General features: G+C 46.6%; 48 protein-coding genes and 2 pseudogenes (2 of these 50 cut by a window edge). 25 read left to right on the top strand and 25 right to left on the bottom strand.

Annotation, left to right across the window (positions count from 1 at the left end):
• Together NC994_RS16175 and NC994_RS16170 are read left to right on the top strand one after the other, a co-directional pair.
• Positions 1-865, top strand: the 3' portion of a protein-coding gene (locus tag NC994_RS16175; protein ID WP_190439080.1) for a hypothetical protein. The gene continues 788 nt to the left of window position 1, outside the view; only the last 865 of its 1,653 coding nucleotides appear in the window; the start codon falls outside the window, past its left edge; its stop codon occupies positions 863-865.
• 43 nt (positions 866-908) lie between these two features.
• Positions 909-1,532 (top strand): PspC domain-containing protein, encoded by a 624-nt coding sequence (locus tag NC994_RS16170; protein ID WP_190439077.1) that lies wholly within the window; start codon positions 909-911, stop codon positions 1,530-1,532.
• Positions 1,533-1,569: 37 nt separating this feature from the next.
• On the opposite strand, the gene NC994_RS16165 is transcribed toward NC994_RS16170, so the two are convergent.
• A complete protein-coding gene (locus NC994_RS16165; RefSeq protein WP_190439074.1) occupies positions 1,570-1,947 on the bottom strand; it encodes a nuclear transport factor 2 family protein in 378 nt (125 codons plus the stop codon).
• Between the two features lie 615 nt (positions 1,948-2,562).
• Between NC994_RS16165 and NC994_RS16160 the strand changes: the two genes are divergently transcribed.
• Positions 2,563-6,066: a PAS domain S-box protein gene (locus NC994_RS16160; RefSeq protein WP_190439067.1), complete on the top strand. Its 3,504-nt coding sequence runs from the start codon at positions 2,563-2,565 to the stop codon at positions 6,064-6,066.
• Positions 6,038-6,418 (top strand): response regulator, encoded by a 381-nt coding sequence (locus NC994_RS16155; protein ID WP_190410137.1) that lies wholly within the window; start codon positions 6,038-6,040, stop codon positions 6,416-6,418. The genes NC994_RS16160 and NC994_RS16155 overlap by 29 nt, the downstream gene beginning before the upstream one ends.
• A gap of 177 nt (positions 6,419-6,595) precedes the next feature.
• Here NC994_RS16155 and NC994_RS16150 read toward each other — a convergent pair whose 3' ends face one another.
• Together NC994_RS16150 and NC994_RS16145 are read right to left on the bottom strand one after the other, a co-directional pair.
• Positions 6,596-7,180, bottom strand: coding sequence for a peptidoglycan-binding domain-containing protein (locus NC994_RS16150; RefSeq protein WP_190410065.1), 585 nt, complete (start codon positions 7,178-7,180; stop codon positions 6,596-6,598).
• A gap of 691 nt (positions 7,181-7,871) precedes the next feature.
• Entirely contained in the window at positions 7,872-8,915 is a 1,044-nt protein-coding gene (locus tag NC994_RS16145) for a M23 family metallopeptidase (protein WP_190439065.1), read from the bottom strand.
• Positions 8,916-9,832: 917 nt separating this feature from the next.
• Between NC994_RS16145 and NC994_RS16140 the strand changes: the two genes are divergently transcribed.
• Positions 9,833-10,030, top strand: coding sequence for an NblA/ycf18 family protein (locus NC994_RS16140; protein ID WP_190410067.1), 198 nt, complete (start codon positions 9,833-9,835; stop codon positions 10,028-10,030).
• A gap of 220 nt (positions 10,031-10,250) precedes the next feature.
• On the opposite strand, the gene NC994_RS16135 is transcribed toward NC994_RS16140, so the two are convergent.
• A complete protein-coding gene (locus tag NC994_RS16135) occupies positions 10,251-11,357 on the bottom strand; it encodes a WGxxGxxG-CTERM domain-containing protein (protein WP_190439064.1) in 1,107 nt (368 codons plus the stop codon).
• 1,473 nt (positions 11,358-12,830) lie between these two features.
• On the opposite strand from NC994_RS16135, the pseudogene NC994_RS16130 reads away from it, so the two are divergent.
• The 8 genes and pseudogenes from NC994_RS16130 to NC994_RS16095 form a co-directional block, all read left to right on the top strand.
• Positions 12,831-14,063 (top strand): annotated as a pseudogene (locus NC994_RS16130) (glycosyltransferase family 1 protein); the annotation flags it as partial.
• Positions 14,064-14,346: 283 nt separating this feature from the next.
• Positions 14,347-15,579, top strand: coding sequence for a UDP-galactopyranose mutase (glf, locus tag NC994_RS16125; protein ID WP_190410070.1), 1,233 nt, complete (start codon positions 14,347-14,349; stop codon positions 15,577-15,579).
• Between the two features lie 250 nt (positions 15,580-15,829).
• The gene (locus NC994_RS16120; RefSeq protein WP_242030415.1) at positions 15,830-18,040 is read left to right on the top strand and encodes a family 1 glycosylhydrolase; all 2,211 of its coding nucleotides are present in this window, start codon (positions 15,830-15,832) and stop codon (positions 18,038-18,040) included.
• 72 nt (positions 18,041-18,112) lie between these two features.
• On the top strand, positions 18,113-18,535 hold the full coding sequence (locus NC994_RS16115) for an STAS domain-containing protein (RefSeq protein WP_190439061.1): 423 nt from the start codon (positions 18,113-18,115) through the stop codon (positions 18,533-18,535).
• A 1,271-nt stretch (positions 18,536-19,806) separates the two neighbouring features.
• Positions 19,807-21,780, top strand: coding sequence for a glycoside hydrolase family 2 TIM barrel-domain containing protein (locus NC994_RS16110; RefSeq protein ID WP_190410073.1), 1,974 nt, complete (start codon positions 19,807-19,809; stop codon positions 21,778-21,780).
• On the top strand, positions 21,692-22,792 hold the full coding sequence (gene galT, locus NC994_RS16105; protein WP_190439059.1) for a galactose-1-phosphate uridylyltransferase: 1,101 nt from the start codon (positions 21,692-21,694) through the stop codon (positions 22,790-22,792). The genes NC994_RS16110 and galT overlap by 89 nt, the downstream gene beginning before the upstream one ends.
• Positions 22,793-22,906: 114 nt before the next feature.
• A complete protein-coding gene (locus NC994_RS16100; RefSeq protein ID WP_190439057.1) occupies positions 22,907-24,001 on the top strand; it encodes a M24 family metallopeptidase in 1,095 nt (364 codons plus the stop codon).
• Positions 24,002-24,160: 159 nt separating this feature from the next.
• Positions 24,161-24,496 (top strand): annotated as a pseudogene (locus NC994_RS16095) (DUF6745 domain-containing protein); the annotation flags it as partial.
• Positions 24,497-24,530: 34 nt separating this feature from the next.
• On the opposite strand, the gene NC994_RS16090 reads toward NC994_RS16095, so the two are convergent.
• From NC994_RS16090 to NC994_RS16060, 7 genes are all read right to left on the bottom strand, one after another.
• A complete protein-coding gene (locus NC994_RS16090; RefSeq protein ID WP_190410076.1) occupies positions 24,531-24,902 on the bottom strand; it encodes a signal peptidase I in 372 nt (123 codons plus the stop codon).
• A 216-nt stretch (positions 24,903-25,118) separates the two neighbouring features.
• Complete coding sequence (locus NC994_RS16085) at positions 25,119-27,227, bottom strand: M3 family metallopeptidase (protein WP_190439054.1); 2,109 nt, start codon at positions 27,225-27,227, stop codon at positions 25,119-25,121.
• Between the two features lie 107 nt (positions 27,228-27,334).
• On the bottom strand, positions 27,335-28,354 hold the full coding sequence (locus tag NC994_RS16080; protein ID WP_190439051.1) for an aldo/keto reductase: 1,020 nt from the start codon (positions 28,352-28,354) through the stop codon (positions 27,335-27,337).
• A gap of 203 nt (positions 28,355-28,557) precedes the next feature.
• Entirely contained in the window at positions 28,558-30,528 is a 1,971-nt protein-coding gene (locus NC994_RS16075) for a leucine-rich repeat domain-containing protein (protein ID WP_242032582.1), read from the bottom strand.
• Positions 30,529-30,584: 56 nt separating this feature from the next.
• Positions 30,585-30,923 (bottom strand): cytochrome c6 PetJ, encoded by a 339-nt coding sequence (petJ, locus tag NC994_RS16070; RefSeq protein ID WP_190439049.1) that lies wholly within the window; start codon positions 30,921-30,923, stop codon positions 30,585-30,587.
• 53 nt (positions 30,924-30,976) lie between these two features.
• A complete protein-coding gene (locus NC994_RS16065) occupies positions 30,977-31,243 on the bottom strand; it encodes a hypothetical protein (protein WP_190439046.1) in 267 nt (88 codons plus the stop codon).
• A gap of 111 nt (positions 31,244-31,354) precedes the next feature.
• Positions 31,355-31,579, bottom strand: coding sequence for a hypothetical protein (locus tag NC994_RS16060; RefSeq protein ID WP_190410082.1), 225 nt, complete (start codon positions 31,577-31,579; stop codon positions 31,355-31,357).
• Positions 31,580-31,703: 124 nt separating this feature from the next.
• Between NC994_RS16060 and NC994_RS16055 the strand changes: the two genes are divergently transcribed.
• A complete protein-coding gene (locus NC994_RS16055; RefSeq protein WP_190439043.1) occupies positions 31,704-33,167 on the top strand; it encodes an alpha/beta fold hydrolase in 1,464 nt (487 codons plus the stop codon).
• A 163-nt stretch (positions 33,168-33,330) separates the two neighbouring features.
• Entirely contained in the window at positions 33,331-34,140 is an 810-nt protein-coding gene (locus tag NC994_RS16050) for a histidine kinase (protein WP_190410084.1), read from the top strand.
• Between the two features lie 154 nt (positions 34,141-34,294).
• Here the strand turns inward: NC994_RS16050 and NC994_RS16045 are convergent, their stop codons facing one another.
• Positions 34,295-34,486: a YqaE/Pmp3 family membrane protein gene (locus tag NC994_RS16045; RefSeq protein WP_190410085.1), complete on the bottom strand. Its 192-nt coding sequence runs from the start codon at positions 34,484-34,486 to the stop codon at positions 34,295-34,297.
• A 213-nt stretch (positions 34,487-34,699) separates the two neighbouring features.
• On the bottom strand, positions 34,700-35,092 hold the full coding sequence (locus NC994_RS16040; RefSeq protein ID WP_190439040.1) for a phage holin family protein: 393 nt from the start codon (positions 35,090-35,092) through the stop codon (positions 34,700-34,702).
• Positions 35,093-35,142: 50 nt separating this feature from the next.
• On the opposite strand from NC994_RS16040, the gene NC994_RS16035 reads away from it, so the two are divergent.
• Positions 35,143-35,292, top strand: coding sequence for a hypothetical protein (locus tag NC994_RS16035; RefSeq protein ID WP_190429278.1), 150 nt, complete (start codon positions 35,143-35,145; stop codon positions 35,290-35,292).
• Between the two features lie 186 nt (positions 35,293-35,478).
• On the opposite strand, the gene NC994_RS16030 is transcribed toward NC994_RS16035, so the two are convergent.
• Together NC994_RS16030 and NC994_RS16025 are read right to left on the bottom strand one after the other, a co-directional pair.
• On the bottom strand, positions 35,479-35,757 hold the full coding sequence (locus NC994_RS16030) for a hypothetical protein (protein WP_190429277.1): 279 nt from the start codon (positions 35,755-35,757) through the stop codon (positions 35,479-35,481).
• A gap of 15 nt (positions 35,758-35,772) precedes the next feature.
• On the bottom strand, positions 35,773-36,255 hold the full coding sequence (locus NC994_RS16025; RefSeq protein WP_190439037.1) for a VOC family protein: 483 nt from the start codon (positions 36,253-36,255) through the stop codon (positions 35,773-35,775).
• An 80-nt stretch (positions 36,256-36,335) separates the two neighbouring features.
• Here NC994_RS16025 and NC994_RS16020 point away from each other — a divergent pair, with 80 nt between their 5' ends.
• The gene (locus NC994_RS16020; protein WP_190429275.1) at positions 36,336-36,824 is read left to right on the top strand and encodes a DUF4385 domain-containing protein; all 489 of its coding nucleotides are present in this window, start codon (positions 36,336-36,338) and stop codon (positions 36,822-36,824) included.
• Positions 36,825-36,974: 150 nt separating this feature from the next.
• Entirely contained in the window at positions 36,975-37,880 is a 906-nt protein-coding gene (locus tag NC994_RS16015) for a hypothetical protein (RefSeq protein WP_190439034.1), read from the top strand.
• Positions 37,881-38,065: 185 nt separating this feature from the next.
• On the opposite strand, the gene NC994_RS16010 is transcribed toward NC994_RS16015, so the two are convergent.
• Positions 38,066-39,094 carry a hypothetical protein gene (locus NC994_RS16010; RefSeq protein WP_190439030.1) on the bottom strand — a complete coding sequence of 343 codons (1,029 nt, stop codon included), beginning with the start codon at positions 39,092-39,094 and terminating at the stop codon, positions 38,066-38,068.
• Positions 39,095-39,388: 294 nt separating this feature from the next.
• On the opposite strand from NC994_RS16010, the gene NC994_RS16005 reads away from it, so the two are divergent.
• Both NC994_RS16005 and NC994_RS16000 read left to right on the top strand, forming a co-directional pair.
• On the top strand, positions 39,389-40,429 hold the full coding sequence (locus tag NC994_RS16005; RefSeq protein WP_190439028.1) for a hypothetical protein: 1,041 nt from the start codon (positions 39,389-39,391) through the stop codon (positions 40,427-40,429).
• Positions 40,430-40,709: 280 nt separating this feature from the next.
• Positions 40,710-41,312: a hypothetical protein gene (locus NC994_RS16000; protein WP_190439025.1), complete on the top strand. Its 603-nt coding sequence runs from the start codon at positions 40,710-40,712 to the stop codon at positions 41,310-41,312.
• 201 nt (positions 41,313-41,513) lie between these two features.
• Here the strand turns inward: NC994_RS16000 and add are convergent, their stop codons facing one another.
• Positions 41,514-42,527 (bottom strand): adenosine deaminase, encoded by a 1,014-nt coding sequence (gene add / locus NC994_RS15995; protein WP_190439022.1) that lies wholly within the window; start codon positions 42,525-42,527, stop codon positions 41,514-41,516.
• Positions 42,528-43,012: 485 nt separating this feature from the next.
• Between add and NC994_RS15990 the strand changes: the two genes are divergently transcribed.
• Positions 43,013-45,268: a Tex family protein gene (locus NC994_RS15990; protein ID WP_190439019.1), complete on the top strand. Its 2,256-nt coding sequence runs from the start codon at positions 43,013-43,015 to the stop codon at positions 45,266-45,268.
• A gap of 226 nt (positions 45,269-45,494) precedes the next feature.
• Here NC994_RS15990 and NC994_RS15985 read toward each other — a convergent pair whose 3' ends face one another.
• The 6 genes from NC994_RS15985 to NC994_RS15960 all read right to left on the bottom strand — a co-directional run bounded on the left by NC994_RS15985 (position 45,495) and on the right by NC994_RS15960 (position 52,555).
• Positions 45,495-46,205, bottom strand: a complete 711-nt coding sequence (locus NC994_RS15985; protein WP_348225587.1) for a class I SAM-dependent methyltransferase — start codon at positions 46,203-46,205, stop codon at positions 45,495-45,497.
• 334 nt (positions 46,206-46,539) lie between these two features.
• On the bottom strand, positions 46,540-47,010 hold the full coding sequence (locus NC994_RS15980; protein ID WP_190439014.1) for a phosphate-starvation-inducible PsiE family protein: 471 nt from the start codon (positions 47,008-47,010) through the stop codon (positions 46,540-46,542).
• A gap of 125 nt (positions 47,011-47,135) precedes the next feature.
• On the bottom strand, positions 47,136-47,993 hold the full coding sequence (locus tag NC994_RS15975; protein ID WP_190439011.1) for a nitrate ABC transporter ATP-binding protein: 858 nt from the start codon (positions 47,991-47,993) through the stop codon (positions 47,136-47,138).
• Positions 47,994-48,152: 159 nt separating this feature from the next.
• The gene (locus NC994_RS15970) at positions 48,153-50,156 is read right to left on the bottom strand and encodes a nitrate ABC transporter ATP-binding protein (RefSeq protein WP_190439008.1); all 2,004 of its coding nucleotides are present in this window, start codon (positions 50,154-50,156) and stop codon (positions 48,153-48,155) included.
• A 100-nt stretch (positions 50,157-50,256) separates the two neighbouring features.
• A complete protein-coding gene (gene ntrB, locus NC994_RS15965) occupies positions 50,257-51,093 on the bottom strand; it encodes a nitrate ABC transporter permease (RefSeq protein ID WP_190410101.1) in 837 nt (278 codons plus the stop codon).
• Between the two features lie 103 nt (positions 51,094-51,196).
• Positions 51,197-52,555, bottom strand: a complete 1,359-nt coding sequence (locus NC994_RS15960; protein ID WP_190439005.1) for a CmpA/NrtA family ABC transporter substrate-binding protein — start codon at positions 52,553-52,555, stop codon at positions 51,197-51,199.
• A 922-nt stretch (positions 52,556-53,477) separates the two neighbouring features.
• Here NC994_RS15960 and NC994_RS15955 point away from each other — a divergent pair.
• Positions 53,478-54,002 (top strand): dihydrofolate reductase family protein, encoded by a 525-nt coding sequence (locus NC994_RS15955; protein WP_190439004.1) that lies wholly within the window; start codon positions 53,478-53,480, stop codon positions 54,000-54,002.
• A gap of 11 nt (positions 54,003-54,013) precedes the next feature.
• Here NC994_RS15955 and NC994_RS15950 read toward each other — a convergent pair whose 3' ends face one another.
• Entirely contained in the window at positions 54,014-54,316 is a 303-nt protein-coding gene (locus NC994_RS15950) for a hypothetical protein (protein WP_190439002.1), read from the bottom strand.
• Positions 54,317-54,425: 109 nt separating this feature from the next.
• Here NC994_RS15950 and argJ point away from each other — a divergent pair, with 109 nt between their 5' ends.
• From argJ to NC994_RS15935, 3 genes are all read left to right on the top strand, one after another.
• Positions 54,426-55,760 (top strand): bifunctional ornithine acetyltransferase/N-acetylglutamate synthase, encoded by a 1,335-nt coding sequence (gene argJ / locus NC994_RS15945; RefSeq protein WP_190439108.1) that lies wholly within the window; start codon positions 54,426-54,428, stop codon positions 55,758-55,760.
• Positions 55,761-55,825: 65 nt separating this feature from the next.
• Entirely contained in the window at positions 55,826-56,359 is a 534-nt protein-coding gene (locus NC994_RS15940; RefSeq protein WP_190439000.1) for a hypothetical protein, read from the top strand.
• An 85-nt stretch (positions 56,360-56,444) separates the two neighbouring features.
• Positions 56,445-56,804, top strand: a complete 360-nt coding sequence (locus NC994_RS15935) for a hypothetical protein (protein ID WP_190410106.1) — start codon at positions 56,445-56,447, stop codon at positions 56,802-56,804.
• A gap of 207 nt (positions 56,805-57,011) precedes the next feature.
• Here NC994_RS15935 and map read toward each other — a convergent pair whose 3' ends face one another.
• Positions 57,012-57,671: the 3' portion of a type I methionyl aminopeptidase gene (map, locus tag NC994_RS15930; RefSeq protein WP_190438996.1), read on the bottom strand. Its footprint extends 102 nt past the window's final position; the window shows 660 of its 762 coding nt (coding positions 103-762); the start codon falls outside the window, past its right edge — the gene reads right to left on this strand; it ends in the stop codon at positions 57,012-57,014.

Genomic DNA, 57,671 nt, shown 5'->3' with positions numbered 1-57,671 from the left:
TCGCCCAACATTCTGGATGGCAACAAAAATTAGTGGAGAAGGCAACAACTATTCACCAGGAATGGGATTAGTCGCGTACCGTCCCAACTCTTCTGACCTGCAATCTGGTTCTGTGACTTCGTACCGCGTAGACAACAGTCCGCTCATCGGTACAATTCCCGATAAGCTATTGCTGGAATCAGATCGGCTTTGGGTTGGTACAGGCAACGGGGTCTGCCAGTTGCAATTGTCAGTTCCCGATAATCCTGATTGGAAATGCTGGCGCTTTGCCATCACCGCACAACTACCGACCAAGAAAGTGCCACTCTACAGCGCCTTATTGAACGAGACGCCTGCGGCTACTCTCGATGCTACTGGGGGACAAACCGTTGAAGTTCTCTGGTGGCTGCCCACAGACTATAGCAGTAGCAATCAACCTCTGCCGCGCCGGAAAGGTCGTTACGAAGTCAGATATGAAACAGGCTTCACAGGGACGCTGGATGGGCAGGGGGCAACTTCTTGGTCTGAAATTTTTGGATCATCGGAAAAGCCGCCGGTGTGGTTTTCTCCTGTCTCCTGGCCTGGTAATGACTGGCATTGGGACGGTTCGCGCTTTGTCCGAGGATTTGATGAAGTGTGTGAGTGTCACTCTGGGGGAGGTCCTAGAGGCATTGGTTCTATAGAGCGCAATCCTAGCGGTGGCATCAACCTTAATGCCATGCGAGGCGATTTGGATTTAGTGAATTTGTCGAAGAATTCTACTAGCGTCAAATATTATTCCGGCTGGGTTGACGATGCTCTTATTAATCCTTACCCAACTGTGGTGCCACAACCTCCAAAAAACGCTCAACCTAATCCTCTTGAATCTATCGCTAAGCAACTCTAGTTCAGCGTTTTCTACGGTAAGACAAGATATTAGGAATCGGCAAATGGGTGACATTTTTTCTCTAGTTATTTCTCTAGTTATAATTACGGCGCTGTTATTTTTCGGCCCAGCGCTTTCTGCGATCGCAATTCGACGTTCTCTTTCGATTCCTTGGCAATTAGTCCTGCTTGCCGTTTGTGTTTTCTACAGCATTTTTCCAATCCTACTAACTTTGGGGGGTACGGGTTTGGCTGAACGCTTCGCCTGTGAAGTCGGTGGTGGGGGAATTATTATTTTTAATATTTATACCTGTCCTGGAACCCCTTGGCTTGGGGGTGTGATTACGTTGATGACCTTTGCTCATTTGGGTGCAATTATCACGATTCCATCTGGGGTTTTGGGTTTTGTCGGGTTCCTCATTTCCTTAATCCTGAAAACGAACAGGTTGCGAACTGGGGTAAACACACCAGAAAGACCAACCGCAACTTTCTACCGCAGCCGTCGCCGCAAGGTCATTGCAGGAGTGTGTGCAGCGATCGCGCAACGGTGGGGACTGTCACTTCTCGGTGTACGGGTTGCTATAGTCGTTTTAAGCGTTGTTATAACCGGAATTGGTCTGGCGATTTACCTTTGGGTGTGGTTGGCGTTTCCCCTAGAACCATCCCCTGAGCGTAGGCAAGTTGGGTAAATCATCACGACTTTAAGTTTCTGATAGGTAGAGTCAATTATCGTGTTCTTAGCTTAGGGGTTTCAGTATCAAAATATTCACGCCAGCGACTAATCTGACCCTCTTTGAAATTAATCACAATGACATCATCAGCTTTGTTCCGATGACCTGTTGCATTTTCAGTATCTTCGTAATACCACTCGACTACTGCGCGATCACTTTCAACAACTACCTGCCGAATCTCAATTCTTACATCTGAATACTGGTGAGCAAAATGAGTGACTTCTTGCCGAATTCTCTCTTGCCCCTGCCATCGTTGACCCGGTAGGATGATTTCACCGTCGGGCGCAAACAGTGCGGTTAGAGCCTCTGCGTCACGAGCAATCCAGGCATCTCTCGCTTGCGTGATCGCTATCCGAATGTCTTCTGGCTTCATAGACTGATTGGCAAACGCACCTTTGCTAAAATCTGTATTTAATAATATGAGGCTTAATCCTACCTATATAAACCATTTTAAATGAAAAAGATGTATTAATAAAATAATAAAGGCTATCGTAATTACATTTAACTTTAAAAATGTTGTTTTTTACGAACCGCAGAGGCGGCAGAGAAAACAAATACAGAGAAAATTTATAAGTTAGGCTAGGAAAGCTATGCATCCCTCCACTAGCAGAATGAGTTGATAGCAAGTTTACTAAATGATTAGAAGGCGAGCTACCCGACTTCTCTAAGAAGTCGGGTAGCTGAACCTCTAGCTCATAACTAAAATCTGATTGCTATACTATTTTGGATTGTCAAATACTTACGATTTTCCTTGTCTCTACCAGTCCGTAGCTTCAGAAAATCAAACTCAGAAAATTAAGTATGGTAACGGTCAAACAAAATGGGATTACCAACGAGAGGAATGGAGCTTATTAAAGCCTTTTCTGAGAGTATCTTATCGCCCTGCCAGAAAATTTACTTTAAGGTAGACTCAGGCTGCTAAGGAAAGAAGCTTGATACTGGAATTTTTAAACGTCTTTTTTACTTCAAGGGTAAGGAAAGAAGCTGGATGCTGGAATTTTTAAATGTCTTTTTTAGTTCAGGAGGGTTTATCCCTCACGGTCATTGTTACCTATGGAAGTCTGGTTTGGTGTGGCTTCATATCGTGTCCGATTCTCTAATTGCCCTTGCTTATTATTCGATCCCGGTGACGCTGTTCTACTTTGTCCGGAAGCGTCAGGATCTTCCATTTGACTGGATTTTTCTATTATTTGGGGCATTTATCATCGCCTGTGGTACCACCCATGTCATGGAGATTTGGACGCTTTGGCATCCTACCTATTGGCTATCGGGGTTCGTCAAAGCAATTACCGCTTTAGTTTCGGTGTACACGGCTGCGTCTCTGGTGCCCTTGGTTCCTCAAGCGCTTGCTCTCCCAAGCCCCGCAGTGTTGGAAGCAACGAACCGAGAACTGGAAAACCAAATCGCCTACCGCTTGCAGATAGAGGAGGCGCTGCAAGCAAGCGAAGAACGATTTCGGAGTGCCTTTGACTATGCGGCGGTGGGAATGGCGCTGGTGGCAACAGATGGACGCTGGCTGGAAGTCAATCGTTCTTTATGCGAGATCGTTGGCTATTCGGAGCAAGAATTATTGGCTAGGAACTTCCAAGCGATTACGCATCCAGACGATTTAGAAACCAATCTGGAATATATGCACCAAATGCTGGCTGGCAAGATTCAGCATTACAACGTGGAGAAGCGATACCTCCACAAACAGGGACACATTGTATGGATTTTCTTGAGTGGATCGCTGGTGCATAATGCCAAGGGTGAACCGTTGTTTACTGCTCAGATTCAAGACATCACGCAGCGCAAGTTGGCAGAGGAGGAGAGAAAGGCATCGCAAGCGCGACTGGCTGGGATTTTAGATATTGCTGAGGATGCAATTATTTCCGTAAACGAAACTCAACAAATTACCTTATTTAACCAAGGGGCGGAAAAAATATTTGGCTATACCGCCAATGAGGTAATTGGTCAGTCCCTGGATTTGCTGTTGCCAAAGCGGGCTGCGATCGCTCACCGTCAGCATATTCGCAATTTTGACACTTCTGTGGGTACCGCCCGGAAGATGGGAGAGCGCAACGAGGTTTTTGGACAGCGTAAAAATGGTGTGGAGTTTCCAGCGGAAGCTTCCATTTCTAAGCTGGAATTAGCTGGGGAAAAAATATTTACCGTAATTTTACGAGACATCACCGAACGCAAGCGGGGGGAGGAAGCTTTATCCCAACTAGCCTCGATTGTTGAGTCCTCAGAGGATGCAATCGTGGGCAAAACACTAGATGGAATCATTACCAGCTGGAACTCAGGGGCTGAACGAATCTATGGCTATACCGCCCAAGAAGTCAAGGGACAGCCAATCTCGATTCTGTTGACACCCGACCGCTTCAATGAGATGCCGTCAATTTTGGCAAGAATCAAGCAGGGAGAACGCATCCCCCCTTATGAAACCGTGCGCCTTAAAAAAGACGGTAGCCAAATTGATGTTGCCATTACGATTTCTCCAATTAAGAATCGGGTGGGTCAGGTGACGGGTGCCTCAGCGATCGCTCGTGACATTAGCGATCGCCGCGCCATAGAACGCCTCAAAGATGAGTTTGTCTCTATCGTCAGTCACGAACTGCGGACGCCCCTAACCTCGATTCGCGGTGCCCTCGGCTTGCTGGCAGGGGGTCTGCTGACTGCTAAACCGGAAAAGGCTCAACGGATGCTGGAGATTGCCGTCTCGAATACCGACCGCTTAGTTCGCCTGATTAACGACATCCTCGATATTGAGCGTATCGAGTCGGGTCAGGTGGCGATGGAGAATCAGATTTGCGATGCGGCAACTCTAATGCTTCAGGCATCAGAGGTGATGCGGGCAATGGCTGACAAAGCTGGAGTCACCCTATCCGTGTCTCCCACATCCGCCCAACTTTACGCCGATCCTGACCGGATCATCCAGACCCTGACGAACCTACTCAGCAATGCCATCAAATTCTCGCCTCCTAGCAGCAACGTCTATCTCAGCGCCGAAATTCAGCAGACCAGGGAGCCGCTTGTAGAGACGCGATTTCCCACTTCTGGAGTCGGGGAGGGTGGAACAGGGAAAGAATTTACCCCCTCACTTGCTCAACCTCTCACCCTCACAGTATTGTTCAAAGTGAAAGACCAGGGACGAGGGATTCCCGCACAGAAGCTGGAAAGCATCTTTAACCGATTCCAACAAGTTGATGCCTCTGACTCGCGCGATAAAGGTGGCACAGGTCTGGGGTTAGCAATCTGTCGCAGCATTGTGCAACAGCATGGAGGTCGTATCTGGGTCGAAAGTACGCTGAATGAAGGCAGTACCTTTTTCTTTACACTGCCCCTTTTGGGTAGTGAGACACGAATGCTGAATGCTGAGGATGAACGGGAGAATCTGTCTTTGGGAGATGTGACGACAGCCCAAGCCGAATACTCCCCTGTGGCTACTCAGGACAGTGCCGTGCCTTTACCTTCGGACGCTGAGAATGCACTGGGTACGCCTCTCGTGCTGGTGTGCGATGATGAGCCTGCGGTCTGTGCCGTAGTCCAAACTTTATTAGAACAGCGCGGCTACCAAGTCAAGACGGCTTTCTCAGGTCAAGAAGCTGTAGAATTGGCGCTCCAGGAGCAACCTGCGGTGATTCTGCTTGACCTGATTATGCCCGGTATGAACGGCTGGCAAACAATGGCAGTTTTGAAACAGCGACCCGATACAAGGGAAATTCCCATCGTCATTTTCAGCGTTTTATCCCCAGAGCAGAGTAATCTCCTCAAATCTTCTTTAGAGAATCAGACCTTAAGTAGCCTGCTAGATGGAAACCTTCTGCAAACCGATCTGAGTCAGTTGCAGCCGTCTGAACCTTCAGATGCGATCGCTTCCAATGCAATTGCAATGGAAAATGCAGCCAGTTCTAATATTGACAGCGCGGATTCTACAATCAACGACATTCCGCCTCAGGTATTGCTTCCACCAAACTCAGATGATGACAAGCCGCGCCCTCCTGATTTTACCGGCTGGGTTCGCAAACCCTTAAATGAAGCATCCTTATTTCAAGCGCTAGAGCAGTCGTTGCAACAGGCAAAGATTGCTAGAGTTTTGCTGGTGGAAGACGACCTGGATCTGGCGCGGGTACTGATTGCTCGGTTTGAGCGCCACGGTTTGGAAACGATTCACGCGAAGAACGGACGCGAGGCAATTCAAAAATTAGCAAATATCAATCCCGATCTGCTAGTGCTGGATATCGTACTGCCGGAGTACGATGGTTTTGCTGTAGTAGACTGGCTGCGTCAGTGCAATCGCCTGCGCCAAATTCCAATCGTGGTATATTCTGCTAAGGATTTGAACAACGCCGAAAGAGAGCGGCTGCGGCTAGAACAAACCGAGTTTCTAACTAAAGGTCGGATTACTCCAGAACAATTTGAAGGGCGCATCATTGCCTTGCTGAATCGGATGGTTCCCAACAGGAAGGAAAACTGCAATGGTGACAACGAAGCGCATCCTGGTAATTGATGATGAAGAGGATATTCGGGAAGTGGCTCAGCTAAGCTTAGAAATGGTCGCCAGCTGGGACGTTATGACAGCGAGTTCCGGAAGGGAAGGGCTTGCCAAGGCTGAAGTTGAACCACTTGACGCCATCCTTCTAGATGTGATGATGCCCGACTGGGACGGTACAACGACTTTTCAACAGCTGCAAGCCAATCCAGTAACCCAGCACATCCCCGTGCTGTTGTTGACGGCTAAAATGCAGGCTGCTGACCAACGCCGTTTTGCTCAACTAGGAGTAAAGGCAGTAATTGCGAAACCTTTCGACCCGATGACTCTGGCAGATCAAGTTGCGAAGTCTTTAGGATGGGATATTTAACTGAGTTTTGCTACCAATCGACTGCAAACTCACCCCATCCCAAATTTGAGTGAAACCCAAAAGAATAGGGCGCAGTTGTGCGCCCTATTCTTGTTAAACAGTAAAATCAATTCGATGAAATGAGGTTAACTCAGCTCGTTCTAGGATAGATAGACCAGCTTCTTAGCTAAATCTTCTCTATACTCCCAGCGCTCTGCGAGTTTGCGGTCCCACTACTCCATCTGCACGTAAGCCATTTCTCGACTGAAAATTCCGGACTGCTCTTTGAGTCACCGAACCATAATATCCAGTCGGTGAAACCCCTAAAGCAGATTGAACTTGTCGAACAGCAGAACCTCTAGAGCCTAGGCGGAGAAAGGAACCGCCAACACCAGAACCAGGATTAGAACCAGAACCTGGTCTCGTGCTGATATAGTTAGCAGCAACATAACGGCCCGTAGAAAGCTTTGCATACCCGTTGCGATAAGCCACAACTGGTGCAAGTGCAGCTCCATTACGGACGCAGCTATGCACTCCGTAACGTGTGCTGGGACCGTAGCGAGCATTGAGACAACTGCCGTTTGTATTTACAAAATACTGTGCTGCGTTAGCTGGTTGGATCTCGCTGAGACCTCCGAACAAGAAAGCTACACCAAGTAAACCCAGCCAAGCTGAACTCGGTGGTTGCTTCCAGTTCAGCGAAAAGTCACGCAGAGTATACTCGATACCAGCTTCTGCCTCTTCATAGGTATTAGAAACATGAATGTAAGCAAGAGTTTCCATGATTTTTCTCCGTATGGTTGAGAAACACTTTGTGATGCTTCAGGATGGCTGCTGAGTTTTTCGGAAACATTTTTCGGAAACTCAGGTGATTTTTTATGAATTGTTGAGTTTCAGCCACATTAGAGGTACCTAATGTGCAATTTACTTTCTAAATGAGACGTTCAACTGTAGCCGTTCCAAAACATACAGACAATTCAGCAATACACAAATAATGTGAACTGACAGATGGCAATTCAATCAACGAGTCAAGTTCCAGAAATATCTGGTCTATCCCCGCTTTAGAATAAATCGTTTGCTCAGTTGTCCGATCGCTGTTTTCCCGCACTGACGCACCTTCAGAAAAGTTGCATCGATGCGAGATGGTAATGCTCGTGTCGGTCAGAACGCTTTGTCTATCTGGTTAATCAATACTGTAAGGCTTTAACTCCTCACAATAGTCAAACAATAAGGTAGACATTATCGCAATCTTAAAATCTTAATTTTTTATTCAGAAAAAAGTGAAGAAAAATAAGTTTTATTAAGAAGAAGTAAAGAAAAGGCGATCGCTTTGTCACCTCCCTTGGAAAATCAGGGTAGAAAGAGCGATCGCCCATAGAGAACCTGATAGTCTATCTAGAGAAGAAATCGGGTAGCACTTTCTCTTAGCACGTTCTTTGAAGATTCGTAACCATCAGTCGTCAAACCAAACCTTTTAGAACCGTGAAATCTTCAAAGAACCGTTAAAAGGCTCAGAACGGAGCTGACGACCATTTCGCCAAACTTCTACTCCGCGTGGACTAATAAAATAAGAATAACTGCCGTTATCCGCTTGATACCGATCCTGCCCAACACGCCAAGCCGCAAGCTGCATCGAAGCGCTCGGTTGTTGCTTTAATTGCCCCATATAAAACAATTGACCATTTTCCCGACAAACTTTCACCAGAGAGCTTGCCGTCTCACCTTCAATCAAGGGGTTGCCGCATTGATTGAAAGTCGCAGCAACAGCATAAGTCGCTGGTGCCGGAGTCACTGCAATCGGTTGCAGTGGTTTGGGTGCGATCGCGCGCGGTACTCGAAGAGAGTTCCCTTGCTGACGACCCCCAGAATAAACATTTAGATTCGGGTAGAGTTTGGTGTTGCCTCTCGTGTCCGCGTTGTTGCGTACAGTCTGAGAAACCACTGGAGGCGGATCAATCGGTTTAGGCGCAGCGGTTGCTCTTTGCGGCGGTGGAATCCTGCCTGCGACTAAAGAGGGCAATCCGGCAGCCGGGTCAACCGCTAGACGACCATCAGGATGATACTCAAAGTGGAGATGAGGGCCTGTACTATTCCCTGTCGAACCCATCTCAGCAATTACTTGACCCTGAGTAACTTGTTGACCTTTACTCACCAAAAGACGACTATTGTGACCATACACCGTGTGGCTTCCATCAGGATGCTGGATTTCTATTACGTTGCCTAATCCCCATCCCGAATCATCACGACCAGCTTTGATGACTGTACCCGATGCGGCAGCAACAATCGGAGTTCCAGTGCTATTAGCAATATCAATTCCTTCATGATAAGTATTAAAGCCTTGAGTGAGATTCCCTTGAGTGGGCCATATTAAGCCAGAACCAAGGGAGGGATGACCTTGAGTAGGGGAATAGTCTTTTGCTTGAGTCAGGAGGCAGAAACTTGTACCTAGCACGGTGGCGCATGAGATAACGCCAATTAAGCCATATTTACGGAATTGAGAAATAGCGAGTTGTTTCATTAGATCAGAGCCTGGAAGAAGAAGGGTCTAGGAAGCCTTTTTGTTATCTGTTGGCTTCAGCTTTGAGCTAGCTATATCAGGACAATCGCTATGTAGATTAGGGATACCCGTTTAAGGGGGACAGTAGAACCCCCTCCTCTTATCTTCAGAGGCAAACCTGCATCTCCCAATCCCTCCCGGCGACGGTGAGGGGCGCTCGGTTTGATAACCTACGCTGCTAGCGAGTCACTAAACCTGGCTGACAAGTAGTTATATTTTGTGCTGTTCGCTTGGAGTTGAGCTTATAGATGAAGGAGCTTGCTATTTAGTTTAAGTGGATATTTTCTCTTAGAAGGGTTGCTTAGAAGTATGTTCCTTGTTTGGGGATAGATCCAAAAATGGTCAAAAGCATTAATAAATGGCTTAATTTGTGCAGATTCGCTTTAATTCAGGAATTAGCGATTTTTATTTGAAGCAAATACGGCAGAATAGCCTAACCTTCTAGCCTTCCTTCCCTGAGATGCCTATTTTTTACCCATCACTGCGGAAAGAGAGTTTATTTTTCTTGTGTCCTGTAAAAAAGTTCAGATAGATCCGATAGTGACAAAGGACTCTCTCAATCTGACACGCAAGCAGATGGGCATTATCCAACTTTAGTCTGCTCGTGCTGCCCTTCACTCTCCGACAGCTCAAACAGCCTGAGTGCAAAGAAGTGTTAGATATTTAGCTAATCCTTATTGAATAAATCTATCGGATTATTTCTTAAGGAAATTAAAGTTACATCGGGTGGAAGAGGAAGCTGCAAACTTGAAAATGATATTTTGTAATTGTCAGGCAACAAAAGAAGTTTAAATAAACTGGTTCATTTAGCTTCATTTTCAGACACATATCAATTACTTAACTTTAGTTTTTGGCCTAGTTGGGCACAGGAGAATATTATGGAACGCCCCATTGAATTGTCTTTAGAGCAAGAATTTAGCCTAATTTCTTTTGCAGATCAAGTGCAGCATATGTCTCGCGAGCAAGCTCAACAATTTTTGGTTCAGCTACATAAGCAAATGATAATTCGAGACACTATCTATCAGAACTTGCTGAAGCATCAATGGGGTCTGGATTCAATTCTGGGATCTGTGTAAAGCTTGAAAGCGATCGCCTAAACTTTCCTAAAATTTGAAAAATTACATATAGCGGTTCTCGGTTATGTGAGGTACATTCTCAAAACTGGAAAGCTTGATAATAGTGAATTTTTGCGTACCTCACTCCTGTAAAAAACGCTATATATATGAGTAAAGCCCTGGTTTACAGCCAGGGCTTTGTTGTTAGCTTTGGTTTTTAAAGACTTGGTTTAACGCTGGTTTAACGCTGACGTGCAGTTTCATGGTTCTGCTTGCGGAACAGATTAGCTAGACCGATTAGACCCAGCAAGCCTAACCAGCCCCAACTCGAGTTACGATCGCCTCTTGCAGACTGAACTCCTTGGTAAGAAGTGGTGTCTGTAGTAGCGCCGTTGGGAGTTGTGCTACCGGGAACCGTAGTTGTGTCTGAAGTAGTGCCTCCAGGCGTCGTAGTCGTGGCGTCAGGAGCAGCGGTAGTCCCTGTTGCACCCCCAGGCGTTGTGACTGTGCCGTAAGGAGCAGTAGAAGTCCCGGAACTGGTGCCACCTCCACCCGTTGTCCCAGAAGTAGCATCTGCACCCGTGGTACCAGAAGTTGCGCCACCTGCGCCTGTGGTACCGGCAGTTCCGCCACCGATGCCAGTGGTACCAGAAGTTGCACCGCCTGCGCCTGTGGTACCGGCAGTTCCGCCACCGATGCCAGTGGTACCGGAAGTTGCTCCACCCGCGCCCGTTGTCCCGGCAGTTCCGCCACCGATGCCAGTGGTACCAGAAGTTGCACCGCCTGCGCCTGTAGTACCGGCAGTTCCGCCACCGATGCCAGTAGTACCAGAAGTTGCACCGCCTGCGCCTGTGGTTCCGGCAGTTCCGCCACCGATGCCAGTAGTACCAGCAGTTCCGCCACCGATGCCAGTGGTACCAGAAGTTGCGCCACCCGCGCCCGTTGTCCCGACAGTTCCGCCACCGCCTGCGCCCGTTGTCCCGGCAGTTCCACCACCGATGCCAGTAGTACCAGAAGTTGCACCGCCTGCGCCTGTAGTACCGGCAGTTCCGCCACCGATGCCAGTAGTACCAGAAGTTGCACCGCCTGCGCCTGTGGTACCGGCAGTTCCGCCACCGATGCCAGTAGTACCAGAAGTTGCACCGCCTGCGCCTGTGGTACCGGCAGTTGCACCGCCTGCACCCGTTGTACCAGAAGTTGCGCCACCTGCACCCGTACCAGTACCGGAAGCTGAACCACCAGCACCACCGCCTGTTTGGGCAACAGAAGGCAGAGTTAAGGGTAGAGCCGCTACAGTGAAGGCAAAGGTACTTGCAAAAAGAACTTTGGACAAATTAGAAGGTTTCATCGTAGTGGTTTTTCTTATTCTCTAGAACTCTGCGATTTGTTATTATTCAAAAACAGTCTTGTTAACTTCATGGGCAGCTAAATTACGAAGACTGGATATACTTCCCGCTCATGAAGTCCCGATCTAGGACGATCGTGGTTTAGAATACGGGTCTGGAATTACCAGAGCGTTTTGCTATTCTCCTCAGATGCGATCGCTCTTAGGAAGAATAACTGCCATCAGTTCTCTTTACTTCTACCAGAGGAACAGACCCACCTCTCCCTGAAGGATTGACTTTACTTTAAGCCAGTGTGTGCTTAAGAATACAAACAGTTCTATGGGGAGCTATGCTATGCTATGCTTCTCCCGATAGCACAGCAGATAAGCTTAGTGATTAGTTGAGACTGTGTCATCGAGGGGAAAATATTTTCCCTTCGTTATTAACTTTCCTTGGCTATTTTCCCCTTTCATCCATCTGCTTTACAGTTTCTCTGAGCAAGCGATCGCTCAACGCTCAGTTTGTAAAACTGAGTCAAGATTCATCACTCCCTTTGGGAGGTTCGCCAAATTCTCCTAGAGAAGTTACTATCTACTGTTCAGTAACTTTGCAGAAGGCCTTTCGAGGCAATTCCTCGAAGTATACTCCACGCTCAATAAAAATTATTAATATACTATTAAGGTTTTTATTTAAAGCCTAAATAAGATATTTTCTTTAGTAGCTTTAGCTATTAAAATAATTACGAAAAACTTTTGCACACCTTTTGTATTTGCTACTAAAGGTGATACATAAAGCATAAATTATATAAATTTAGTGCTGTATTTTTTTAGGATACAAGCATTTAATTCACCTTTATTCAATCCATTTAGAGCGATCGCTAAGCGCACAGCTTCGGCGAACATAACTCTTATTGAATAACCTAAAACGCAAGCACCTAAAATGATAAACCGGCGTAAAACAAATTACGTGAGATTACGTGCGCTCGTTACTGAAGCTACTACAGCCATCGAAAAGGGATGCAATAATGCTGCTACTTGGAAGCATTGTCTTCTAAGTCCTGCAACCCACCCGCATCTCTTGTTTACTCCCATTAGAAGTCACTATACTTAGGTATTTTGTATTATTTAGCACAAACTAATTTAACATTAAATTTATTCTTTAGGAAGAAGTCGCGTCATTCCTCTGGTAGAAGCTAGAACTCAACAATAGCTATTATTTTTTTAGCAGTGGCAGCAAATTCCTTCTCCAGGCAGAAGCGGATGGTAATAAAACCCGATAAATTAAGCAGAAGTGCGAAGTCAATAAAACTGCTTTAGAGTCGCAAAAAGGGTAAACAAGGCAGGAAAACATCATTTCTAGCTGCTTTTTGTAGTTATAGCTAGGAATTAATTTTAAGTGTTCTTTTCACTTCAAGGCTTTCCACTTTGTTCTTCTTTGTGTGTAGGTAGGCGATTCTGAAAGCTTAAATCCAATCTACGAAATATCTGAGGCTATTTATGTCCCAGCCCAAAAATTTGATAAAGAATAGTGTGAGTAATGGTGGGGCATGGGAGATACAGTTCTCCATAAAAGATGCACTTGAGTCTCCCTCAGCGAGTGCATTTCCAACATTACAGTCGGATGGTTCTGATTCCTTGTCAAATACACCGGCGCTCATTTGTTTGTCGCATTTGCGTTGGGATTTTGTCTACCAACGACCGCAACATCTCTTGAGTCGCTGTGCAAAGCAGCGAAGAGTATTCTTCATTGAAGAACCGATTTTCAGTTCCGATCCATCTTGGCGGCTGGATGTTAGCCTCCGCGAGAGTGGTGTCTCGGTGGTGGTGCCTTACTTGAGCGAAGGAATGAGTGAGGAAGAAATCATTGCTGCTCAAAAGGGGATGCTCGATGATTTGTTAGCACAAGCGCAGATCCGCGAGTATATTCTGTGGTATTACACACCGATGGCAATCGCGATCGCAGACCACTTAGATCCTTTAGTCGTTGTCTACGACTGTATGGATGAGCTATCTGCATTTAAGGGAGCGCCACCCGTGATGATTGAGCGCGAAGCCGAACTCTTTAAACGTGCAGATTTGGTATTTACAGGCGGACAGAGCCTTTACGAAGCCAAGCGCAACCAGCACCCGAATGCCCACGCCTTCCCCAGTAGCATCGAGAGAGCGCACTTTGCACAAGCAAAAACTCTGACAGAGGAACCAGCAGATCAAAAAAATATTCCCCACCCGCGTCTGGGATTCTATGGGGTAATTGATGAGCGCATGGATCTGGAACTGCTGAGTGGCATGGCCCAAGCGCGACCTGACTGGCATCTGGTTATCATTGGCCCAGTCGTCAAAATAGACCCCAAAGAGCTGCCCCAACATCCCAATCTTCACTATCTGGGTGGGAAGTCTTATCAAGAATTGCCTGCATATCTTGCTGGGTGGGATGTAGCGTTGTTGCCTTTTGCTCGTAACGAGTCAACCCGCTTTATTAGCCCTACCAAAACTCCAGAATACCTCGCCGCTGGGAAGCCAGTTGTATCTACCTCGATCCGGGATGTCGTTCGTCCTTACGGAGAGATGGGTTTAGTGCAGATTGCAGATACCGTCGCAGATTTCGTCGCCGCAGCCGAAGCAGCAATCGAGCAAAATTACGATCGGTCGGCATGGCTGAGTCAGGTGGATGCTTTCTTAGCGCAGAATTCGTGGGATTCCACTTGGGCGCGGATGATGCAACTGATTGAGGGTGTAATGAACGACACGAGTGTATCTCAAGAATTGCGCGATCGCGTTGCCAAAACTTCAGCGTCTGAATTGGGCGAGCGTGCAGGAGTTACCTCGGTTAACAAACCCCAACAAACATCCTGAGCCAGTCCCCTTAAAGCGAATAAGGACTGGTTTTTGGTTGATTTTCTGACTTTTCAGGTTTTCAATTTTTACTTTCTACCCAAGGGTAGCCGTTTCATTTTTCCCTTACTCCGGTAAGGGTTTCACGCCATATTTCTATTAAATAAGCGAGGCTTTTAGAATGTTCGATTATCTTATTGTGGGTGCAGGGTTCGCTGGAAGTGTCCTTGCAGAGCGGCTGGCGACTCAGTCGGGCAAGAAGGTTCTAGTGGTTGACAAGCGATCGCACATTGGCGGCAATGCTTACGATCATTACGATGATGCGGGCGTTCTCGTACACAAATACGGCCCTCACATCTTTCATACCAACTCCCGCGAAGTCTTTGAGTACCTTTCCAAATTCACCGAATGGCGCTCTTACGAACACCGCGTTTTGGCGAGTGTAGACGGTCAACTGGTACCCATGCCCATCAACCTCGACACCGTTAATAAACTTTACGGACTGAGTCTCACCTCCTTTCAACTCGAAGAATTTTTCGCCTCGGTTGCGGAGAAAAAAGAACAGATCCGTACCAGCGAAGATGTAGTTGTCAGCAAAGTAGGGCGGGAATTGTACGAAAAATTCTTCCGGAACTACACGCGCAAACAATGGGGAATCGATCCCTCGGATCTCGATAAGTCAGTCACCTCACGGGTGCCTACCCGCACCAATCGAGACGATCGATATTTCACCGATAGCTATCAAGCGATGCCATTGCACGGCTATACCCGGATGTTCGAGAAGATGTTGTCTCATCCGAACATCAAAATCATGCTTAACACCGATTATCGGGAAATTCAGAAAGTCATTCCGTACCGGGAAATGATTTACAGCGGGCCTGTTGATGCTTACTTCGATTACCGCTATGGAAAGCTTCCCTACCGTTCCCTTGAATTCAAGCATGAAACGCACAACAAGCCTGTGCATCAATCAGCGCCAGTCGTAAACTACCCCAATGAGCATTTATACACACGCATCACTGAGTTCAAGTATCTGACCGGACAAGAACACAGTAAAACTAGCATTGTTTACGAGTACCCCCAGGCAGAGGGAGATCCTTACTACCCAGTACCGCGCCCAGAAAATGCCGAACTCTACAAGAAATACAAGGCATTGGCTGATGCAACCCCGGGGGTACATTTTGTCGGACGCTTGGCGACCTACAAGTATTACAACATGGATCAATGCGTGGCTCAGGCGCTCACGGTTCACAAACAGATTGGCACGAAACAAGAACCAATCACTTTAGAACCTGTGGAAGCGAGAAGCAACTACACCCAGAATGTTTCTCTCAGTGAAATCGTTGAACAACGCCCGCAGACAGAAGTTGCAACTACAAACGGAAACGGTCACGGAAAAGCCGTTAGTCATTAGTCAGTAGTCAACAGTCATTAGTCATTAGGGATTTGCTAATGACTAATGCTTGCTTGAATCATTTTTACTGCCATGAACGATGAATAAAACATCGGAAACAATAGCCATGAGTCATGGGCTACTGACACTTCATGCACAAGTTATTCGGGGGTGAGGAATGATAAGAGCAGCCTTAAGTAAAGAACTAATCATTAGCAATTCTGAACGAACTCAAAACTCAAAGCCCAAAACTCAAAACTCTAAATTGGAGATGTGGGCTGGAGTAGAGTGTACCGTTAACCGCGTAGGCGATCGCTATTTCAACCAGTTGGAACGAAACGGCCACAAAACGCGCTTAAGTGATCTCAATTTGTTTGCCGAACTCGGCGTAAGTGCCATTCGCTACCCGATCCTCTGGGAATTAACTGCCCCTGATGGGCCAGATAGCGCCGATTGGTCTTGGGCGGATGAACGACTGGGACGTTTGCGCGAACTCGGTATCCGTCCCATTGTCGGTTTAGTTCACCACGGCAGTGGCCCTCGTCATACAAGCCTGGTGAATCCCACCTTTGCCTCTGGGCTTGCCCAGTTCGCCGAAGCCGTTGCCCAACGCTATCCGTGGGTGGAAAATTACACCCCTGTTAACGAGCCGCTCACGACAGCGCGTTTTAGCGGATTATACGGTCACTGGTATCCTCACGGTCGGGATAGTTTAACTTTCTTGCAGGCATTGCTGACGCAACTCCGCGGCACAATTCTGTCAATGCAGGGCATTCGCCAAGTTAACCCAGACGCAAAGCTGGTGCAAACCGAGGACTTGTGCAAGGTGTTCAGCACGCCACAGATGGCGTACCAAGCAGAGTTTGAAAATGAGCGTCGCTGGCTGAGTTTCGATCTGCTGTCTGGTCGCCTCAATCCCGATCGCCCGATGTGGCAATATCTATGTAAAGTTGGAATTCCTGAAGCTGAACTGGAGTGGTTTTTAGAAAATCCCTGTCCGCCAGACATTATTGGGATTAACCACTACTTAACGAGCGATCGCTTTCTGGATGAGCGCCTAGAACGCTATCCCCAGTGGACGCACGGCGGAAATGGGCGGCAGCAGTACGCAGATGTCGAGGCAGTGCGGGTGCGTGCTGAAGGAATCGCCGGACCCTACACGCTAATCAAAGAGACATGGGAACGCTACGGCTTGCCAATTGCGGTCACTGAAGTCCATCACGGTTGCACCCGCGAGGAACAACTGCGCTGGGTTAAAGAGGTGTGGGAAGCAGCAACCCGTCTGCGTTCCGAAGGCATCGATCTGCGGGCTATCACCGCTTGGTCGCTCCTCGGTTCTTATGACTGGACTAGCTTGGTAACAAAAGATAACGGTCATTACGAGCCTGGGGTGTTCGACTTGCGATCGCCCGAACCCCGCCCAACTGCGATCGCCCATATGCTGCGCGAGTTGGCACGCGGCGAGATGCCTCACCATCCCCTTTTGGATGTGCCAGGATGGTGGCATAGAAACCAGCGACTGCTCTATCCACCCGTTGCGGAGAGCAATGGCGCAGAGGCGCAGAGGCACAAAAACCCAGAAACGCACCTCAGTCCTCAGTACCTAAGCACCTCCACACCTGTCCGTTCTTCCTCACCGCGTCCGCTCGCCATTATTGGAGCGAGAGGCACGCTGGGGAAAGCTTTTGCTCGAATTTGCGACATCCGGGGTATCCCCTATCACCTCCTTAACCGTCAGGAACTGGATATTGCCGATCCTGCCTCGGTTAAGCGGGTACTGGCTGAACTCAAGCCTTGGGCGGTTGTAAATGCGGCTGGATACGTTCGCGTAGATGATGCGGAGCGCGAACCGGATGCTTGTCTGCGCGAAAACGCAGTTGGCCCAGCAACTCTTGCGGCTGCTTGCGCGATGCAGAAAGTGGCGTTGCTCACCTTCTCATCGGATCTGGTATTTGATGGAACTGGTGTTGCTCCTTATGTGGAGAGCGATGCTGTTGCACCGCTCAATGTGTATGGACGCAGCAAAGTAGAAGCTGAGTCGCAAGTTCTAAAGTTTCATCCCTCGTCGCTCGTCGTCCGCACCAGCGCCTTCTTCGGGCCGTGGGACGAGTACAACTTTATTACAATGGCGCTCCGCACCCTAGCGGCAGGAAAACCCTTTATTGCGGCAGAAGATTCGGTCATTTCACCGACCTACGTTCCGGATCTGGTCAATGCCAGCCTTGACCTCTTAATTGATAGCGAGAACGGTTTGTGGCACATTGCGAACCCTGGTGAGAGTTCTTGGGCAGATTTGGCACGGTTTGCTGCAAAGAAAGCTGGTTTCGATGCTACCCGAATTGAAGCTTGTCCCATGCAAGCGCTGAGGCTATTGGCACCACGCCCAATCTACAGCGTTCTGGGCAGCGAACGAGGGGTACTGTTGCCGTCGCTGGAAAATGCGATCGCCCGCTACTTCCAAGAATCCAAAATTTCCCTGTAAAAATCGATACTTTAACCCACTCTAAGGTGGGCAGTGCCCACCTTAGTCCATTTACCCATTGAGGTTTTTAAGATGAACGTTCTTTTTAAAATCGTTAAATCCCCAGACATTTTTGATAGCTCTAGAGCAGCTCAGTTTCATCAAGAAATTGAGAATCTGATCGACGCAGGAGTCAAATTTGTTCTCCTCGATCTCAAAAATGTCACTTTTATCAGTAGTTCTGGCTTAATGGCTCTTGTTTCAATGGTAAGGCTTACCCGCTCCGCAGGTTGCAAAATTTTACTTTATTCCAAGAGCGAACAGGTTAGGATTTTATTGGAGATGACGGGTTTAGATCAGGTTTTGGAAACCTTTAATAAGTCAGAAGGATTTCAAAGTTTAGGAAGCTTAACGCGAGCTAATGTTAATCCTATATCAGAAACCTTGTCAAAGTCAGCATATTCACCAAAGCTGAAATCTACCAGCTCGCCTGTCCAGCCTGCTTCGGCTCGTTAAATCGTTAAGTTTTCGCGATTCTTCTCCAAAATTGGAGCGTGTGTTCCTGAACGATGAACGCAGCAAAATTATTACTCTTTTGCTTCTAACAATGCCTGACAAGCGTTGTGCTAACGTATCCTACTCTTGAGAAAAGGTACGTTATCAATGAAGCAACAGTAATATACTCTTTCTGCGAACGGCAAATAACCCAATTTAATAACATCTCCCAATTTTCTTAATTGCAACCATCACAGTTATCCTGACATAACGCCGGATTTACAATTCTGACCAATCCAAATTTTTTCCATTAGCCAGAGAGAGGGCATTTGGGCGAATATCTTCGCTCACCTTACTGGAAAAATCCCGCCATAAATCTTAACGATCTGCCGTCGATCGATTTGATTCTACTCTCGCAAATGCACAAAGCTCGTTTCGAGTGCATTGCAGAGCAAAAACTGAATACAAACATTCCCATCATATCTTCCCTTTCCGCAACTGCTACAATTAATAAAGAAGGGAGTTTAATGCAACCTAATCTGCTCAAAACTTGGAACCTTTAACTGTTACCAAGGGGAATGTTGATTTTTAGCTTAAGTCGATGCCTGGAAGACACGGGTCGATGCTCCTCACAGCCGTACTACCACCTGTTATGCGAGGCTGCTAAAGCTTTAACCTGCTTCTGGGAAGACGGCATTTCGTCTCTTTATTACTGGCAATACCTTCGCTAACCAACAACTGAAGGAAATTCCTCGACAGTATTCGGATATCGATTTGGTTTTGCTGCACTTGTATGGAACAAAAGCATTCGCAATTCGTCTGATAATCGATGCCAAGCAAGGCGTTAAGGCAATTCAATAAATTGTTCTTTCTATGCCATCCCAATTCACTCCAACGATTACACGAATTTTAAATCGTCGTTAGAGGATTTTATGCAAGCTATTATGGCAACGGAACTCAAACAAAAAGTTACGTATCTGAGTCACGATAAGACTTACAATTTTGAGGCGTCGATAACACAGTAGCCGGATATGTGGTACAGAGGCAACGTACCTCGCTCCGGAAAAGATCGGCAAATGGATGTAGTAATAATGATAGGCATTACTTATCCTATTAATGGCATTAAACAGTCTTGGTTCTTAAACTGTATTTTTGCTAGAAAAAAATAACCTTAAATCGCTGAAATCCAGACTGTGTAGACATTTAAAAAATTTTATAGAAAAACACTTAAAAGAGTTAGTACTCAGATATTTATGGGTACTCTAGAAATATAACCTTGGATAGATGACTATATGCACTCTTTAGGGAAATGGCTGGAGAATTGTTATATCGCGTCTGGCGGCGCTACTCAGTCTAATTTTGACCAGTTCGACAGAGCATATCCGCGTCCACAGTTACAGCGATCGCATTGGATTTGTCTCAACGGTCCGTGGAAGTTTACTTATGACGATGAGGGGAAGATAACTCGACCCTCAGATGTTTCCGGGTGGACGCATACAATTGAAGTTCCCTTCGCGCCAGAATCCTCAAAAAGTGGCATTGGCGACACAGGGTTTCACCCGAACTGCTGGTATGAGCGGGAATTTAACATTGTTAAGGGTGCAGGTCGGGTGCTGCTTCACTTCGGGGCGGTAGATTATCGCGCCCGCGTGTGGATCAACGGTCAATTTATGGCTGACCATGAAGGCGGACATACTCCCTTCAGCATCGATATTACGCCAGTATTTAATGAGAACGGACCGCAGCGGGTAACAGTGTGGGCGCAAGACGACCCCCAAGACTTGGCAAAACCTCGTGGTAAGCAAGATTGGCAACTGGAACCGCACAGTATTTGGTACCCGCGCACCACTGGGATTTGGCAGACCGTTTGGGCGGAGATCGTTCCTTCTACTTATATTGAGCGCATCCGCTGGACGCCGCACTTTGAGCGTTGGGAAATTGGCTTTGAAGCTTTTGTTGCAGGTGACCAGTGCGATGGCATCGAGGTAAAGGTAAAACTAACCGTTGGCTGCCAGTTGCTAGTCAACGATACCTATGAAGTAATTCACGGAGAGATTCACCGACGCATTGCCCTTTCTGACCCTGGTATTGACGACTACCGCAACGAGTTGCTTTGGAGTCCGGAAAAGCCAACTCTGATCGATGTTGAGGTGCAGTTGTGGTCTAATGGCGAGTTGCTGGATGAAATCAAGTCTTATACCGCAATGCGGACGGTGGGAATCCAGCGCGATCGCTTTATGCTCAATGGTCGTCCCTACTATCTGCGACTGGTTCTAGACCAAGGCTATTGGCCTGAAACTCTGATGACCGCACCTTCCGATGAAGCGTTGCGGCAAGATGTTGAGCTAGTCAAAGCAATGGGATTCAACGGGGTTCGCAAGCACCAGAAGATTGAAGACCCCCGCTTCTTGTATTGGGCAGATGTGCTAGGACTGATGGTTTGGGAAGAAATGCCCAGCGCCTATCGCTTCTCTCCTAAAGCGGTGGAACGGATTACCAAGGAGTGGACTGAGGTCATTGAACGCGATGCCAGCCATCCTTGCATTGTCGTCTGGGTGCCCTTCAACGAATCTTGGGGTGTTCCCGATTTGACAGCGACAGCAGCCCACCAGCACTGCGTCCAAGCACTGTATCATTTGACCAAGACTCTCGATCCAACTCGTCCAGTCATCGGTAACGACGGTTGGGAAAGTGCGGCGACCGATATTTTGGCTATCCACGACTACGATAATAAGCCGACTCGGATGGCAAAACGCTACGGTCCAGAAGTGAAGCTATCAGACCTTTTCGATCGCCAACGTCCGGGTGGGCGGGTTCTGACGCTGGATGGCTATCCTCATCAAGGACAGCCGATCATGCTGACTGAGTTTGGCGGTATTGCTTATGCGGGTCGGGAAGATAAAAAAGCTTGGGGATATGTGCGTTCCCATGATGTCTCCGAACTGCAAATCCGGTATACGGCGCTACTAGATGTGGTGAACCGAGTCGAGTTATTTAGCGGTTTTTGTTACACCCAGTTGACCGATACCTACCAAGAAGCGAACGGACTGCTATATGCCGACCGGACTCCGAAATTTCCTATCGAAGCGATCGCATATGCAACTCTAGGCAGGGGTGAGGAAGACGAAGAGGACGTTATGCTCACAACAGTTAAAGCTGCATTGGGGCAAGAAAACAATGTATTCCCAGGAGCTGTTGAAGCCGGATGGTCGCAAGCTGATTCTATACAGCAGATTCCCCATTGCGGAGGAAATTACAGCCACTAGCCCTAGTAATGAGCCAGTGCAGGCGAATCCTCACCTGCGCTGGCATCCGTTGCGGGGCGAATGGATTGCTTATGCAAGTCACCGTCAGGGGCGGACTTTTATGCCGCCCCCAGAATACAATCCGTTAGCACCTACCAAAGATCCTCAGTTTCCGACGGAACTCCCGCAGGGGAAATATGATATGGCGGTGTTCGACAACCGCTTTCCCTCAATGGCTTTAGGGGCACACGATCCACCCGCTAGCATTGTGCAGACTCTCCCAGCAAACGGCGCGTGCGAAGTGGTCGTATTTACGCAAGATCCGCAAGCTTCCCTCAGTTCTTTAGAACTGGATCAATTAGAGTTATTGTTGCAAGTTTGGGGCGATCGCACTCGCGCTTTAGGCGAAATGCCCCAGATTCAGTATGTACTGCCTTTTGAGAATAAAGGGGTCGAAATGGGGGTGACTTTACAGCATCCCCACGGGCAAATCTACGCTTATCCGTTTGTTCCACCCGTCCCAGCGCGGATGTTAGAGAGGCAACAAGCGTATTATCAGGAACATCAGCGGGGTTTGCTGCAAGATTTGATCCAAAAAGAGATTTTGGATAATCAGCGAATTATTTATCTGGATGAGGAAGCGATCGCATTTGTCCCCGCTTTTGCCCGTTACCCTTACGAAGTCTGGATTGCCCCGATTCAGCCCACCGCTACATTTGTGGATCTGACAGATGGGCAGCGCCAAGGACTCGCCAAAGCCTTAAAAACGGTCACTCTCAAGTATGACGGTTTGTGGAATCGTCCTTTCCCTTACTTGATGGCGTGGTTCCAAGCACCTACCGATGGAAATCCGCACCCAGAAGCGCATCTGCACGCAGAGTTGTATCCTCCCTATCGGACTCAGGATCGGCTTAAGTACCTGGCGGGAACCGAACTAGCCGCAGGTATGTTTGCCAATGATGCGCTTCCGGAGGAGAAGGTGAAGGAGTTGCAAGCTGTCGTCATCACACTTGAGAATCCTGTGCGGTTGTGAATCAAAACTTAACCCCCGAATCCCTTCGTTTGCAGGGAAGGGGCAAGAACTTCAGTTTCCTCCCCGTTTCCGGGAGGGGCTGGGGGAGGAATTTCCTGCTGTAAGAGGTGAGTTATGAATCAAGTTAGTGAAGAAGTCTCTCAGAAGCTAGAGTTAATCCGAAACGCCTTAACAGAATCTGAAGCGCAGGGTTTGCGATTGCGCGGCACAGATTGGTTCGCCTGGGCGACTGCTGGCGGTTCTAGCACCGTACTGCTGACGGCTGAAACTGGAATCGCAGAAGTGCTGGTGACTGCTGAGGATGCCTGGATATTAACCGATGAAATCGAAGCGCAGCGGTTAAAAGATGAGGAAATTTCCGGAAATTTCCAGCATTATGCTAATCCTTGGGCTGATGCGGCGGCGCGTGAATCTTTTGTGCAACAGGCGACCAATGGAGGGAAGGTTTTAAGCGATCGCCCGATTCCTCATGTCGAGAAACGATTACCCGCGTCTCTACAACAGCATAAACGAACCCTGATGTCGAGCGAGCTGGAGCGATATCGCCAGTTAGGGCGTCAGGCAAGCGAGGCGATGACAGAGGTACTCAAAGCCGCCAAGCCGGATTGGACAGAATATCAGCTTGCCGGTGCGGGTGCGGAGGCATTATGGGCGCGGGGGATACATCCAGCGCTGACGCTGGTAGCAGGCGAGAGACGTTTGCCCCTATACCGTCATGCTACCGCCACAGGTGAAGAGATTGGACGGCAAGCGATGCTGGTATTTTGCGCCAGAAGACATGGTTTGTATGCGAATCTGACCCGATTTGTATCATTCGGTTCGTCGGATGAAAGCGCCAAATTGCATGGTGATGTGCGTCAAATTGAAGCGGAAGCTTTGAATTTTTTAAAGCCTGGAATCGCTCTGAATGCAGTTTATGACACTTTAGCTGATGTTTATCAAAAGCACGGATATCCTAATGCCATCCGAGAACATCATCAAGGTGGAACGACTGGATATTTGGCGCGAGAAGTTGTAGCGAATCCGACGACTAATGACACGTTGGAAGAAAATATGGCTATCGCCTGGAATCCCAGTGTACGGGGTGCAAAGATTGAGGATACTTTTGTACTTCTCAAAGATGGATTGGAAAATTTGACTTTCGATCCAAATTTTCCCAGTGTCGAAGTAGCCGGAAGATTGCGCCCTGTGCCCTTGAAGGTTGGGTAATGAGAATGCCTTGACGAATGGAATTCGCGGCTATACAGACGAAACCTGCCTACGCAGGTTTTAAGATGTCAAATTTTCCGTTAGTCCGCGCAGGCGGACTTTGTTTGTCTAGCTGCGATTTCTAATCGCCATAGTTATGAACTGCGTAATAAAATACTTGAAAAATCTGGGAAGCTGCATCCGAATCAGTGGGAAGCAAAATGGATAATAGATGAAGATAACGCCGAACTGCGGCGAGTGCTAATTCAAGGAATTGGCTACGAAAGAATCGCCCAGAAATTAGGGGCAATTGCGTTAGATTCTTATCAAAAATACAGTTTATTAAAAATTGATACCGATATTGATATAGAGCCGATATCTTTGTTGAAGATGACTTGCCCAAGCACCGGATTTATTCATGTGTTGCGCGTACCACCTGAGATGATATCGGCACGGGAAGCGATCGCTTGGGTGAATTGGGGAATTAATCCAGAAGAATTTTCTGTGCAAACATGAATTTTTTTGATGATTAACACGATATTGAAAGCAATTAACTAACTGCTACACTATCTCCCAACTTTGAAGGCCAGCGGACAGTCAGAATGGTACAATCTGACTCGGCAGACCAAGAATGGGGCACGCCTGGAGACCAGAGAACGTAGTCGCCTTCACGAGACAGTAAGACTTCTTGCTCTGGAAATTTAACGTGAAATCGTCCTTTAATCAGGATAGAAAGTGTCGTTGCTTCCTCATTCATTGCCCATTCGGATCTACCGTCTCCTGCTGGGTGAATCCCCCATTTCACTTCTAGGCTGGAAGTCGATCGAATGTCATCGATTGGGTTTATAAAATGACCGAGAAACCAACCAGAACGATTTGCACCTTCACTATGAGCATTCCCAACAACAACATTAGACGGCATTTGCGAATCCTTGCTTATATGCAAGTATTAATTTTATAAAACTCAGCAAAATTATCAAGTCGGATGACTAAGTGTTAACGCACAAGTGCTAACGCACAAATGTGAACGCACACAGATTGTGCAAAATCTTAGGAATTGTAGAGACGCAAAATTCTACGTCTCTACAGGATGGGATTTCTCTCTACTCCCGGCGAGATTTCCCGGCGAAATGATTCCTTAACGTGACGCCACGGCTAAGCCGCTATGGCGCAGTAAAGGCTCCGTACTCGGTTCGCGTCCCCGGAAGGACTTGAACACTTCCATCGGGTGCAAGCTACCACCCAGCGCCAACACGGTGTCGCGGAAGCGCTTACCTGTAGAAGCTACAGCCGTCTCATCTTCTAAGCCAGCGTCTTCAAAAGCTGCAAAGGCATCAGCACTGAGAACTTCAGCCCACTTGTAGCTGTAATAACCCGCCGCATAGCCGCCAGCAAAGATATGTCCGAACCCGCATAAAAAGGCATCTTCTGGCAGCGGGGACAAAATTGTTGTGGTTTTGGCAATGCGGTTTCGCACATCAGCTACACTTTCATTCCCACCCGGTTGATAGCGATGGTGCAGTTCAATGTCAACTAAGCTAAAGTGCAATTGCCGCAGCGTGCCAGTACCGCTCATGTAGTTGCGTGCTGCCAAAAGCTTTTGGTAATAATGCTCTGGTAAGGTTTCCCCGGTTTCGTAGTGCTTCGCCATTCCCATCAAAGTGGGTCGGTCATAGCACCAGTTTTCCATGAACTGGCTGGGTAATTCTACCGCATCCCATTCCACATTGTTGATGCCTGCTGCACCCGGGTAATCAACCTTGGTCAGCATATGCTGCAAGCCGTGACCGAATTCGTGGAATAAGGTTTCTACCTCGCCAAAAGTCATCAGGCTGGGTTTGCCATCGACTGGGGGAGTCTGGTTGCAGACCAAATAGGCGACGGGTAAGCGTGTGGTGGGCGTGCCAGCTTCGATAATTTTGGCACGGACTAGGCACTCGTCCATCCAGGCACCGCCGCGCTTTTCGGCTGGACGGCTGAAAGGATCTAAATAGAAGTATGCGATCGCATTGCCTGTTTCATCGGCAATCTGGAAGTAACGCACATCCTCATTCCACACTGGGGCTTGACCATCAGCCGCCGTGACGGTAATTCCAAATAACCGCTTGACGAGGCTGAATAGCCCATCTAGCACTTGCGGTAAGGGGAAGTAAGGGCGTAACTCTTCTGCACTGAAGGCGAACTTTTCTTCTCGCTGGCGTTCCGACCAAAAGCTGATATCCCAGTGCTTCAAGTCGCTGCTTTCTGCGGCTCCTTTACTAGCAGCATAAGCTTTTAATTCTTCTAATTCCTTCTTAGCAGCATCATAACTAGCGCCGCGCAGTTCATCTAGCAGCCCCTCAACTGCTTCAACGCTGGGAGCCATTTTTCGGGCTAAGCTTAACTCGGCAAAACTGTCAAAACCGAGTAGCTTTGCCTTTTCTTGGCGCAGTTCCAAAATGCGCTCGATGAGTGGGGTGTTATCTAACTCGCCACTCGATGCACGGCTGATATAGGCTTTATAAAGCTTTTCGCGCAAGTCCCGACGGGTGCTGTGCTGCAAGAAAGGGCCAAAGCTGGGAAAATCCAGGGTGATGCGCCAAGGGCCATTTTCAGGGGTGGCGTTTTCTTCGCCAGCAGCACGGGCAGTTTGAGCGGCTAGACTCACTAAACTGGGCGGTAAGCCGTCAACTTCGTCTTTGTTGGTGAGTGTCAAGCTAAACGCTTTGGTGGCGTCGAGGACGTGGTTAGAGAACTTGGTGGAAAGTTCTGCTAATTCGAGTTGAATAGCGTTGAAGCGATCGCGCTTTTCTCCTTCCAACCCAACGCCGGAAAGTTCGGCATCTTTAATCGCTGATTCGACAATCCGCTTTTGGGCTGGTTCCAGGCTATCCCAAGCGTTGCTATTTTGCAGCGCTTTAAATGCTTCATACAACGGCTTACTTTGGTTCAGCTTGTTGGAAAACTGCACCACTTTTGGCTGAACGGTTTCGTGAGCTTCGCGGATTTCGGGGCTATTCTTCACAGCCATCAAATGACCGACAATGCCCCAACTCCAGGTTAAGCGTTCAACCAGCTGTTGGAGTGGATCGACTAAACCGCTCCAAGTCGGTTCTACCTGAGTTTCTAGGGTGGCAAGTTCCTGTTCTAGTTCAGCCAGTAGCTGCGTCATCGCCGGAACGACGTGTTCCGGCTTGATGGCATCAAATGGGGGCAGCCCTTTGCCGATGAGTAACGGGTTATCAGTAATAATGGCGTTTGCACTCATAGGTGATTTGTTTGTAAACGTGTTTGGGCTGAATTGTCCTAGTTATCCGATCTTAAGAAAAAAATCAGCTACCCTTACAGGGTGGTTAACCGTAGCGAAGTTGCGGTTTATCGTCGGTACTCGTCGCCGCAGTCACCGATGACCTGGTATAGATCGCGCGATTGTTGAGCGATCGCATTCGTTCGCCGATCATCCTCTGCATCCAGTATCAAATCAAACACCCTGGCATTGTCTTCAATATGTTCCGACACCCCTAACCGTGCGCCGACGATTGCACCCGCGACTGCTGGCTGATCCAGAATATAACGCACCGCTACATTAGAGATATTTACCCCGTGCTTCTGGGCAATTTCTTGGAGGACAGAAAGTAACTCTTGAAATAAACTCCAACCACCCCACGCATCCACCATATTCTTGTATTTTCGCAAGCTAGCGGTCTTCAGTTCTCCCCCTCGCGGTTCCGGTTGTCCCAGATACTTTTCTGACAGCAAGCCGCCGCAGAGTGTCCCGTAAGCAAAAAGCTGGATGTCATTCTCTTGACAAAATTGCACCATGTTCGCTAAAGGACGGCGATCGACGATCGAAAACTGCACCTGATTGGACACAATTTTGATACCTGCTTCGGTAATAATTTTCAGGCGTTCTGTATCAAAATTTGTCAAAGCTAGGTGCTTGATTTTTCCCTCATCTTGCAGTTCCGCCATATACTTGAGCGCATCCAAGTAGTTTTTATCGCGGTAATCCCACCAGTGAAACTGCATCAAGTCTAAGGAATCGACTCCCATTCTTTTTAGGGAGATATTAATGTTATCTTCTACCAACTTGCGCGTCATTTTAGTGGGTCTTGGAACCCATTTTGTAAAAGCTTGCAAGTTAGACAACGCTTCTTCACCACGAGTTTCTACCAATTGCCGCCGGAACTCGCCAATAAAGTCCTCGGCGGGGCCATAATGGTCGGCTAAATCCCAAGTTGTGAAGCCTGCATCCATGTAATCAAACATATTTTGGATCGCAGCTTTTGAGTCAATTCGTCCGTGTGCGCCGGACACTTGCCACATTCCATTCAGTACACGGCAGATATTTAAATCTGGAGTAAATTGTAGTCTGCTTGATTCTGGTAAGTTCATGTTGATGCTTTGTTATATATAGATAAAATTATTGCTTATCGTGTCAGAACTTGGATGCGATACACAAACTTAACCTCTCCCCACGCCCCTCTCCTACTACGAGAAGGGATTTCTCTATCTCCTAATTTTGAAATTTAACCACAGTTAAACGCAGATAATTTATCAGTGTTTATCTGTGGTTAATAACTCTAAAAACTTAATATTCAGGTTTGCACGGAAAATTCTTCTGGATCGATGTCCCAATTGATCCAGCGAATCGCTGCACGAGCCGATGTAATATCCGGTGGTACTCGCATAGCATGAATGAAACCAGTGCTAGGACAGGCCATTTTCAGTAAGTGAATTGGCTCTTTTTCATCATCCTCAGAATCATCAGCCTGAAAACCATCAATATAAGCATCAAATTTTAGCAAAGTATATTCCTGCCAAGAATCTAATTCAGTTGCTTGCAATTCTTGACAGATTCGTGCATAGCCAATCCCCTGAATTAATACTCGACGCAGTTCAGCGTTATCTTCTTCTAAAAGCCATTGTACCTGCCATTGATCGGGATGCAATTTGCCATATTTTTCAGGCAATTTTACACCGTGATAGTAATATTCCGTATGCCATCCGTCAGCAAATTGAATCACGGCTTCGCCTTCCGCGTGGAGGCGATTTTGATTATCTAGCAAGATTTTGGTAGGGCGATCGCATACAAGACAAACCTTCTCATAGGGAAAAATCCAGCCACAATGCTCGAAAAGCTGGTTCAGACAGTCAAATGCTTCCTGTGTCTTTTGGTCAAGAGTGACACCTAATGAAGAAACATAAAATTCAGTTGCGTAGATTTCTTCAAAAAGCTCTGTGGGGGTGACTGGATAAAAATATTCTTCAAAATAAGAGTTAATCTTACTGATGAGTGATGGAAACTGCCGCCGAATTATTTCTCTATACTTCCGCGCTTCTTTTTCGCCTGCTGTCGGCTCCAATGGTATCTGCTGTGGCGCTATTGTATGCCTGATATGGAGCCACACTCCTTGACACGGAAATCCTTTCACAATCCCCCGAAGCGGCTTTAATAGTGACTCTCCCAACACGATAAGGGATTTCGTCGTCCCAGATTTTTGTTTTTCTGGTGTATTGTCTAGTTTGAGCAAGTTAAATAGTTGAGTCCGCGCGGCGTGTGGACTACAGCAAAAAAGAACTTCTGGTTCTTCTTTACCAATCGTTGCATAGGCAGATTTAATAGCTTTTTTGGCTTCTTGAAAATCGATCGGCTTCGTTAAGAGAGTGCGCCGTTTCTGTAGCAGCGGCAACAAACTTTGATTAACAATTGGATTGGCTTTGAGATCTAGATGGATGAGGTTGGTTAACCCAGAAAGCCCACTCAGCTCGGTAATTTGATTGCCACTGAGATACAACCAAATGAGGTTGGTTAACCTAGAAAGGGGACTCAAGTCGGTAATTCGATTGCCGCCGAGACTCAGTTCGGTTAGGTTGGTTAACTCAGAAAGCGGACTCAAGTCGGTAATTTGATTACCACTGAGATACAATCGGATGAGGTTAGTTAACCTAGAAAGTGGACTTAACTCGGTAATTTGATTGCCATCGAGACTCAGTTCGGTTAGGTTAGTTAACCTAGAAAGGGGACTCAAGTCGTTAATTTGAGTATTAACGAGACCCAGGTGGGTGAGGTTTGTTAACTCAGAAAGCAGACTCAAGTCGTTAATACGATTGTTATTTAGCTCTAGGTAGGTGAGGTTGGTTAACCCAGAAAGTGGACTTAACTCGGTAATTTGATTGCTACGGAGATACAGTTGGGTGAGGTTGGTTAACCCAGAAAGCGGACTCAAGTCATAAATGCGATTGCCATTTAGCTCCAGGCGGGTGAGGTTAGTTAACCCAGAAAGTGGACTTAACTCGGTAATTTGATTGTAATGTAGATACAGTTGGGTGATGTTGGTTAACCCAGAAAGCGGACTCAAGTCGTTAATATTATGCTCGGAAAGTCTGGGGTTTAGCTCAGTCCGCTTTGAAAGTATCCGCTCCGCTTCATAGCAGTCAGAAGTACCAGCTTGATGTAACAGCTCTTTAACTATAGCTCTTGCTGATTTTGAGAGGCTTTCTTCGTGCAAACACAAGTCAACAAAATTGTTAAAATTTGGGGTTGGGTTTGGCTGCGATTCGGACATATAGCACCTCTTTATTGAGATTGCGATCGCTTAATTAACTATGAATTGCTGACACATTATAAAGAACGCCAGCCTTTTTCAGCTTGTTCTAACACGTAAGCGGAAACAGCTTGGATTTCTTGTTCGGTTAAGCGGTCTTTGTATGCCGACATATTGTTTTTGCCGTTGGCGACGATGGATGCGATCGCATCCACGTTATCCATGTCATTTCGTTTTAATGCCTTGAGTTTTAGATTCTTCCCGCGTCTGATAATGTTGCCGCCGTTGAGATGACAGCCAGCACAGTGGACGCTAAAGATTTTGGCACCGTTAGCGGTATCTGCGGCTAAAGTTGGAATGCTAAAGGCAGTTAGCAAGGTAAATGTTAGAAGTAAGACAGTTAGTAGCTTCTTCAAGAGAGTTTTCCTCGGTTTCGATTAAATTGATCGCCAGCGGCACATCCGCTATTTTAAGAATCGGTATCTTCTCCATCAACTTCGCTGTCTTCTGTCGCTTCCTGAAGAAATAAGCGTGCCAATCTGTTATAGGTGCCAGCGCCAACAAATTGAGGATAAGTGTGAGAACGGCTGTACACCCAGACCAGTTCTTTCCCATCAAAAATGCGGATGTCTTGAAACAGACCTTTGCATTTTGGTTGCAGCGACTTAGCTGTATTTAATGCGTCCGTCCATCTTTCAAATTCTTGGGAAAATTCACGGGTGATGACTTTAAACATAAGCTTGGGCTTCTTTTTTGACTTCCTAATTTGAAGCTGAAGCGGCGGGTGGGAATTGGGGAAATGATTCTGGACAAGCGACTAAAAGCACCGATTTCAAAGTTCCTGATGTCAAAGTGCCTCAAAGGAAGCCGTGAACCCTTCAAGACTTAAACACTCGTCTTGGAAAGATTCGGCGTCTCCGACCTCTTCAACCTTGTATTCCATGAAGCGCTGACCATCTGGCGTTTTTTTGGAAGAGATACAAGTGCTTTGATACTTGTCTGCGATCGCTTTACAGGTAGTCCCATTGCGTTTCCAAGCATCGCCCGAACAGCGAATCGTTACCAGCCACATAACTTAAGTCTCCATTGATATTGGGGATGTTGCGATCGCGAAAACTCTGAGTTTCTCTGACGCAATCTGATGCATCATATCAAGGGTTATCACCCTAAGCCTAACTCCGGAGTTAAGGATTGATATGACTCGCAAGCGCTTATTTTCGCTAATTGCGGCGCTGTTGCTGATTGCACTTTCCTGGTGGGGGGTAGCGGCGGCGCGGACTGGATTGGTGACGCGAACATTCTCAGATAAAGGGTTGCCGATGCTGTACGTCGCACCAGAGGGTTTTGAACAGGGTTCTGAGAAAATACCCGGTGTGCTGGTGGCGCACGGCTATGCGGGTTCTAAGCAATTAATGCTGGGCTACGCGCACGTTTTGGCGCACGCGGGGTATGCCGTGATGTTGTGGGATTTCGGCGGACATGGCGCGAATCCAGCACCCCTAGAGCGCGATTCACTTCAGCAAGACCTGAATGTGGCTTATGCAGCCCTGTTGGAGCAACCAGAGGTCGATCCCAGCCGCTTGGCGCTGCTGGGGCACTCAATGGGTAGCGGTGCGGTGATGTCGGCGGGTATCCGCAATCCCGACCGCTTTGCGGCAACGGTTGCCGTCTCGCCAACGGGTGCGGGAGTGACGCCTTCTATCCCGCGCAATCTTCAGCTACAAGCCGGGAGTTGGGAAGGTGGATTTGTGACGAATGCCCAGCGGTTGCTGGCGGCGGCAGGAGGAGAAAACGATAACTTTGCTGGGGGAAGGGCGCGATCGCTCGTTATCATCCCGAACGCCGAACACATCACCATTCTCCTCCGCAATATCAGCCACCAAGCTGCCCGAACGTGGCTCGATGCTACCTTCAGAATTCAGAGTAGCAGTAACTATATTGACCGTCGGATGGCTTGGTATGCATTGCATCTGGTGGCATGGCTGTTGTTCCTTTTCGCCGTTGCCCCTGCTGTTGCTGACCCGGCGGCTACACCCATGCCAAGGGTGCATCCGCTACAAAGCTTCCTAGGTTCGCTGTTAGCTCCCTTCCTTGCCAGCGCTTCACTCCTATTGCTGAGCCGTATGGGGGAAATTGACAGCTTGGGTGGCGTCCTCGTCGGCGGTGCAATCGGAATTTGGTTCTTTGTGGCAGGCGTCGTCTGGTTGGGGATTCTCTTGCGCCTACAACGTCCTACACTCAGGGCGCTAGGGATAAGCTTAGGGCTGTTTGTACTGCTTTGGGTGGGCTTTGGGGCAATGGCACAGTCGGTGTGGCTGCAATGGTGGCTAATTCCGGCACGTCTGAAGCTTTGGCCTTTGCTGTCGTTGGCTTGCCTTCCCTGGTTTCTAGCGTCGGGAGTGGCGCAACAGGATGCTGGGGTACTCTCGCGGATGGCGTGGTGGTTGTGGCAAAGCGTGCTGCTAGTAGGCGGCTTTATTTTGGCGGTGTACTTGGTTCCGCAACTTGGTTTTATCTACTTGTTGCTGCCGCTATTTCCGCTAGCGATGGGTATTTTCTCCTTTGCTGGCAGCCAACTTAATAATGTGTGGAGTTATGCACTGGGGAGTGCGTTGTTTTTCGGTTGGGCGATCGTTGCTGCTTTCCCGCTCGCAAGTTAGCGAATACAGAATTAGAAGTTTTCTACCTAAAGGAAGTACCGATTTTGAAGCGATCGCGCCAGGATAGAAGAAGCAGATTATAACCTCTTTTTTGCTGGAAAGCTTGTACAAGTAGTTTAATTAAAGCTTCATCTAAATCAACTACTACAAACCGAGGAAGAAAATGCCTAATAATAAAATCAAAGAACAAATTACAACCGATCTCCATCAAGCTAAAGAAACAGGACAGCTCAGAGCAGAGCGGATTCGGGAAATTGTTCAATCTGCTGTCTCTCAGGTGGGTTCGGAGTTTAAGGAAGGTTCCACCGAACTTCGCTCAATTGTTAAAGATGCGGTTTCTGTGGTTCTGGAAAACTTGCAAGATAAAGGTGGCGAACTCAAAGAAGAAGTCACGGCTACGATTGAGGGAGCGGTTGAAGGCTTTAGCCATCTAAGACATCGAAATATTGCGAAAACACAGGCAGAAGTTAAACAGCTACAAGCTCAACTGGACAACGAAGAAAATGAACTCCAGCAAGAGATTGATAAGCTGCTAGTAGACATCGAAGAGTCTGGTAAAGATACCTCACCTTCTACCAAAACTGCCCTGGAGTCTGCGATTAATAATCTCAAAAACAGCGACGAGGTCGCATCGCTGAAAGAGCGTTATGCTCAACTGCAAGCTCAACTAGCGATTCTCCGAGCGAATTTGGCTGCACGTTACGGGGGACGCGCCGAGGACGTGAAAGGGTACCTGGACGAAGCGAAGCACTGGTACGACCGTTCCCGCCCTCAAGCTGAAATAATGGTTCAGCAGGTAGAACAAAAGCGATCGCAGGTTGAAGAAAAACTGGGTGATGCTGGGGTAGCGATCGCTAAGAAAGAACGTCAGGTACGTCAAATCTTGAGTGAGTTGTTACGAACAGCAGCAGATGCAATTCGCGAAAAAGAACCCGTGAGTAAATCAGGGACTCCTAAAGATTCTCACCATTAATTAAAACAGAACCAGCTAAGACTTAGCTGGTTCTGTTTTTTAAACTCAATTTTTAAACTTGCAGTAGGGTTTTAACACGCAACCAGCACTCAAGAAAGACTTCTACTCCCACTACTAGCGCTACAAGGGATAGAAGCGTCTAACTAACCTTGGCTTAGTATACGTTTTCTCCTCCAGCCATTCTTTCTTCGTGCTTCACGATTACCCAAACTGCATGAATACTACCGGGAAGCCAACCCAGAACCGTAAGCAAAATGTTGATGAATAAAGTTGGGCCAACACCAACTGTCAGAAAAATGCCTAAAGGAGGCACGAGAAGACCAGCCAGAATCCGGAGTAATTTCATGAGACTACTTCAACTTTCTTATTTAAACTCTTATTAGTCTTATTCTCCTAAATCAAGTAATTGAAGACCTCCCCCTAACGAATTATCTTCGTTTTGATAGATGGTATACAAAACTGCATTCATCTTTCTAGCTTGCAAACTAAAAAAGGAGGAACAGCATCTAGCTTTCCTCCTTTTTTTAATCTCTATCAATTTTACTTCTCTGGATAGAGATTAACCTTGAGTTTTCAAGTCACTACTGCTGCCGGTTAGTACACCCGCGTTTCTCTCAGCAAAATATTTGCTGATGAAAGTATTCGCAAAAGATAGAACGACGGGTGCCAACAGAAAAGCTAAAATCCCATGCATACTAAATCCGGGAACCAAAATTGAAGCCACCCAGAAACATATCCCGTTAACGACAAGCGAAAATGTTCCTAAGCTGACGAAGTTAAGCGGCATAGATAGGAGAGATAGAGTCGGCTTAACTCCGGCATTGACCAAGCCAATCGCTACAGCAGCAATTAAAGCAGCAGGAAATGTAGCAATATTAACACCTGGAACAAGTAAATCAACAATTAGTAGGCTAAGAGCCGTAGCTACCCAGGTAAAAAGCGTTCCCATCATGGTTTTTTTCCTTAGATTAACACAATAGAAAATTTTAAAGTCCTGATACTATGCTCAGCGATCGCCTAGCCTTCAACCTCCCTACGAAGGTAGATTTTTCTAGAAGCGATCGCCTGTTGCCTTGGTGTTTTAGTGTCTTGGTCGTTGATTACACACAAGATGTAGATAAGGTAGTTCCTCTCGCCAGGAGAAGGCAGTAAATCTCAATACAATCAGGACAACTTAAGCTAAGTGAAATTAGTGATGTATACGATGGGTGAGCGATAGCGAAATCTATGCAGGGGTTGGGTTTCCCAAGTCAAACACCACTTGCGTGCGGGGGTTTCCCCCGCACGCAAGTGGCTCCCCAACCTACGAACATCTTCAATTTAATTGCATCCGCTTACTTATTGCTGAGGTGCAGTTATGCTGACGTTATTCGTTGAGCTATCCAATACTATCCAGCCAGATTTCCCGTCTAAATTCTCTGCACTATTTGCCACTTTAAAATAGAGCTTCTCGCCGCCACGAGTTTCAACAGCAAAATCGGCTTTTTCCGCATAAACCACTTTAAATCCTCTGTCTCTCAGACAATACATCGCCCAAGCTTTCAGCGTGTGCTTGTGTGGTTCATATTGAATCGGAGGCTTGTTTAACGCCTCTTCCATCACCTTAATTAGCTGCACTGGTTGCACGCTCCACTAGATACTTTCCCTTTTAGTTTCTGCTGGATCGCAGCGAATTTCAATCAGGAATCCATCCGGGTCGTAAAAGTAAATGCCTCGTCCGGTGGGACGGCTGACAGGGCCATGATCGATGGGCACTTGATTTTGTTTTAGCACCTCGACCGCCCGCTCGAACAACTGCGGGTCGATGTCAAAGGCGAGGTGATTGACGCGGGTAAAAGCGCGATGCGGGTCATTGTCTGGGGGTGGCAAATCCGGCTCCCAAAACAAGTCGAGGACGGTACCATCGGGGGTGACGAAATTGGTAACTTTGCCTGATGCTACAAGCGATCGCAATGTGGTCGGCACTTCTTCACCCGTCAGTTCGTACAAACCCAGGATACCCCCGTAGAAGTGTCGGGAAGCTTGCAGATCGTGGACGTTCAAGGCAATGTGGTGGACTCGCCGCAGATCCCCTGTGGAAAGGGCAGTGTTGACGGATTGGGGGCTAGATAGCATGACAGAAAAGACTCCTTTCGTTACTTTCGATAGAAGCAAGACTTTTTTCTTTAAGTCTATTATTCAAAATAAAAATTATCATGCCCTTTGATTACACTTTAGATTTTAAGGCAATCGATTTTCGATCTTCTCCCGAACTTTATCGAGTGGGTAAGGGCGAGCAGGGGGTGCTTTTGGTAGAACCCTACAAATCAGAAATTCTTCCCTACTGGCGCTTTAAAACTCCAGAGATTGCCAGAGAATCGAGCGAAAAAATTTACCAGATGTTTCTGGATTACCTAGAACAAGATGATTTTGTTGGCGCAGATATGGCACGGAAGTTTTTACAAATGGGTTATACGCGATCGCGCAGATATGCCAATCATAAAAGCGGCAGAAAATTTAAGTCAAATCCTCAAAAAGAAACTTCTAAAGAAGCCCTGCTTCAAGCAAGGAAAGATATTTTACCCAATGAAGTAGATCCGGTGAAAGCTGAATCAGCCGCAATCTTTAAAGAGAAATGGATGCAAGCAAAGATAAATGAGAAATATTTACAGCTTTTAGCAAACCATAAACAGATGTACGAGTAAGGATGAAAGGAATAATCTTAGCAAATAGAATTCGCAGCTTCGCCAGCCTTCCTATGTCAGTTCAAATACTGACACATAATCAACTCAGAGTTTTCGGAAACGCTTTCTACATTGGTGTTGTATACAATTAGTTTACCGAGAACAATCAAAATGAGTAATAGCCGGAAATCAATTTTATTTTTTAGCTTATTTCTCACCCTTTTGGGAACAATCACCTCTGGGAAACACGTCCTAGCGATCGCCCAATCTTCAGAATCAACCCAGCGACTAACTGTATCACAGACATCACCCTCCAAATTGGCACAGCTTTCATCTACATGTACCTATGACGATAGAAAAACCGTAGAAACTGTGAAAGACAAAAAGGGTAAAGTGACACTGGTTGGTGAAACTTATGTCATCGTAACTGAAGGACAGGATGGTATAAGATATGCAACTTGTAATCTTCCTGATAGTTTCAAGGCAGAAGGAAAAGCAATTACATTCAGTGGTGAAGTAAAAGAAATCTATCCTAATGAACGTTGGGCAGCTACACCGTTAAAAATTACAGCGATCGCATCCAGCACCCCAACTTCAACCCCAACCCCAACCCCAGTTCAATCTATTCAAAGCCTATCGAATGGTAACTACACCTTTTGTAGTAAACCTCCCTCAGGCACCGGGAACCAACAGGGTGTAGATTTAGGCCATTGTTATGTATTTGGTAAGAAAGGAAATCGCCTAGTCGGAGACCTTTACGATACCAAAACTTTGGGCGAAGTAACCGCTTGTGTTAGCGGTGTAGTTAATAAGAGAACTGTTAGCGGCGAAGCGATAGAAATTGTCGGAGATATTGGTCGGCAAAATATACCGCCAAACTCATCAGGCACCCAGTTAGTTAATTGGGACAATCAGGGTTACTTGAAAGTTGCGAGAGCTACTGTAATTGGCAGGCTGAATAGCCCTGGCAGGAACAATGTCAGAAAAGTTCGCTATCGTTCTGCTTTGCTTAACTTAAATGGTTTTTATCGCCACAATCAACTGAAACAAGCACCTACAAACTGTTTAAAACGCTAAGAAAGGCAACCGCTAAAAGTAAGCGATCGCATTCTCAATAACAGTAGGTTAAACCCAACAACAAAGAAACCCAACCAATGCTTAATCGAGTTGGGTTTCTTTGCCGCATTCCAACTTAAATTTTGATTGATAGTAAAATTTTACTACCAATATTTATATCAAAAATCCTCAAATTGATAAATTTATTAATTCAACTTGTCTCCAGTTGAATGAGTATACTTCTGATATCCATTGTTTGTTGGATAATTATTTGTTGGATACAAAGCATTGGATTTGAATAATTGTCCCGATTGGATAATCGCAATAGCGATGGGTTCTAAAGCTTTTGTCCAGCTGTCTCTGATTCGCTGCTGCTCTTCCGGAGTGGGGTTGGTGCTTAACCGTTGAATTTCAGCCAGGACAATTGCTGGTAGTTGCTCGTAGAAACTCATTGCTAGTTCACTACCTACCTGATTCAACAACAGTTGCACTAAAGCAGAGCTGTTCATTACATCATTCGCAACACTACCCGTTGCACCAGTGGCAGTTGCACTAGCGGCAGTTGCACTAGCGGCAGGGGGCGGATTTAATTGGGGGATAGCATCAACGGGAGATACAGGGGTTTTAACTGGCTCAGCAGGACTTTGAAGCGTGTCCCTGGCATCTTCAATCGGAGGTTGAACAATCGCAGCGGGACTTTGAAGTGTGTCCCTGGCATCTTCAATCGGAGGTTGAACAATCGCAGCAGGACTTTGAAGCGTGTCGCTGCCATATTCAATAGGAATAGTAGGTTGAACAGCCACAGGACCTTTATGCGTATCCCAAGGGTCTTCAATCGTAGGGTGGACACCCGTAGCAGCGCCTTTAAGGCTGTCGATTGCACCTTCAATCGTAGGGTGAACACCCGCAGCAGCACCTTTTATTACTAAATCCGCAGCACCTTCAACAATCGCTTTAATACCCTCACCTACACTTTTACCAGTAAACGCCGCAGCAGCTGCACTGACTACAGCACCAAAGGTTGCTCCAGCTAAAGCAGCATTCGCGACACGCCTGCGGGTGCCTGTTGGCTGAACACCAGACTCTTCTGTAGCCGCGTCAGTCTCTTCGTTGGCTGCATCTGACGCAGCATCACCGCCATCTCCGCTAGTGTCTGCTGGAGGAACGCTGGACTGTGCCGGAATCCGGTCAGTATTTTCGTCATGCCGATCAAAAGGCTGATTGCTCTGTGTCATAATGCCCCGTCTCCTGCCTACCAAAACGGCTTAACGATCTGAAGTCACTGCTACTGCTAATTTAGCGATCGCACGTATAGACTTACACCGACCTCAAGGGAGACATCCTTAAATACCCAGCAAGGTATAGCCATATACGATGATTGGGATTCCATATCTACAACTACAGATGCAATAGGTGTTGAGTCATGTCTGCCTTTAGCTCAGTTAAATCCTTCTTGAGGCTCGTTAGAGTTGCAATAGATAACGAGCTACAGCAAAACGATATTTAGATGCTTGGGGGCAAAAGAGACAATGATGACTAATAATACGCCAAATTTCGAGAGACGTGACGAAAATGCTGGCTCTAGCGAGACAGCTCAACCTTATATTCGTACAGAAAGCACAACTCAACCTAGTGGAATAGCAAGAGCAGAAAACAGCCCTACGATTACATCTCAATCTGTTGCTCGGCAACAATCCACCGACATCAATGCTCGGCAACAACCCACCGACATCAATGCTCGGCAACAACCCACCGACATCAATGCTCGGCAACAATCTACCGACATCAATGCTCGGCAACAATCCGGCAGTATGAATGCTGGACAACAATCTAGCAGCATGAATCCAGCCTTATCTAGAGCGCTGATGGGAGGACTCATCGGTGCTACCTTAGGGACACTAGCCGGTCTGGTAGCTGGTAGGAGAACATCTGAGGGTGTGAAACACGCTGCCAAAGGTGTTGGCGATGCGACAAAGACTATTGCTGGCGGTGTTAACCAGACTGCAAAAGGTGTTGGCGAAGCAGCAAAGACTGTAGCTGGCGGTGTTGGTCAGACAGCCAAAGGTGTTGGCGAAGCGGTTAAGAGTGTAGCTGAAGGCGTTAACTACGCTGTAGTCGGCACATTACAAGATACCGCTGAAGGTGTTAGCCAGGCTGTAGTAGGTACATTGGACGTAGTAAAGGGTACAGCTTCAAATGCTAAGCAAGTTGTAGCAGGTGCCGCAGACCAGCTACAGGATAAAACTGAGGATGCCAAGCAATCTGCAATCAGTGGATTGGACGCAGTTCAGGATGCCGCTGAGGATATCAAGCCATCTTACGAGCAGAACGTCAAGGTAGCTAAAGAGCATCCGGTGAGCAGTACGCCGCAGGTCACGACAACTGCGAACATCGGCATGGAAAAGGACATGGATATGCAGACAGCATATATTTCCGGCCCAGATGAGGAAGATGTGGTTAATCGAAATAGGTTTTCAGAGACTGAAACCTCACTAGATCCTAATGCAACCTATCTCCAAGAAGGGGAAGCTTCTGGTTTCCAACGTTATGAAGATACTGCTGACATTTAGAAGCAAGTCTTGATGACTGCGAATGATTGATAGAAGGGTTAGGAGTTAGGAGTTAAGAGTTGGAAATTGATAACTCATAATTCATGACTCCTAACCTTTATCAATTGTCCCTGAAAAACAACCCTTGCAAATTAGAATAAAATTGTAATTAGTTGGGTTTGAACTAAGCGTTAGCAAAGGATATTTCCGCATTTGCTTAGGTTAAGAGAATATCGCTTTTTGCCTATTTAAGCAGGCGGCTATCATCAGTATCTATTTAAGTAGAAAGGAGACGATTTTTATGATTGATAATGACAAAGTTTTGGGTGAAGATGAAATATTTGTTGAACAAATCCCACACGAATATGATGCTCCTCCGGCAGATACAGGCATGAATAATGCCTTGACTAAAATAGCGATTGGAGCATTCATTGGTGCTACGGTGGGTGCGATAGCTGGGGCTATGGCGAATAAGGGTGCTGTTGATCGGGTAAACCAGACTGTAAGAAATGCAGGAAATGCAGTTAAAAATGCCGCTGACGGTGTTAACCAAACTGTAAGAAGCGTAGGTGATGGTGTAAAGAACGTAGCTGTCAGCGTTAACGACACAGTAATCGATGTAGGGGACAAAGTTAAGGGCGTCACCCAGGATGTTAATTACACCGTAAAAGATACCCTTAGCACAGTTAAAGGTACAGCGGAGAATGTTAACGAGACTGTGAAAGGTACAGTGGATGTACTCAAGGATGCAGCGGATAATGTTAACGAGAATGTCAGAGGTGCGGGAGAAGCATTGAAAGGTGCATCTGAGGATGCCACTCCATCTGAACCTCAGATTGTCAAGGGGCCTGATAAGCAGGTAAAGTACATTTTAGTGCCAGTAGAAACTGAAGGGAATGTTTGATAAACCAAACTTCGAGGAAGGGGAAGTTTAGGAACAAATACTTGAAGTGTTGCTTTTGCAACTGGACAAACTTTTGTCGCAAGAACAAATTTTAATTAGAAGCGATCGCTCTCTGGAAAAAAGAAGCGATCGCTTCTTTTTTTCTAATAAAAAGGGTAGATTGAGGCTTGACTTTTATTCAATTGTAGAAATCTTAAGAGATTAGGAATTGATTAAGGGCGGTGCCGTTTCAATTTTTCCAAGTAGCTCCATTTTTTCTGTGTCATCACACCAAGAAGATTTGATGGCATTTTTAATCAAATTTACAATATCATCCAAAGAAAACCCTAATTTTTCAACCAAAATTTTATATTCGTAAGCTAAACTCGAATTAAACATTTTTGGATCGTCAGTATTAACCGTTATCAGCAGTCCTTCCTCGTATAATTTTTTAATCGGGTGGAGTGAGATGTCAGCAACGACTCCTGTTCTCAGATTAGAGATAGGACACATCTCTATTGGGATTTGCTCTGACTTCAAAAAGGATACTAATTCTGGATCGTCTATCGCACGTACACCATGCCCAATACGATCCACTTTTAAGCTGCGAATGGCTCCCCAGATACTCTCAGAACCTGCTGCTTCACCCGCGTGGGCAGAAGTTTTAAATCCCAAGTTTCTCGCTTGCTCGTAAACCGCTTCGTAGGGTTCGGGAGGAAATGTTTGTTCCGAGCCACCGATGCCAATTCCCAAGACTCCAAGATTTTTTACCTCGTGAATCTGTTTTACCCAAGTCATTCCCTGTTCCGGTCCGAAATCTCGAATCAGGTCGGCTACTAAATTCACTGTAATTTTATCGGCATGAACATCCAAACCTTTGCGAATTGCTTCTGTGAGTTTCTGGGGTTCCAGTCCATGCCGAATAAAATCACCTGGAGAATAAAAAGCTTCCACATAAATAATATTTTGAGAAGCTAAATCCTCAGCAACTTTACTGGCAATCAATGTAAAATCTTCGTATTCTCGTAAAAAGTTGTTCTTCCAAACCCAGGTGTCAATAAAATGTTGAAAATCTTTGTATTGAAATTTTTGCTCCATCTGGGAGAATGAACCAACGGAAGAAACGGCATTATACTTTTCTATAAGTTGCCAAAGGGCTGTGAGGGGAATTGCTCCCTCCAGATGAAGATGAAGTTCAACTTTGGGTAATTGGTGCAGAGTATCATTTAGCAACATATTCTTAAAATGAAAAGTAATTTTTATCGGCGTCAGATGACGCAACTTTATCGCTCAAAAATCGCCAACTCTATTTATTAGAGTTACTTTGCCTAAAGGTTATTATCTTCCTCCAAGTGGTTCACCCGATTGGGTGAGAATATGGACGGTGAGAGTATGGACAGATAGCTCCCAGGTGAGAATATAGCGGGCAAGCTAGTTGAGTCCAATACAAACCTAACCCCCAGCTCCTTACCTAGTAGGAAAGGGGAGTAAGACTTAAATCAAAGCCTCTCTCCTGCTAGGACAGAGGTTTGGAGAGAGGTCAAAAATGTACTGCATCCAACTGAGAACAGCTATATCCCATTGATGTTCCTTGGCAGTAAGGGTGCCTCTACACACAATTAGTTTTCTGTCAATGTGGAAGCGATAAAAATAATTCGTGGATGGGTGTTTTAGGATGATCATCACAGAAGTGTCTGATTCGTAACTGCTGAACACATCCGATGCTGAACATTCCTCAACTACTGGCACAAGAGCTTTCTCTCAAACCTTCTCAGGTGCAAAGTGCGCTGGAACTTTTCGCCGAGGGGTCAACGATTCCCTTTATTGCTCGTTATCGGAAAGAGCGTACTGGCACAATGGACGAAATCCAGCTTCGCAACCTGTCGGAGCGATTTACCTACCTGACGGAGCTAGAAGAGCGCAAGGCGGCGATTCTGGAAGCGATCGCATCCCAAGGTAAACTGACCGATGAGCTGAAAGCTAAAATCGAATCCTCTGTGCAAAAAACCGAACTAGAGGATCTTTACCTACCCTACAAAACGAAGCGACGGACACGTGCCACCATCGCTAGGGAAAAAGGACTGGAACCCTTGGCAGAGTTTATCAAGTCGCTGAACAATCGCACTGCTCAGCCTGCATCTCTGGAGTCAGAGGCGGCAAAGTATATTTCTGAAGAAAAGGGAGTGAAGACGCTGGAGGAGGCGCTTAAAGGTGCTTCTGACATTCTGGCGGAGGCGGTGTCTGAAAAAGCTGAGGTGCGATCGCATCTACGCGACTATTTGATGAACGAAGGGGTATTCGTCTCGCGCATCAAAAACGATCATCCCGAAGGTTCCACCAAATTTGAGATGTACCGAAATTTCCAGGCTTCGGTAAAAAATATTGCGCCGCACAACTTGCTGGCACTGCTGCGAGGCGAGACGGAGGAAGTATTGAACTTAGAACTTTCCTTCGATGAAGAAGTTGTCCTGTCGTATTTGGAGTCGCAGGAAATCCAAACGAAAGTCCCAGCGGTGAGAGACTTTTATCGGGGAATGCTCAAAGATGCCTTCAACCGTTTGATGAAAGCTTCCCTGATTAGCGAAGTGCGTGCTGATAGAAAAGCTTATGCAGATGTCGAGTCGATTAAGACATTTGAAAGTAATTTGCGGGAGTTGCTGCTGTCGAGTCCAGCGGGATTGAAGCCAACGCTGGCAATCGATCCGGGATTTCGGACTGGCTGCAAAGTTGCCGTTCTTGATGAGACGGGGCAATTTTTAGAATACCAGGCTGTCTTTCCCCATCAAGCAGCCGAGCAGCGATTGAAGGCTGCCAGCACTATCAAGAAATTGATTGAAAAGTACAATATTCAACTGATAGCCATCGGTAATGGCACTGCCGGACGAGAGACGGATGAGTTCGTTGCAGAAATTCTCAAGACGATGGATCGCAAACCGATTAAAGTCATGGTGAATGAGTCGGGAGCATCGATTTATTCTGCGAGTGATGTCGCGATCGCAGAATTTCCCGATCTTGATATTACGGTTCGCGGTGCTATCAGCATCGGTCGTCGCTTGCAAGATCCCTTAGCCGAACTCGTCAAGATTGACCCCAAATCGATTGGCGTCGGACAGTACCAACACGATGTCGATCAAAAATTACTGAAAACGAAGCTAGATGATACGGTAGAAAGTTGCGTGAACTATGTCGGTGTGGATTTGAACACTGCCTCAAAAGAACTTTTGACCTTTGTTTCCGGGATGACACCAACGGTTGCCAAAAATATCATCACCTATCGCAACAAACAAGGTGCATTCAAAAACCGCCGGGAACTTCTGAAAGTACCAAAATTAGGACCAAAAGCCTTTGAACAGGCGGCTGGTTTCTTGCGGATTCGCGCTGGCGAAAATCCTTTAGATAATACAGCCGTGCATCCTGAGAGTTATGGGGTTGTACAAGCGATCGCTAAAGATTTAAATGTGCCGTTGGAGCAAATTACGCAAGTTGCAGAAAAACTTAAGTCAACCAACTTGAAGAAATACGTCACTGATACCATCGGCGAACCGACGCTGCGCGATATTATCAGCGAACTAGAAAAGCCGGGAAGAGATCCCCGCGCCGAGTTTAAATATGCCACTTTTAAAGAAGGAGTCAAAGAAATAAGGGATCTCCAAATTGGCATGGAACTGGAAGGGATTGTGACAAATGTTGCTAACTTTGGCGCGTTTGTCGATATTGGCGTTCACCAAGATGGTTTGGTGCATATTTCGCAACTCTCTGACCGATTTGTAGACGATCCAAAACAAATTGTCAAAGTCGGACAAGTTGTGAAAGTGCGAGTTCTAGAAGTCAACGAGCAGTTGAAACGCATTAGTTTGTCAATGAAATCAGCAGGCGAAGCGAGTGGCGGAAGTAGTGTGAAAAAAACAAGCGATCGCATGCAACAAAAATCACCTACACCGAACGACTTAAAAACAAAGTTGGGTAGAAAATCGTAAGCTTGCAACTTCCTAGCTCGATCCCCCAACCCCCCTTAAAAAGGGGGGCTAAAATTCTTAAGACTTTGGCAATATTGGGTAATCTGTAAATAAAAAAATACTTTTTTATTTACAGATTCTGATTTTTATCAAGTTTTTTTTAGTTTAGAAATGAAAAATATTGGTCTTAGCTTCCCTTAAAAAGGGGGGTTGGGGTGCTCAAATATAGCAGCAGCCCAAAATTATCTTATCCCTTCAGCTTTTGAAAAACCATCAAATGCTGCTGAGGTAAAAAGCTTTTTGTTTCCAACCATTGCAAACCCACTGCTGCCATTTCTTTACGCACTTGCTTTTGAGTCATTTTGTGCAGCGCTTTGATCAGAATAAACGGATTTTCACCGCGATACTCAACTAAAACTACACGTCCACCTGGTTTAAGCGCCTTCACAAGTGCTTCCATCACTTCTCTGGGATACTCAAATTCGTGATAAGCATCCACCATTAACGCCAAATCGACACTTGCTGTCGGCAGATTTGGGTCTTTAATTGTGGCTAAAATTGGCTCAACATTCGTAATATTTCCCTCTTTTTTCATAAAATTAATCATGTCGAGCATCTCCGGCTGAACATCCACCGCCAGCACCTTCCCTTGTGACACGAGGGGAGCAATGCGAAAGCTCATGTATCCCGTCCCGGCTCCGATATCTGCCACAATATCAGTAGGTTTCAAGTCAAGGGCATTCACCACTTTAGAAGGTCGCTCTTCAGCTTCTCGACTCGGTCGTTCCAGCCAAAATGCTCCCTCATGTCCCATCACTTTAGCAATTTCTCGACCCATGTAAAACTTGCCAATGCCTTCTGAGCTGTGGTTGCTCCGTTCCTGATAAATCGCGTTATCAGAAGCTATTGTATTTGTTAGTCCCGTGTCAGCAGGATTAAGCAAGAAACCGCCTATCATTACCAAAATAATCACTGCTACACGTAATTTTTTCAAAATTTCCATCCTTGGTTTACCTAAATATGTCTCTGCTTTGTGCCCCAAAGCTCAACTTAGCACTCAGACAGTCAAGAGCATATCATCCGATTCCTTAAAATCTTCGGAATTCCCGAAGAAACGGCTATATGAAGAATCGGATGTATTAGGAAGTAGCTGGTGATGCGATCGCGGCATCGACTAATGGGCTAATCCCACTCGGAGATTCTCAAAGCACCGCTGGACGCCCATTTAAGTTGAAATTTCATCATTAAGTGCGCTTCGATCTGCCAGTGCGAGTGTCAGTCCTCAACCTGCCTTATTCGTTATGCTGTTTGGCATTCATGTGACGAATAATCCAATAACTAATTGAAAGAGATAATAGGGCAATTCCCAACCCAATTATGTCAACCCCTGATGTTTTTTCCAAGTCTAGAATAATAATTTTTCTGGCAACAGCGATTATAGAAGTAACAATAACTAATTCAACTTGAATAACGTGTTTTTTTAGATATGCAGTGATATTTTCTAATATTTCAAGAGCAATCAAAACATTCAAAAACAATCCAAATATTTTGAATAATGTTTTAGTAAAAGGCTCATCTGGTTTACCAATCAGCGTTTGTACCAAAGACAAGCCTAGATTCCAAATTGCTAACAAGATAACTAATATCATAGCAATTGAAAGAATTTTGGAAACTATACCCTCTATATTTTCTAGCTGGTGCAAAAAGTTTTCATCTCTGAAAGCTGCTCTGATTTGTTTTGTTAACTTTTTGCCTATCCGCATTTTGCTAGTCTCTTTTTATAGATACACCATTGAGATTGTTTGAAAAGCGTTAGTATTTTTTATGATTAACGCGCTAAAAGGCAAAAGGAAAAAAAGGAGCGTTATTTTTCCTTTTGCCTGTTGCTTTATTCGTCGTGGGCGAAGCGATTGTAGAGAAAATCTAGAGCGTGATTCCGGAGTTTGTAGTATTGCGGATCTTCCATAATGCGGGCGCGATCGCGCGGACGCGGAAAAGGTATTTCCATTACCTCACCAATTTTAGCGTGAGGCCCATTCGTCATCATCACCAATCGATCTGCTAGAAATAGAGCCTCATCAATATCGTGAGTGATCATCAACACCGTCGCCCGGTTGTCGTTCCAAATTTTTAGCAGTTCTTCCTGTAATTCTTCCTTAGTAATTGCATCCAACGCCCCAAAAGGCTCATCCAAAATCAATACTTGGGGGCGAATCGCCAATGCACGGGCAATACTTACCCGCTGTTTCATCCCGCCTGATAGTTGAGGTGGCTTTTTGTCAGCAGCTTCTGTGAGTCCTACCATTGCTAGATGATCTCGCACTATTGCCCTTTTTTCAGCTTCCGGCTTATTAGGATAAACTGCGTTAACCGCCAGGTAAATGTTTTCAAACGCAGTCCGCCAAGGTAACAAAGCGTAATTCTGGAATACTACCATGCGGTCTGGCCCTGGCTGGGTGATGCGCTTCGAGCCAACCCGCACCTCGCCACTGCTGGGCGTATTGAAACCCGACACCATGTTGAGCAGTGTCGATTTACCACAGCCAGAGTGACCGATGAGGCAGATAAACTCGCCTTGCTGTACGGTAAGGTTAACGTCTTCCAGCACCGTGTAAGGACCTTTTGGTGTTGGATAAACTTTGGATACGTTCTCAATCACCAAAAACGGTGAACTAGGGGATTTTTGAGTGTTGAGTGTTGAGTTTTGAGTTAAAGAATTTGAGGTTTGAAAGTTAAAAGCTTGCATGGCTGTAGAAGGAGTAAATAAACTGTGGGAGCAAAACTAGGGGATTTCTAATCGCGGCTACACAGGCAAAACTCTACAAAAGTGGGTTTCAAATTCAATCCACGCAGGCGGACAAGAGTTTGTATAGCCGCGAATGACCTTCGCTGGGGTTTCTATTAATTAAGCTGCCGTCTTTGTCCTGGAATCGATGACAACTTCCGCAACTGAAAAGTCCTGCTTAATTGCCAGACTGTTGAGGTAGGAAATTGGGTCATCGGCGTTAAACGGAGTGCCGTCAAAAAGTTGAATTGCGCCGCGAGTGTAACTAATGTCAAGACCCAGTTCTCGCGCTGCTGTACTGAACGCACCAACTCGACAGACTCGTTCCAGGATTTCTACCCAATTTCTGGGGAAAGGAGTATCGCCCCAACGCGCTAGCTGTGTCATAATCCAAAGTTGCTCAGTACGACTGGGACGGTTGACACCACCTTCACCGTAAAACTGGTGATGGGCATACTCGCGCATGGGATGCTCTAAGCTACAGGCAGAGTAGTTTGGTTCTCCCATCTGGATGTAAGCCAAATCGGTGCTTACATACTCCCGTCGCGCCAAAATCTCCCGAATTTCTTGGGCATTAGCCATATCTGCACAGTATTTGCAAGCCTCTAAGAGAGCTTTAACTAAGGCAATGTGGGTGTTCGGATAAGCTGCTGCCCAGTCTTCCCGCACTCCTAGAACTTTGCCTGGGTGTCCCAGCCAAATTTCTAAGTCTGTCGCAATAGTAAAGCCAATTTCTTCCTCGGCGGCGCGGAGGTTCCAAGGTTCCCCGACGCAGTAACCGTCAATCGTTCCGGCTTGCAAATCTACCACCATTTGAGCGGGAGGGATGGTCTTCAGGGATACGTCGCGGTCAGGGTCAATGCCACCAGCTGCCAGCCAATAACGCAGCAGCAAATTGTGCATGGAACTGGGATGCACCATTCCCATCCGGTGCTGACGATCGGGGGTGCGACGCAGGTAATCTTTAAAATCAGATAAGGTGTACACGCCTTCCTCGTAGAAGTGCTTGGCAAGGGTGATGGCGTTGCCGTTGCGGGTCATGGTCAGGGAGGTGACGACCGGAACGGAGCGGTTTTCATGACCTCCCAGAGTTAACCAGAGAGGCATTCCGGAGGGCATCTGGGCGGCATCTAAATATCCGCCAGTCATGCCGTCGGTGATTCCCCGCCAGCTGGTTTCACGCATCAGGTTGACTTCATCAAGTCCATGCTTGGTAAAGAAACCTTTTTCTTTAGCGACAGCTAGAGGCGCACAAGCGGTTAGCGGTAAGAAGCCAATATCGAGATTAACTTTTTCTAGACCATGACGAGCGATCGCGGTCGTCTTCCTCGCCCGAATTTTCTTAATCCGTTTCTGCTGATTGAGGAAGTAAATCATCTCACTTCGCAAGCTGTAGTAGCTGGGATGTTCTACTACTTCCATCCGCTTCCGGGGTCGGGGAATATCAACTTCCAGAATTTGACCGATTTTGGATTCTGGCCCATTGGTCAGCATTACAATTCGGTCAGATAACAGCACCGCTTCATCGACATCGTGAGTCACCATGACGGCGGTAACTTGGTTTTCTTCGCAAATTTTCATCAGCTGTTCTTGCAAGTTACCCCGCGTCAGTGCATCTAATGCACCAAACGGTTCATCTAGTAGCAGTAACTTGGGCCGAATAGCAAGGGCGCGTGCGATCGCTACCCTTTGTTTCATTCCACCCGATAATTGAGCGGGTGGTTTATCGGCAGCATGACGCAACCCTACCATATCGATATGCTGCTCAACGATTGCTTTGCGTTCCCCGGCTGGCAAATCTTTCATCACCGAGTTTACAGCTAACGCAATATTTTCCCGTACTGTGCGCCAAGGCAATAGCGAATAATTTTGGAATACTACCATCCGGTCAGGGCCAGGTTTAGTAATGCGTTGCCCTTCCAGCGTCACTACACCTTCAGTTGGCAAATCCAAACCCGCCACCATGTTTAACAAAGTGGATTTACCACAACCGGAGTGTCCAATCAGAGAGACAAATTCTCCCTTTTTTATCTGGAGGTCAATTCCTTTGAGGGCGACATAGGTGCCACCTCCGGTTAACGAAAAAACTTTATCAATTTGGTCAACGGCAACAAAAACGCTCATGGTAGTTGGTGATTGGTAATTGGTAATTGGTGATGACTAACGGGTGATTGGTAGTAGGTAATAGGTAGTAAGTAGGCGCTTTTTACCCATTACCCAGTCCCTACTTCTGTCCTTCGGGTAAAATCCGCGTTTCGATCCAACCCATCGCTTTATCTAGCAGCAGACCAACAACACCGATGTAGATTAAAGCCAAGATAACTTCGCTAACTGCGTTATTCTGATAAGCTTCCCAGATAAAGAAGCCAATCCCGACAATCCCGGACATCACAATTTCTGCTGCGATAATTGCCAACCAAGCCAAACCGATTGCAATTCTCAAACCTGTGAAAATGTAGGGTAAAGCAGCAGGAATGAGAATATTGAAGAAGTATTCTTTCCGTGAAAGCTGCAAAACTTTGGCGACGTTGTTGTAATCTTGGGGGATTTGCTTCACTCCTACCGCTGTATTAATCAAGATAGGCCAAATAGCGGTGATAAAAATTACGAAAAGGGCGGCTGGTTCGTTTTGGCGCAATGCTGCCAAAGAAATTGGCACCCAAGCTAGAGGCGGTACGGTTCGCAATAACTGGAAGATGGGATCTAAAGCTTTGGACATCATTTTATTTGTACCAATCAAGATGCCCAAGGCAATACCAATAATCGCTGCTAAGGAGTAACTAATAGCGACTCGTTGTAAACTAGCGAGAATCTGCCAAAACAAACCTTTGTCCGTACCGCCTCGGTCATAAAAAGGCCAGAAAATTAGTATCCAAGTATCTTTGACAACCTGTATTGGCCCTGGTAGCGTTGCACCTGGAGTCCAAGAAAACAGCTGCCACGCGCCGAGGAAGATAGCGATCGCAATAATTGGCGGTATCAGGTCAGGAAATTGTTTGTTCAGACGGGATAACCAGGTGTTCTGGGAAGCAGTTGCAGGGCGTCTTTGTAGCGTTGTCATGGACAGGGTTCTCCTAAACTTTACTAATTGACTAAGGGGTTGTTGGTCTATTGGTTGCTGTCTGTTGTCCGTTATTTGTTATCAACTAACTGCTGACAACCGACTAAGCTTTCACCTTTTTGATTTTCAGTTGTTGCAGGTAAGCTGTGGGATTCTCTGGGTCAAACTTGACACCATCAAAAAATTCTTCAACGCCACGAGACGTACTTGTAGGAATGTCGGCAGCAGAAATTCCGGCTTCTTTGGCAGCTTCTCGCCAAATGTCTTCCCGATTGACTTTATCAATAAGGGCTTTAGCATTTGTCAATGCAGATTCAGGCAAAAATCCCCAGCGGACGCTTTCTGTGATAAACCAAAGATCGTGGCTCTTATAAGGATAAGAAACACTTCCTTTTTCATCTTTCCAGTAAAGAGATGCCATTGATTTATCATCAATGACACGACCATCGCCCATGTCATATTTCCCCTGAAATGGTTCGGCTAAAATTTCGGATGGAAGATTAAAATAATTTCGTTCGCCAAGGATTTCAGCGGCTTCTTTCCGGTTGTCAAAATTATCTAACCACTGCTGTGCTTCCATCAGACCTTTCAAAAGTGCTTTGGTAGCTTTGGGATTCTTGTCAACCCACTCTGCTTTCATAGCAAAGTATTCTTCTGGGTGGCACTTCCAAATTTCCGCTGTCAATGCTGAAATGAAGCCAATCTTATCTTTAACAATTCGATAAGGCCAGGGGTCGCCTGTACTGAAAGCATCCATCGTTCCCGTCTTCATATTGGCAACAGTTTGAGCAGAGGGTACGGGAATTAATTTAACTTCCGTATCTGGATCGATGCCGTTTCCTGCTAACCAGTAGCGAATCCAGAAATCCTGATTAACTTGTGAAAAAGTATAAGCAGCGGTAAAAGGAGTTTTTGCGGATTTTAGGCCGTCAAAAAATGCCGTCGCTTTGTCCATTTTTAACTCAAGACCTTTTCCGAGATGCTTGCTAGCAATCGCGATTCCATTTCCATGAGTAATCAACTGAGCCAGCACGTACATGGGAATTTTCTGATTACCTTTGGTGATTAAGCCTTCAGTAATGAGATGCGGCATTGGCATCTGATATTGACCACCATCAACGCCGCCACCCGCTGAACCTATTTCGGTGTTATCCCGCATAGAACCCCAGGAAGCTTGCTTGGAAAGCTCAACTCCAGTCATGCCATACTTGGCAAAGAAGCCTTTTTCTTGAGCAATAATAAAAGGAGCCGCTTCTACAATTGGGATATATCCTAGTTTTACTTTGGTGGTTTCCGGAGCCTGGTCTGGGCTAATGTTAGCGGCAGGCGTTGTCTGTGCTTGCGTTCTGTTGCTGAATTCTGGGGGATTTCCTAAACAGCCTTTGAGCAATAAAGACCCCATTGCGGATGCTCCAGCAGTTAGGATAAATTTGCGGCGTGAAAGTTTAGAAAATTCGCTCATAAAGTCTCCTTCCTACAATCTGGTTTAGTATTTTGAACGGAAGAGCTATCTTAATTAAAAGAACGCTTTTTGAACGCAAAAGCCATGCCAATTAGAGGCATAACAAACCGATTTCCTAGAAGGGTCAAAGGTTTAATGCACTAAAATTGACGGTTGTTTGCTACAACCAAGTCGCGAACCTAGTGATAGATTTACGACAATTAGCTTTTGAAAAATTTGCTGAGGTTGGTCGCGCTAGCTTCTTTGCGTCAGGTAACGCTGCTTTTCCTCTGCGTTAAAGGTAAATATATCACCTTGATTAGTGAGCGCCTAGCTAAAAAGCGTTACTTATCAGTGGAATCTTCAATGGTATTTATAAATTTTTTCTTTAGATTAGACGCCATAATCAGCTAAACCAATAGGCTGATTAACGGGTGATTATCTAAACTCCTGAATTTGAGCTAAAACCTAATTCAAGGCAGCGCGATCGCTCAAATTGCATACATCAGGCAGACTTGTTAATGAAAAATCCAATGGTAATCATAGAAATTTCCTTGGATGTCATCGCTCGACCGAATAAACAGCCTAATTAAGTTTTGCTTATTTAACCGATTTAATCAGGGTTATCAAATTTCCTCAACTTGAGGCGATCGCTGATGCTGAATGCATTGATCCCTCTAGCCTATCGGGAGAGCTAAAGTCATCTTCTATTTCCGCCTAATGCAGCAGACAGACTGGTGATTTTGGTAGATTACAATGTGAAGCGAGCAGCCAGTTTTTGGTTGGGTTTCGCTCCCACACAAGCCTAACGAACGGCTTTTCAAAGGTTTCAAGAGTTTTGGAGAGTCTTGCAGCTCGAAACCTCACCCCCAACTCTCTCTTTGCTTGCAGGGAAGAGCCGGGGTGGGGTAAAACTGGACTGCATCCAAACCAGAATTGCTGTATGCGAAAACTAAAATATTACGTAGGTTGTACCATTGATGGGTTTATTGCCCACGAAGACCACACAATTGATGGTTTTCCTTCGGAAGGCGAACACATAACCGATTATCTCGAATCGCTCAAGCAGTTTGATGTTGTTTTAATGGGACGCAGGACATACGAGTTCGGACTGAAGCTCAGCGTGACTAATCCTTATCCAGCGATGAAGCAGTACGTTTTCTCGCGGACGATGAAGGAAAGCCCCGATGAGAATGTTGAACTCGTTTCGGACAATATTACTGAATTGGTCAGGAAATTGAAAAATGAAACCGGCAAAGACATCTACCTTTGCGGTGGCGCGGATTTAGCGACAATGCTTCTTGGCGAAAACTTGATTGACGAGATCATCCTGAAGTTGAGTCCGGTACTATTCGGTTCGGGCATTCCACTTTTTTCTGGAGTCATCAAGCAAACCGCTTTAGAACTCACGGACAGCAAAATCTATGCAACTGGTGTCTTATTGCTTCATTATCGGGTGAAGAATTGAAGTATTAAGGCTTACAGATTAGAGGATATTAAGGTCAAGCGATCGCTTCTGAACTTCCGCTTGCTTGAGATAAGATGCTCCTCGCCTGATGGACGATTAGTTCTTACAAGCCTAAAAGACTCACCACCATTTTTAGCAATCCGATCCGCGAAAACCTGTGCCAGTCGCAAACTTCCGAAACCCGACAGCGCTGCTGGGGACGCGATCGCTTCTTCCCAATCGCTCGCGTAGAACGGGAGTGAACTGTAGAGAACATCCACAACGCGAACTGACTTTTTGGGCGCTAGGCTAACGCCTCGCTTTGCTGTTTTCATGCCCAAAGGGCTGTACGCGATCGCATCCAATTTAATTTATGACTCAGTAACACTCACCGCAGCCCTGAGAATTGCTAAAATTTGCATCATTTATCTTTCAGGGGGAGTGATGACAAACTGGCAAATCATTAGTGGTGGAGTAACGGCTCCTAGAGGGTATCGGGCGGCTGGAATCGCCGCCGGACTAAAGCCTTCAGGCTTACCGGATTTAGCGCTAATTTATTCAGAGGTAGAAGCGATCGCAGCAGGCGTCTTCACCACCAGTCAAGTACGCGCTGCCTGTGTCGATTATTGCCGTCAGCACCTCTCTACCAAACACAGCGCCCACGCAATTCTCTGCAACGCTGGGCAAGCCAACGCCGCCACGGGTTCCCAAGGTTGGATTGACGCGATTGAAAGCGCTCAGATGTTGGCTCAAATACTGAATATCTCCTCTGACTCTATCTTGTTGGCATCTACGGGCGTCATTGGGCAACGAATTAAGATGGATGCCCTGCGAGATGGGATTCCTAAATTGGTCGCCGCCGCTTCTGAAACCGGCGGCGATGCAGCAGCACAAGCGATCGTCACTACCGATTTAGTGACGAAATCAATTGCGTTAGAGACCACTTTTGGCGATCGCCCGGTGCGAATCGGCGGTATGGCAAAGGGATCTGGGATGATTCATCCCAACATGGCGACGATGCTAGCTTTTGTCACTTGCGATGCGGCGGTTGCTCCTTCTCTCTGGCAAAAAATGGTAAGTCGAGCCGCTGACCAAAGTTTCAACCAAATTACCGTAGATGGCGATACCAGTACCAACGATACGCTGATCGCCTTAGCAAATGGGGAATCTCGCACCCCAGCGATTACCGAGATGGGACCAGACGCCGAGAAATTAGAGGCGATGCTGACTGAAGTTTGCCAATATTTAGCGAAAGCGATCGCCCGTGATGGCGAAGGGGCTACCTGCTTAATTGAAGTGCAAGTTACCGGCGCATCTGATGAAAAAGCTGCCCGTCAGGTTGCCAAAACCGTTGTCGGTTCATCCTTAGTCAAGTCAGCCGTGTTTGGGCGCGATCCCAACTGGGGACGAATTGCCGCAGCGGCGGGTCGTTCCGGAGTGCTATTCGATCAAGAACATCTCCACATTCAGCTAGGGGACTTCTTATTGATGGAAAATGGTCAACCGTTGCCCTTCGATCGGGCGGCGGCGAGTGCTTATTTAAAACAAGCGGCGTCGGCGTCGGCAAAAGAGGTTCTCAGCACTGATTCCAGCAATGACTTAATGCAAGTAGAGTCGGGTGAACCTGTTGCGTTTAGTCGTCCTGCATCGCCGACTGATTTTAAAGATCAGACCGTTGCGATCGCGCTGAGCATCGGGAATGGTTCGGGTTCTGGTGTCGCCTGGGGCTGCGACTTGAGTTATGACTATGTGAAGATTAACGCTGAGTACACAACCTGAATTTTGAATAATTTGGCTGATCTGTTCTAGGTGCCATACTGCGGACTCTCGCAAAGGTTAATAGGATGAAAACTGAAACAACCAAAAATATCATCAAATTTCAATCCTATAAGTTTGCCTTTGAGCGCATGGAAGAGGCAATTCAAAAAGAGTTTTTCCTGGAATCAATTATGATTGCGGAAAGCATCATTTCAGATCGGCTTCTCAGTTACTTAGTTGTTAGACTGAAAGAATCCGGTGAAACTCATCAGTTTACAAATAAAGAAACTTTCCTAGGAAGATTGATTCAGGAATGGAAAAGACGGGATGAGAAAGTTCCGTATAAAACTAGGGAAGATTTGATTGATGCTGTGAGGCTCTGGAGCTACGACCGGAATGAATGCGCTCATGGTCTTGTGAAATCTCGACCGGGCGACCCGACTACATCGGTAGAAGAGTTTACCAAAAAAGCTTCTAACTGTGCAGTCAATGGGAAACAGCTAGCCCGTGATATCTGTAGCTGGACGCAAAGCAAAAAATCAAAAATTAGAAAGACGAAAGTCCAAGCGCCTGAATCAATCGATACACCCACACAGCCTGCTTGTTCTGATTTAATTTAGGGCGATCGCTTGGTGAAAGCGATCGCTGAGTGCCCCATGAAATTACCAACACACGCATTGTCCTCCCTAGGAGGATCGATAATGTATGTTCAGAAAAATGGAGTTGCTTTGCCTTGCCATCATGTTGGGAATCGCCTTGCTGCCCAAACAAACACTGGCGCAAGAGTCATCTTACTTAGAATCGCGGATTTCTAGATTGGAATCCGAAACTTATCAATTGCGATCGCAAATAAATCAGCTACAGTCGCAGTTACAAGGACAGAACCAGTCCCCCTCTGGAAGAACCGGCTCAACAAAACCAGCGCCTCCTATCGCCCCTAGAGGCAATCGACCAGCCTCAGCAGACCCCATGTTTGACCGCCTAGCCACTCTGGTAATCGAACTCAAGCAGCGTATCAACAAACTAGAAGCACAAGTTGCTGAATTACAAAAACAACGCCGTTGAAACTCCCCACGGCTATAAGCCGGGGGATGCTTTCACCTCAGGGATTTCCATGAATTTATCCTCCCAAAGGTACTGCGGCGAAGAATTGGGTAGAAGCCAAACAATTTTAGATTTTTTAACTAAAACCTGGTGCATCTACGCTCCTGATAAATTCCCAGCAATTTCTCGATCCCGACAAAGCAACCTTTGATCGGGGAACCGCTAATCTTAAGCTTGGGTAAGGATTTCGACGCCTTCCTCAGTAACAGCCACCGTATGCTCAAACTGAGCGGAGAGCTTGCGATCGAGTGTGACAGCCGTCCACCCATCGTCGAGAAGCTCGACTTCCCAAGTTCCCTCATTAATCATCGGTTCAATCGTAAAAACCATGCCTGGTCTCAGACGCTTCCCGGTTCCGCGTCTACCATAATGGAGGATCTCTGGTGCAGTATGGAAAATGCGGTGAACACCGTGTCCCGCGAAGTTCCGCACCACAGAAAAACCTTCTCCTTCAGCGTACGCTTGAATCGCTGCCCCAATATCGCCAATCCGCGCCCCCGGCTTGACTTCAGCAATTCCTCTGTTTAGGCACTCCAGCGTCACCTCAACCAACTTTTTCGCGATGGGTGAGGGCTTCCCGACAAAAAACGTCTTAGAGGTATCGCCGTGGTAGCCATCCACCAGCGGCGTCACATCAATGTTAATGATGTCTCCTTCTTTGAGAACCTGTTTAGCGCTGGGGATGCCGTGACAGACCACTTCGTTGATACTGGTGCAAAGAGACTTGGGAAATCCCTTGTAGCCCAGCGGGGCGCTTTTCGCTTTGTGAGCCAAAGTCCAGCGTTCGGCTTCATCGTTGATTTCTAGGGTACTGACTCCTGGCTTGAC

Source organism: Trichocoleus sp. AS-A1 (assembly GCF_039962015.1).
Taxonomy (GTDB): Bacteria; Cyanobacteriota; Cyanobacteriia; order Cyanobacteriales; family FACHB-T130; genus FACHB-T130.
This window is presented reverse-complemented; position numbering and strand designations above follow the sequence as displayed.

Excerpts from the sequence above, each read along its gene's own strand:
- NC994_RS16170 (WP_190439077.1), top strand. The coding sequence starts at position 909 with ATGGGTGACATTTTTTCTCTAGTTATTTCTCTAGTTATAATTACGGCG.
- NC994_RS16165 (WP_190439074.1), bottom strand. The coding sequence starts at position 1,947 with ATGAAGCCAGAAGACATTCGGATAGCGATCACGCAAGCGAGAGATGCC.
- NC994_RS16160 (WP_190439067.1), top strand. The coding sequence starts at position 2,563 with ATGCTGGAATTTTTAAATGTCTTTTTTAGTTCAGGAGGGTTTATCCCT.
- NC994_RS16150 (WP_190410065.1), bottom strand. The coding sequence starts at position 7,180 with ATGGAAACTCTTGCTTACATTCATGTTTCTAATACCTATGAAGAGGCA.
- NC994_RS16145 (WP_190439065.1), bottom strand. The coding sequence starts at position 8,915 with ATGAAACAACTCGCTATTTCTCAATTCCGTAAATATGGCTTAATTGGC.
- NC994_RS16140 (WP_190410067.1), top strand. The coding sequence starts at position 9,833 with ATGGAACGCCCCATTGAATTGTCTTTAGAGCAAGAATTTAGCCTAATT.
- NC994_RS16135 (WP_190439064.1), bottom strand. The coding sequence starts at position 11,357 with ATGAAACCTTCTAATTTGTCCAAAGTTCTTTTTGCAAGTACCTTTGCC.
- glf (WP_190410070.1), top strand. The coding sequence starts at position 14,347 with ATGTTCGATTATCTTATTGTGGGTGCAGGGTTCGCTGGAAGTGTCCTT.
- NC994_RS16120 (WP_242030415.1), top strand. The coding sequence starts at position 15,830 with ATGTGGGCTGGAGTAGAGTGTACCGTTAACCGCGTAGGCGATCGCTAT.
- NC994_RS16115 (WP_190439061.1), top strand. The coding sequence starts at position 18,113 with ATGAACGTTCTTTTTAAAATCGTTAAATCCCCAGACATTTTTGATAGC.
- NC994_RS16110 (WP_190410073.1), top strand. The coding sequence starts at position 19,807 with ATGCACTCTTTAGGGAAATGGCTGGAGAATTGTTATATCGCGTCTGGC.
- galT (WP_190439059.1), top strand. The coding sequence starts at position 21,692 with ATGTATTCCCAGGAGCTGTTGAAGCCGGATGGTCGCAAGCTGATTCTA.
- NC994_RS16100 (WP_190439057.1), top strand. The coding sequence starts at position 22,907 with ATGAATCAAGTTAGTGAAGAAGTCTCTCAGAAGCTAGAGTTAATCCGA.
- NC994_RS16090 (WP_190410076.1), bottom strand. The coding sequence starts at position 24,902 with ATGCCGTCTAATGTTGTTGTTGGGAATGCTCATAGTGAAGGTGCAAAT.
- NC994_RS16085 (WP_190439054.1), bottom strand. The coding sequence starts at position 27,227 with ATGAGTGCAAACGCCATTATTACTGATAACCCGTTACTCATCGGCAAA.
- NC994_RS16080 (WP_190439051.1), bottom strand. The coding sequence starts at position 28,354 with ATGAACTTACCAGAATCAAGCAGACTACAATTTACTCCAGATTTAAAT.
- NC994_RS16075 (WP_242032582.1), bottom strand. The coding sequence starts at position 30,528 with ATGTCCGAATCGCAGCCAAACCCAACCCCAAATTTTAACAATTTTGTT.
- NC994_RS16065 (WP_190439046.1), bottom strand. The coding sequence starts at position 31,243 with ATGTTTAAAGTCATCACCCGTGAATTTTCCCAAGAATTTGAAAGATGG.
- NC994_RS16060 (WP_190410082.1), bottom strand. The coding sequence starts at position 31,579 with ATGTGGCTGGTAACGATTCGCTGTTCGGGCGATGCTTGGAAACGCAAT.
- NC994_RS16055 (WP_190439043.1), top strand. The coding sequence starts at position 31,704 with ATGACTCGCAAGCGCTTATTTTCGCTAATTGCGGCGCTGTTGCTGATT.
- NC994_RS16050 (WP_190410084.1), top strand. The coding sequence starts at position 33,331 with ATGCCTAATAATAAAATCAAAGAACAAATTACAACCGATCTCCATCAA.
- NC994_RS16045 (WP_190410085.1), bottom strand. The coding sequence starts at position 34,486 with ATGAAATTACTCCGGATTCTGGCTGGTCTTCTCGTGCCTCCTTTAGGC.
- NC994_RS16040 (WP_190439040.1), bottom strand. The coding sequence starts at position 35,092 with ATGATGGGAACGCTTTTTACCTGGGTAGCTACGGCTCTTAGCCTACTA.
- NC994_RS16035 (WP_190429278.1), top strand. The coding sequence starts at position 35,143 with ATGCTCAGCGATCGCCTAGCCTTCAACCTCCCTACGAAGGTAGATTTT.
- NC994_RS16025 (WP_190439037.1), bottom strand. The coding sequence starts at position 36,255 with ATGCTATCTAGCCCCCAATCCGTCAACACTGCCCTTTCCACAGGGGAT.
- NC994_RS16020 (WP_190429275.1), top strand. The coding sequence starts at position 36,336 with ATGCCCTTTGATTACACTTTAGATTTTAAGGCAATCGATTTTCGATCT.
- NC994_RS16015 (WP_190439034.1), top strand. The coding sequence starts at position 36,975 with ATGAGTAATAGCCGGAAATCAATTTTATTTTTTAGCTTATTTCTCACC.
- NC994_RS16010 (WP_190439030.1), bottom strand. The coding sequence starts at position 39,094 with ATGACACAGAGCAATCAGCCTTTTGATCGGCATGACGAAAATACTGAC.
- NC994_RS16005 (WP_190439028.1), top strand. The coding sequence starts at position 39,389 with ATGATGACTAATAATACGCCAAATTTCGAGAGACGTGACGAAAATGCT.
- NC994_RS16000 (WP_190439025.1), top strand. The coding sequence starts at position 40,710 with ATGATTGATAATGACAAAGTTTTGGGTGAAGATGAAATATTTGTTGAA.
- add (WP_190439022.1), bottom strand. The coding sequence starts at position 42,527 with ATGTTGCTAAATGATACTCTGCACCAATTACCCAAAGTTGAACTTCAT.
- NC994_RS15990 (WP_190439019.1), top strand. The coding sequence starts at position 43,013 with ATGCTGAACATTCCTCAACTACTGGCACAAGAGCTTTCTCTCAAACCT.
- NC994_RS15985 (WP_348225587.1), bottom strand. The coding sequence starts at position 46,205 with ATGATAGGCGGTTTCTTGCTTAATCCTGCTGACACGGGACTAACAAAT.
- NC994_RS15980 (WP_190439014.1), bottom strand. The coding sequence starts at position 47,010 with ATGCGGATAGGCAAAAAGTTAACAAAACAAATCAGAGCAGCTTTCAGA.
- NC994_RS15975 (WP_190439011.1), bottom strand. The coding sequence starts at position 47,993 with ATGCAAGCTTTTAACTTTCAAACCTCAAATTCTTTAACTCAAAACTCA.
- NC994_RS15970 (WP_190439008.1), bottom strand. The coding sequence starts at position 50,156 with ATGAGCGTTTTTGTTGCCGTTGACCAAATTGATAAAGTTTTTTCGTTA.
- ntrB (WP_190410101.1), bottom strand. The coding sequence starts at position 51,093 with ATGACAACGCTACAAAGACGCCCTGCAACTGCTTCCCAGAACACCTGG.
- NC994_RS15960 (WP_190439005.1), bottom strand. The coding sequence starts at position 52,555 with ATGAGCGAATTTTCTAAACTTTCACGCCGCAAATTTATCCTAACTGCT.
- NC994_RS15955 (WP_190439004.1), top strand. The coding sequence starts at position 53,478 with ATGCGAAAACTAAAATATTACGTAGGTTGTACCATTGATGGGTTTATT.
- NC994_RS15950 (WP_190439002.1), bottom strand. The coding sequence starts at position 54,316 with ATGAAAACAGCAAAGCGAGGCGTTAGCCTAGCGCCCAAAAAGTCAGTT.
- argJ (WP_190439108.1), top strand. The coding sequence starts at position 54,426 with ATGACAAACTGGCAAATCATTAGTGGTGGAGTAACGGCTCCTAGAGGG.
- NC994_RS15940 (WP_190439000.1), top strand. The coding sequence starts at position 55,826 with ATGAAAACTGAAACAACCAAAAATATCATCAAATTTCAATCCTATAAG.
- NC994_RS15935 (WP_190410106.1), top strand. The coding sequence starts at position 56,445 with ATGTTCAGAAAAATGGAGTTGCTTTGCCTTGCCATCATGTTGGGAATC.